We start from the raw sequence: 45,136 nt of genomic DNA, 5'->3' as shown, positions 1-45,136 counted from the left end.
ATAGATCGATTTTGAGAGCTTACACAAAATTCTTGACAGACTCAGAGGATTTGCTTTTTGTTTTCTTCAATTAATCTTCGAAACACTCGCCAATGATACTGCTGATTCCAAAGAAACTCAGCAACAATGAAAACACTTCACTGCTAGCTGTTCTGAAGGCATCTTGAACAGCTATTTTAATTGCTTCGCGTACTCCCATCCCTAATTGCCTTGCAGCCTTATAGGAACCGGTGATAACTGTAACGACTTTATATACGCCGCCAGCAGCTTTAATTGCGTCTTTGATTTTGGTTATCTTAGCTGCAGGGAACGCAATCCCCAACAATGCAGTACCAATTGCACCAACGCATCCAAAAAATCCTTCTTGTTGTATGTCATAATTTTTCTTCAACCATTGGGCCGTTGCCTCATCACCTTGAGCTAGTACATCATCTGGGATCGACTCAATGATTGTCAAACCTCGAATAAGTTGATCCATCTGACTTTTTTCGTTTTCAGTTAATTTATATTCTGACTGGATAGTTGCGTTGTTATTGCCTAAAAAATTCGCAGAGGCCGGAGCGGTGATGGAGGTGAAAAGCATCGTACCAGCAACAAGAGCCGAGACGTAAATCTTTGCCTTGAATAATTTCAAATTCAAGCCCTCCCCAAAGAAAAAGTTTTATTTATTACACAAATATAATATCATTGTAATATGAGAGTGTAAACCCTAAATATTCCAATTAAGGGAGGATTTCATGAAAAAGGATATTCATAACACAATATTCATTATCATCGTTCTTATGGTAATAACATTTGACAAACACTTCATCAAAGATGAAGCTGTAACAGATATCATTTCTATGAGCGGATTTTTCCTTGTAGTAATTTTATTCATAGTTAGATACATTCGGTTCGGTAGAAAATAGAACGTTCTCTTCCATAGCAGCCAACGAGTTGCGACGACGATAAATCAAAATCCCCGCTGGCTGGCGGGGATTTTCCATATTCAGGCGGCATGTACATACTTTAAATATTTGTATATGTAAAATTAAGTTCTAACCATTCATTTATCGGCCATATAATTGATGTGTAATTACCATATTAAACCATTGGAGGTTTGGAAATGAAAAGAAAGTTCTCAGTAGGTATTCTTGTGTTGGTTCTGTTTTTGTCGTCAGCTATGCCAGTGTTTGCGGCAAAATGGTATGAGGATTGGTCATTTACTATGAAACGCAGGGTTGTTACTGGAGTGGAAAGAAAGTTGCAGTCTGGTGCTTTGACTATTACCGGAAAAATATTTACTGACGGCAATTCTTATCCTCGTATCACCGTTGCAGTGTATAAATCGGTAACTGGACCCGATGATTATATCGGGAGTTTTGATGTAAGACCTACGGGTGAAGAGTTTTCTGAGTACATCGGAGAAATTTCAGCTGGAAATTATTATCTTGAGATAAGTAGAAACGACTACGGCGATGGGAGCATAATTACGGGCGAAGGTAAATTTGTTGTTCAAAGATAATTGCCATGTTTTTTCTAAAAGCAGCAAAACCCAAGGGGTTCTGAAACCTCCTTGGGTTTTCTATTGTAGCCATATCTACCGTATAAGTGGGAACATTGCTCCGTATGCCCGCCCCTGCATCCCCATTCCGCTCGGGCCTCGTCAGGCGGGGTCGTTAGGGTTGAAACGAATCTCGCGGTTGATACGGGACAGGTATTCCGACGCGGTTTCAATATTGCAGGTGGCAGGATTGAACCGGCTAACGATGTAATGGCTGTAGAACTCGCCGATCACGGAAACGTCCGCTTTTCGAGTCACGATCCAAGACCCTGAAGAGTGTTCGAGTTCAGGCACGTATTTCATTGGTATAGTTCCGATACCCATACCTCCCCGCGTTTACCGTCCGCCGACGATTGATTTATTCCAAGCTTTCGCAACGTCTTCCGCATCTTTCTTTCTTTGACACGGAAGGAAAGTCGTCCATGCCTTTGTTTCCTTATTCCAGATCCCCCATGATGTAGGATTGTTATACGGCCCATATGTGTACGGGCTTACCGCGTATTTATTCATCCCGCATACCTCCCGCGTTTATATCCGGGGGCCGAAGCCCCCGCGCTATTTTCGTTCCTTCGTTTCAATGATCGCCGCTGCGATCTTGAATCCGTAGCTTACGCCCTTGGCAAATTCCTGCCCAGCTTCGTCGGTCCGTTCCAATGCTTCGGCACCCCAAAATTTTTTGAGGTATATTAAGTTATTTGTAAGTTCTCGCAGCTCATCCATGCAACTGTGTTCCTCCTTTAAGAGACCGAGGTCCCCGACTTATTTCCGATTCCGCAACACCTGAATAAGACCAATCACTGAGAGGACTAATACCGGAACCCAAACGATCCAAAAGATTTTATCCATGCCTAATCCCTCCATGTATTTTAATCTTGTTTTATGTTAAGATTGGGAGGAGAGGGCCGGGTCGCGTCCGACCCTCTCGGAGGAACCTATTTACGTTTGCCTGGGCGGCGGCGTTTTTTGGTTCCTTTTTTGTTTGTCTTACGGTCATTGTTTAATGCGATTATTGCAGTTACCAGTTGAATTATCGCCGTAAGAAGAAGTACCCAATCCTTCATGTTGTCTTGTTCACCTCCTTTCTATCTCTATTAGACAGACTTTAAAAGTCCTTGTAAATACTTTTTTGTGGTTTACAAAGTTTTTTTAAGTCTGTATAATTCGATTTAAAAGGAGCGTGATGATTTTGGCTAGAATGGGGCGGCCCCCTAAAGCAGAAGGAGAAAAGAAGGAGCGCGAGTCCATTTACTTCGACAAGGACATCATTGAATGGTTACGAGAGAAAGCAGCGAAAGAAGATCGAACGGTCAGTGTAGAATTGAATCGAATTTTGAGAAGATTAAAAGAGCAGGAGGGATGACCTCGCTGCTCTTTTTTTGTACAAATCCTCATGGGGTGTTGCCAATGCTTTCGGACAAATGAAGGCGCGTAAGCGTTCGTCAGGCAGGTTCATTTTAATAGGCGCTTGGAATATAAGAGAGTCTACCCACATTATTTTTAGCCCCAAACCAAGCCCCATTTAGCCCCAAATGGGTGCATTGTAGTGCATTAACTTGCAATATTGATCTAATGAAAAAAAGCCCGGAACCCTTGATAAACAAGGGTTTTTGGGCTTTTTTTCGTAGTAGTTTGCGCGTTAATTCTATTAGCGGCTGTAGAACTCGACGATTTGTTTTTCGTCGATTTCTTGAGCGAGCTCGGAACGCTCAGGCCAACGAACGTACTTGCCTTCCAACGCGCCTTCGTTGAATTCGAGGTAAGCCGGCAGGTAGTTGCGGTTTGCCAAAGCTTCTTTAACGGAAGACAGGTTGCGGCTTTTCTCGCGAAGGCCGATAACGTCGCCGGTCTTTACCGTGTAGGAAGCGATGTCGACTTTCTTGCCGTTAACCGTAATGTGACCGTGGGAAACCAATTGACGCGCGCCGGCGCGGGAGTTGGCGAAGCCCAGACGGTATACGAGGTTGTCCAAACGGCTTTCAAGCAGGAACATGAAGTTTTCGCCCGCGATCCCTTGCAGCTTGGTAGCTTTGTCGAACAGGTTGCGGAATTGCTTCTCGTTCAAGCCGTACATGTGGCGAAGCTTTTGTTTTTCTTGCAATTGAACGCCGTAGCCGGACAGTTTCTTGCGTTGTCCCGGACCATGCTGCCCCGGAGGGAAAGGACGTTTCAATTCTTTACCAGTACCGCTCAAGGAAATGCCGAGGCGGCGGCTTAATTTAAATTTAGGACCAGTGTAGCGTGCCATAAGTTGGGAAGCTCCTTTTATCAATAATTTGGTTAAGTTATAAACGGGTGAAGCGTGTGCCCGATTTTGCCTGAAGCGTTTCTTAACGATTCGCACCCGACAAGAAGAACCAGCCGCGGTCCTGCCGGCAGCAAAATCTTACAGAGGGTGACGCAAGCTTCCACCATAAGCACGGGCTGCCAAAGCAGCATTCCGATGCTTATTCTCGACTTCTTATTTTATAAGATCGATATGTTTGTGTCAAGCATAGGAATGCGGGAACGGGCATGCGAAAAATGCTTTTTGCGGCAACTTGCCGCTCCAATAGGTTCGTGATCGGAAGCAATTTCTGGTACAATATGATATGCGAAGGAGGCTTGACCATTGGCCAATTGGAATGTCCACCAGTTGTCGGAAGCGCTCCATTCTCTCGGATGGGTAGGTCATGTCGCGGGGGCGCTGCTCGTTTTGCTGCAGACGCTATTTCCCGTGGTGCCTTTTGTCTTGGTAGCCGGGGCCAACGTCTTGATCTTCGGGTTATGGCGAGGGTTTCTGGTCAACTATGTGTTTGCTTGCCTTGGAGCGTTTATCGCGTATTATACGGCAAGGAATTACGGAAGGGCATGGGTGCAGGGCAAGCTCGCGAAGTACGATTTTATCGAGCAATGGAGCGGGAGACTGGAGCGGCACGGGCTTTGGTATATCGCAGCCAGCCGGATGATTCCGGTAATTCCTTCCTTCGGCATTAACCTGGGCGCTGCGGTCATGAAGGTCAAACCAAGGGATTTTGTGATCGGCACGCTGATCGGCAAAGCGCCCATGATCTTCCTTGAATCGGTAATTAGTCATGATCTGCTCCATATCGGCCGGTATAAAGGAAGACTTTTTGCCGCATTAGCCTTGTTTTTCGTCCTGCTGTATATCGGGAGTTATTACAAAAACAAATGGACCAAAAGCGGCAGCAAATTTTAATATTGTATTGGAAAAAGGAGAAGATTCAATGCGTGATCCCCGTTTAGAGCAATTGGCTCGTAATCTTGTAGGTTATTCATTAAATGTACAGCCCGGCGAAAGGGTGTTGATCGAGATGATCGGCTCCGAGCGGGAAATCGTCAAATGTCTCGTGCAGGAGGTCCATGCCCGGGGCGGCCATCCTTATGTGGAGCTGACGGACTATGCGGTTACGGCGGCAGTTCTGCGTTCTGCGACGCCTGAGTTCTTGGAGCATTGGGCCGATATGCACCTGCGACGCATGAAGGATATGGACTGCTACGTTGCGGTTCGCGCCGGTGAAAACGTAAGCGAGCTGTCCGACGTGCCTGAGGATAAGATGAAGCTGTACAAAAAAATTTACAGCCAAAAGGTGCACATGGAGCAGCGGATCAAGCATACGCGCTGGGTCGTGCTGCGCTATCCGAATGCGTCTATGGCGCAGCTTGCCGGCATGAGCACGGAAAAATTCGAAGATTTCTATTTTGACGTCTGCAACCTGGATTACGCCAAAATGTCGGATGCGATGACTCCGCTTCAGGAGCTGATGAACCGGACCGACCGCGTGCGCATCGTGGGGCCGGGCGAAACGGACATTTCTTTCTCGATCAAGGGCATCGGCTCGGTCAAATGCTGCGGCCGGCGCAACATTCCGGACGGCGAGCTGTATACCGCCCCGGTACGCGATTCCGTGAACGGCGTCATCGCCTATAACACGGTTTCCGAAAATTCCGGAGTTACGTTCGAGAATGTCGTCTTCCGGTTCGAGAACGGTAAAATCGTCGAGGCTACCGCCAACGATACCGCCCGGCTGAACAAAATTCTCGACACCGACGAAGGCGCCCGCTATATCGGGGAATTCAGCCTCGGGTTCAATCCGCATATTTTGTACCCGATGAAGGATACGCTGTTTGACGAGAAAATTGACGGCAGCCTTCACTTCACGCCCGGCCAAGCGTACGAGCAGGCGGACAACGGCAACCGATCCGCCGTTCATTGGGACCTGGTTCTTATTCAACGGCCGGAATTTGGCGGGGGCGAAATTTATTTTGACGATCGGCTGATTCGCAAGGACGGACGTTTCGTCATTCCGGAGCTGGAAGGGCTTAACCCGGAAAATTTAAAGTAATCGCAACGAAAATAGTGTTGCATGTTATTCCCTTCCACGGTATCATATTTGAAGAAAGCGATTTATCTTGTCCGTCACTAGACGCATGGAGGGATTTTGTATGCCAAACGCCAATAACGCCGCAATTGTGGAAATTTCTCAAACCGCCAATAAATTCAGATCTTCCATTGTTCTTCAGTATGATAACAAGTACATCGATGTCAAAAGCATTCTCGGCTTGTTTACGACGCTGCTCACATCCAGCAACTATGATCTTCATGTACACGGTCCGGATGCCGACGAAGCGAAGAAAGCGATGGCCGAAGTGTTCGAAAAGCACGGTCTTAAGATCAACAGCATCCAAGACTAATCCCTAAGATCTCCAGGTAAAGGCATTTTCGCGCAGGCGAAGATGCCTTTATTTCAGAGTAAAGAAAGTTTAACTTCACTAAATCGCGAAAGCGCATGTAAACTTTCTGCCCGCAAGAAAAGCTTCCGTTAAAACACGAATGTATCCTCCTCAAAAAAGCTTCGATAAGAAGCTTTTCTTATTTTTTTGAGAATAATTCTCAAGGTAGGGCGTCTATCTTGGTCTATCGACTTGTGTATTGCGCCGTTTTCGACTAATATAAAACTATCGGCGTTTAAGCGCCTGCTTCGGATAAGAACCGGGGCCGCATGTTCGTCCGGTACCGCCGGTGAACGCAAATGGTTGGATTACAGGGGGGGAGCACCATGTCGTCGGATGTGCTGCTCAGCTTGTCGCAGAAGGCCCTGCATCTGCTGCAAGAAGATGCGGACAAGATCGAGAAGCTGATCGAAGTGCAGATGGAAAACTTAACCACGCGCAAATGTCCTCTGTATGAAGAGGTGTTAGATACGCAAATTTACGGGTTGTCGCGGGAGATTGACTTTGCGATCCGGGCGGAGCTGATTACCGAGACGGCGGGCAAACAAATCTTGATGAAGCTGGAACGGAATGTAGCCCAGCTCTATGAGGCTATGAGTCAAAACAAAGAGTAACCTTCACAGGGAAGGTTACTCTTTGTTTTTTTAGAGCAAAGAAAGTTTTACTCACGAAATCGTGAAAGCGCATGTCAACTTTCTGCTCGCAAGAAGAGCTTCCGCTGAAACACGAATGTATCTCCTCGAAAAGGCTTCGATAAGAAGCTTTTCTTATGTATCCGTATGGCTTCTACACCAAGAAGAACGCAATGCCCAGAATGATATAGACAACCAGCAGCAGCACGCCCTCGAACCACGTCGTGGCTCCGTCCTTGGAGATCGATTTGGCGATAAAGGCGGCTACGCCAATGGCTACGAGCTCGTAAGTGGTAAACACTAGATCCATCGTTTTGCCGAAAAGGAGCGAGAGCAGCACCAGCACAGGCGCGACGAACAGAGCAATCTGCAGGCTGCTGCCGACCGCGATTTCGACGGCGGCGCCCATCTTGTTTTTCCGGGCCATGATCACGGCGGCGCTATGTTCCGCGGCATTGCCGACAATCGCAATCAGGAAGGCGCCGACGAACAGCTCGGACAGTCCGTATTGGTGGCTGAACGGCTCCAGCGTATGGACGAGCCACTCGCTTTGAACGGCGACCATGACGGTAGCGACAATCAGGAATACAATCGACAAGCCTTTGGACCAAGCGGCTTCCCCGTGCTCGACGACCTCGTCCGAGAGCTCGTTCTTATGCGTGATCATGGAGAACACGAGCCAGAGCAGGTAAGCGATAATCAGGATCACGGACACGATCACGCTTAGATTGGATGTTTCCTGCGTGGTGAAGCTTCGGGCGAACGCGGCAGGAATGAACAGCGCGATCACGGCCAGCAGCATCAGCGATCCGTTGTGACCGGCCAACTTGACGTTGAAGGTTTGTTCCTTGAATTTCAATCCGCCGAGCAGCACGCTAAGTCCGAGCACCAGCAGCATGTTCCCGATAATGGAGCCGGTGATGCTGGCTTTGACGATATCGAACATCCCGTCTTTAACAAGAAAGATGGCGATGATGAGCTCGGCGGCATTGCCGAACGTCGCGTTCAAAAAACCGCCCAGCCGCTCGCCGGCATAATGGGCTACGCTTTCCGTAGCTTTTCCCAGGAAACCGGCGACAAAGACGATCGCCACCGCCGAAATCAAAAATTGTAACGTAGGGCTGAATGTGGGAGCCCCGACATAGTGCGCCACTGCACTTAGGGCGAAGCTTGCAAGCAGACCGATCGTAAAACCGTGGCGTTTCAAAAGGATCACCTCATGTGGTAAAGTATACCTAACTCGAATAAAACCTATTCTAATATAATCAATTTTCGGACAAAGTAAAATACTTTAGGGAGGAGTTTTTTATGGATCTATATTTGAAAGGTAAAAAAGCGGTCGTCACCGCCTCCAGCAAAGGATTGGGCCGGGCGGTCGCGGAGCAGCTGGCGGCGGAAGGAGCGGACCTGCTTCTTTGCAGCCGGGATGAGCAGGCCGTATGCGACGTAGCGGCCCAACTGACGCAAAAATACGGCGTATCGGCGGCAGGCATGGCTGTCGACCTGAGCAGCCCCGAACAAATCGGCTGGCTCGTCCAACAGGCTGCCGACCGCTTCGGCCGGGTTGACGCTCTCGTGTGCAATGCAGGCGGGCCGCCGAGCGGCAGCTTCTTATCGCTGGACGAGGAAGCATGGCTCCACGCCATTCAATTGAATCTGATGAGCGTTGTCAGGCTCGTCAAAGGCTTCCATCCGCTGATGAAGGAGCAGGGAGGAAGAATCGTGACGATCGCCTCGTCGTCGGTGAAAGTGCCGATTCCGGGCTTGGTGCTGTCCAATACGCTGCGAACGGGTATCGTAGGTTTGATGAAGACGCTGTCGGTCGAATGGGGCCCTGACGGTATTTTGCTAAACACCGTATGTCCCGGACGCATCAGCACGGATCGTCTGGTCGAGCTGGATTCGGCCAAAGCGGCCCGCGATCAGGTGCCGGTAGAAGAGGTTCGGGAAAGCATGGTCAAGGATATTCCGCTCGGCCGGTACGGCGAACCGGAGGAGCTGGCCGCAACGGCGGCATTCCTGCTTTCGCCGCGCAATAGCTATATGACCGGATCGGTCTTCTACGTCGACGGCGGGTCGGTCAAGGCCATTTAAAGCAATTTTCAGGCGGGGCGTTATCGGCTTGTTCCGGCCGGCGGCTCCTGCGAATTCGGATGATGTCGAATGCTGTCAAATGGTTGCGCGGGACATTTGCTTTCCCGCTTGGAAGTTATTACAATAGAGCTATAATCCTTGAAGGAGTGATCCTCTTGAGCGAAGAAATTCAAACAGGTCTTATCCGCATTTCAGATGACGTCGTAGCGACTATTGCAGGATTGGCTGCGCTGGAGACTCCGGGGATTGCCGGGATGTCGGGGGGCATTTCCGAAGGATTGGCGAAGCGTCTGAGCGGAAAAAACGTGCAGAAGGGCGTTTCGGTGGAAGTGGGCCAAGTGGAGGCGGCCATCGATCTTCGAGTGATTGTGAATTACGGAAGTAAAATCCATGAGGTTTGCCGCGATCTTCAAGAAAATGTGCGCGATGCGGTAGAGAACATGACCGGTCTGACGGTCGTTGAAGTCAATATTAAGGTAGAGGGCGTCGCATTTCGCGAGGAAGAGCAGGCCGTCGTGGAGGACCCGAATAACCGGGTCAAGTAGCATCAAAGCCAAAAAGAGAGCCTTGAATTTAGGCTCTCTTTTTCGTTTCCCGTTCTTTTTCCGGCTTATTGTATTCTCTCGATATGCTGAGCAGAATGCCGAGGGCGGCCAGCGACGTAAGCATCGAAGTGCCTCCGTAGCTGATCAGCGGCAGCGTGACGCCGGTCATCGGAATCGTATTGGTGACTCCGCCCATATTGATGAACGCCTGAATCCCGATCATTCCGACAATCCCGACGCCAAGCAGCATGCCGAAGGTGTCCTGGCAGCGGAGCGCTACGATCAGCCCGCGCCATAAAAAAGCGAGATAGGCCAGCAGAAAGAGGAAGGTGCCAATAAAGCCGAGTTCTTCTCCGATAATTGCAAAAATAAAGTCGTTGTGCGCCTCGGGCAAATAGTGCAGCTTTTGCACGCTTTGTCCGAAGCCGGCTCCTGTCAAGCCGCCATGTCCGAACGCATACAGCGATTGCATCAGCTGAAAGCCGCTTCCCTGCGGATCCTTGGTGGGGTCCCAATAAGCGGTAAACCGCGCGAAGTGATGACTGGCCCCGTCCGTGGCGATATAAAAAATCATGCCCACCATGGTCAAGAATACGACTCCCCCGGCGCCCAAATAAAATACATGCTTGAGCTGCGCCCCGCCGACAATGATGATCAGCATGGCACAAAGAACCAGCACCATCGTGGAACCGAGATCGGGCTGCATCATAATCAGCGCGGAGATGAAACCGATAACGACGAGCGGCGGCATTAGTCCTCGTTTGAAGTCCTGAAACCGGTCGCCTTTTTTGCTAATAATCGAAGCCAAATAAACGATAATCGCAAGCTTGGCAAATTCGGTCGGCTGCAGAGAGAAGCCGCCGAATCGAAGCCAGCTCGTCGCGCCGTTCATTCCTTTACCGACAATCGGGACGAGCAGAAGAAGCATCGAAACAACGAAAAGAGCCGGTACGACCCACTTCTGAAATTTCCGGAAATCCACATTCATACAAAAAAACATGGCGATCGTGCCGAGACCGGCAAATATCGCCTGGCGAACCGCCAAGTACCAGGGATCGTTAGCTCTATACGCCATGCTTGCGCTAAAAACAAACGCCAACCCGAAGCACACGAGCGAAAACGTCAAGAATAGCAGCAAAAAATCGGGCGTTCCTCGACGCGGGGTTGTCATAATATTCCTCCGCTTACTGAGTCAGCTTGACTTTCAGTTCAGCGAGCTTGCCGTTAGCCGTTTTCATAATGTAATCCGGAATCGCCGCTTGATAGTTTACGCCGTGCGGGAACGTCGCTTGACCGATGTAAACATCCTCGATATAAAGAATGGCATAAGGCGACTCCAACTTTCCGGATTCTACACGGGTATTGATGCGCAGGAAATAATCGTTTGTAGATTCGCGATCCGGCAACTGCAGATCGTATGTTGCGCGGTAATATTCCCATTGCCAACGCACGAAGCCGAGCTGCTCCATCACTTCGTCCAAATGCGCAAGGTCGCTTTTTATGCCCTTAATTCCGCTATTTTCAATAATCACAACAAAACCCTCCTAGATATATGTACCTCGACTCTACGGTTAACCCTTTATTCATGATAGTATGTTTCCCTTTCTTGTGCAAGCCTAATGCACGGAGGGAAATTGCCCGCCTGAATAAAGTTGTGAAATTCTTGTGACACATGGATGAAACCGTTTAAAGGATTTGATAAAATGATACTACATTTCAGAGATCGCTACGATTTGAATGCGCCGGACAGCGGCAAGAGGAGACGGAGGGGTACCCTATGAAATCGATAGAAGAAACGCTGCAAGCGTCAGTGCCCGATATGATCGCCTGGCGCCGCTATTTGCACCGCCATCCCGAGCTTTCGTTCGAAGAATCAAAGACCGCGGCTTTCGTGGCGGATTTGCTGAAGCAGTGGGGGCTGGAAGTCCGGACGGGCGTAGGCGGCTATGGAATCGTGGCCAAGCTTCGCGGAGCATCGGAAGGGCCGACGGTCGCGCTGAGAGCCGATATGGATGCGCTCCCGATCCAGGATGAAAAAAGCTGTGAGTATGCCTCTTCGGTGCCGGGGGTGATGCACGCCTGCGGTCATGACGCCCATACGTCGACTCTGCTCGCCGTCGCCAAAACCCTTAGCAGCCACCGGGAAGCGCTGAGCGGCAGTGTCGTATTTATTTTTCAGCCGGCCGAAGAGATGACCCCTGGCGGGGCGCTCGGGATGATTGAGGAAGGCGCGCTCGACGGGGTGGATGTCATTTACGGCATTCACTTGTGGACGCCGTTTGAGGCGGGCGCGGCCTATTGCAAGCCCGGACCGATGATGGCGGCGGCGGATGAGTTTGTAATCGAGATTAAAGGAAAGGGCGGCCACGGCGGTCTGCCTCATGAGACCGTGGACAGCGTGTACGTCGCTTCGCAACTGGTCGTTAATTTGCAATCGATCGTCAGCCGCAGCGCCGACCCGACGAAGCCATGTGTCGTCAGCGTGGGGTCGATACACAGCGGTACGAGCTTCAACGTGATTGCCGAATCGGCCGTGCTTAAAGGGACGGTCCGTACTTACGACCCCGGCCTGCGCATGCAGGTGAAAGAGCGGCTGGAGACGATCGTCGAGCAGACATGTCTGATGAACGGGGCAGCCTATACGCTCGATTACAAGCTTGGATATCCACCTGTGGTGAACGATGCGAAGGAAGCGGAACGATTTTACCGCGCCGCTGCATGGGCCCTCGGCCCGGAGGGCGGGCGGACGGCGCCGCTCATTATGGCCGGGGAAGACTACGCCTATTATCTGGAAAAAATTCCGGGCTGCTTTATGTTCGTGGGCGCGGGCAATCAAGCGAAGGGCGTCGTGCACCCGCATCATCACCCGAGATTCGATATTGACGAAACGTCGATGGAGCACGCGGCCCGGTTATTTATCGGAATGATCCAAGATTATATGAAGGAACACGGGACGAAAGCTTGACAAGGTCTCCCGGGAAGTAACAACGGATGGGACGAATGGGAAGCCGGGGGAAAGGGGATTCTAAGCGTGCAGCGGCCTGGGGACTTTCTTGTCTTGAATGGAAAGCTTGGCGGAGAGTACCGGCAACAGGCTGCCAATTCCTTTTCTCAGGAGGTTGTTTGCCATGAGTACCAGAACGCTTCGGGAGATTATGACGACCGATTGTGCGACGGTTACGTTGAAGGATAACGTATTCGAGGCGGCCGTTAAGATGAAGCAGGAGGATACCGGCTTTATTCCCGTCGTCGAAGGGAAGAAGCTGATCGGGGTATTGACGGACCGGGACCTCGTTATCCGCGGCTATGCCGAGAAGCGGGAAGGCTCCGCGGCGATTCAGCAGGTAATGAGCGACAGAGTCGTATCCGTACCGCCCGAGACGACGGTAGACGAAGCGGCCAAAATTATGGCTAAAGAACAAATCCGCCGTCTGCCGGTGGTGGAGAACGGCGAGTTGGTCGGTATCGTATCCATAGGAGACCTGGCCGTACGGGACAAGTTCGAGGATGAAGCGGGCGAGGCGCTGAGTCAAATTTCCGAAAAGGATAAGCTAACGGTTCATTAAGGAACAATCGTTCTTTCGTCCGACAGGTCGGAGGAACGATTTTTTTATATTGTTTTGTTCACGTGTGCATTGTATAATGAGAAGGTCATTTTTAGGCAATAACATGTCACGAGAGGCGGGGAAACGATGAGCAAGGTGCGATTCGGACTTATCGGAATCGGCAATATGGGGAAGGGCCATACGAATTATTTTGCCAAAAATGAAGTGGCCGGAGGCGAGCTGACTGCCATTGTGGATACGAACCCGGAGCGTCTGGAATGGGTTCGGGAGCAGTACGGAGACCGGTTCCAGCTGTTTGACAATCCGAATTCGTTTTTTGCTTCGAAGGCGTTCGATGCCGTACTGATCTGCACGCCGCACTACGATCACCCGGGCTTGGCGATTGCGGCATTCAAACACGGCTATCATGTGCTGGTCGAGAAGCCGGCGGGCGTCTACACGAAGCAGGTCCGCGAGATGAACGAAGCTGCTGCCCGGTCCGGGAAAGCATTCGGCATCATGTACAATCAGCGCACGAACCCGTTATATCAAAAGCTGCGCGATCTCGTCTCCTCCGGAGAGCTTGGCGAAATTCGCCGCACCAATTGGATTATTACGAACTGGTACCGCTCCCAAAGCTATTACGATTCCGGCGGCTGGCGGGCGACCTGGGCGGGAGAAGGCGGAGGCGTCTTGCTTAACCAAGACCCGCATCAGCTTGATTTGTGGCAGTGGACGATCGATATGATGCCCAAGCGGGTACGCGCGTTCTGCCATTTCGGAAAATACCGCAATATCGAAGTGGAGGACGATGTGACCGCTTACGTGGAATACGAGAACGGAGCGACCGGTTTGTTCGTGACGACGACCGGCGAAGCCCCGGGTACGAACCGGTTCGAGGTGAGCGGCGACCGCGGTAAGATCGTCATCGAAGACGGCAAGCTGACGTTCTGGCGGCTGCGGGTGCCGGAGCCGGAGTTCAACCGCGAATTCAAGGGCGGCTTCGGCGCGCCGGAATGCTGGAAATGCGAGATTCCGGTAAGCGCCTCGGAAGGGGCACAGCATAAGGGGATCACGCAAAATTTCGTCGACCATATTTTGCACGGTAAGCCGCTGCTCGCGCCGGGAGAAGAAGGGATCAAAGGGCTGACCCTCTCGAATGCGATGCATCTGTCCTCCTGGACCGACAATTGGGTCGATCTGCCGATTGACGAAGAGCTTTATTACGAGAAGCTGCAGGAACGGATTCAAAACTCCACGTATAAAAAAGAAACCCGCAAGCTGGACCATATGGATGTCAGCGGAACTCATTAATTTAACAAAGTAGGTATCGGCCAGCAACGAAGAAGGTCCGGGCACATTCGCCCGGACCGTTTTTTCAGTCAAACTACATTATTTTGGATCGGCCCACAGCCCTTTTTTCTTGCTGCGCGCCTCCCGCTCCAGCTTGACAAAGCTGTCCTGGAACATCACGTTAGGCGGTACGGTCATCGTATTGGCATAGCCTTCGCGGATCAACGTTTCGTTGAACATCACGGAATCGCCTTGAATGAAGACATACCGGAGCAGCCGGCCGTACTTGTCTTTATCTCCCGCGTCTGCAAAGAGGTATACCGTTTTGCCGGTCAGCTTCGACTTCGTGAATTGGCTGGCTTCCTTTCCGTAACGCTCAACGGGACTGTTCGGCTTCACCGTTTCGGGTGTGTTGACGCCGATTAAACGCACTTTTTCCCCCGACTTCGTCTCGAACGTATCGCCATCGACGACACGCTTGACTTCGACGACCGACATTTTACGATCCTTCAACGCCGGATACTGCTTCAAGATTTCCTTGGCGAAGGCGTCGGCATCCGTCCCAGAGTTTGAGCAGGCCGTAAGCAGAAGCACCATCGCCCAAATAAACAGTCCCGCTATCGATTTTCTCCTTATGCTCCCCATGATTTCATGCTCCTCTCTCATTTTTCCAGTAACCCAAAGTCACGTCGTCTATTGTAGAGCTTCCCGCTGCTTGTTGCAAATGGAGCAGCGGTCGCGAGTTTCGGCAGATGTTTAAATCTCCCTTGCAACCCTCATACTAAAACTGACAGCTACAAGTGGAGGGATCGGGATATGACATTTCATAAAGACCGCCCATTGATCGTGCAGACCGACTTTTGCGTGCTGCTCGAGGTGCGGCACCCGGCTTTCGAAGAAGCACGGGCCGGACTCGCCAAATTTGCGGATCTTGTCAAATCGCCGGAAAACATCCATACGTACCGCATGTCGTCGCTTTCCCTCTGGAATGCCGCGGCAGCCGGACTGACGTCCGAGGAGATTATCGGCTTCTTGGAACGTCATGCGAAATTCGGCGTTCCGACCGCCGTAAAACAAGATATCCGGCGCTTCGTCGAGCGGTATGGTCTTGTTCGCATGGAAAGGCTGGGCGACGATTTGCTTCTCGTCTCGGAAGACGTGGAAGCGATCAAGGAGATGGTTTCTTTCCGTTCTTTGCGGTCGTACGGGCTGTGTCAGGTCGATTCGCAAACGCTTCGTTTTTCCGCCCGGTATCGGGGGCTGCTTAAGCAGGAGCTCGTTAAGCTCGGCTTTCCGGTTGAAGATCTGGCAGGCTATAGCCGGGGCGAATCGCTTCCTATCCGGCTCCGGACAGAGGCAGACGGAGGACAAGCGTTCGAGCTGCGGGAATATCAGCGGTCGGCGGTCGATTCCTTTTATCGGGAAGGGAGCCTGCACGGCGGCAGCGGTGTACTGGTACTGCCCTGCGGTGCAGGGAAAACGGTGATCGGCATCGCCGCGATGGGAAAGCTGAATTGCGCCACGCTTATTTTGACCTCGAACAGCACTTCGGTTCGGCAATGGAAAAGGGAAATACTGGATAAAACGGACGTTTCGGAGGACTTGGTCGGCGAGTACACAGGAATGCAGAAAGAAGTGCGCCCGATTACGGTCGCCACGTATCAAATCCTAACGTACCGCAAATCGAAGGACGACCCGTTCGTTCATATGGATCTGTTCAACAAACGCGACTGGGGCTTGATCGTTTACGACGAGGTGCATCTGCTTCCGGCTCCGGTGTTCCGGGTTACGGCGGACATTCAGGCGACGCGCCGGCTTGGCTTGACGGCGACGCTGATCCGGGAGGACGGACGGGAGGAGGATGTATTCTCGCTTGTCGGACCCAAGCGGTATGAGATGCCATGGAAGGAGCTGGAGACGCAAGGCTGGATCGCCTCGGTCGAGTGCGTCGAGATCCGGGTTCCGATGGCGGACAAAGAGAAGGAAGCTTACCTCGCTGCGGCGCCAAGACAGAAAATGCGGGAGGCCAGTGTCAACCCGGACAAGCTGAAGGTTGTCCGCGAGCTGCTGAACAAGCATGACGGCGAGCAAATTTTAATTATTGGCCAATATTTGGAGCAGCTTCGGCAGCTTGCGGAAGCTACGAAGCTTCCTATGATTAGCGGCGAAATGCCTTACGAGGAACGGGAGGCGTTGTACTCCGGCTTTCGCAGCGGGACGGTCCCGGCGCTGATCGTCTCCAAGGTAGCCAACTTCGCGGTCGACCTGCCCGATGCGGCAGTGGCGATCCAAATATCGGGAAGCTTCGGATCGAGACAGGAGGAAGCGCAGCGGCTCGGACGAATATTGCGGCCGAAGGCGGGCACGAACCGGGCGGTCTTTTATACGCTAGTCAGCGAAGATACGAAAGAGCAGGAGTTCGCGCTGAACCGGCAGCTGTTCTTGATCGAGCAGGGCTACCGCTACCGGATCGAATGGGCGGACGGGTCGAAGGAGGCGGTTTCGATATGAATTACGCGCAATTGCTGATGCGGATGCCCCGCGAGCTGAAGAGCCGGCTGGAAGCCGAAACGGTCTATGCGCCGTGGCTTGGCCAAGGAGCTGCGCTTGGTCAACTATGGACCGACCCCGTCGTGATGGAGACGGTATGCAACCGGCTGAGCCGTTCGGAGCGCACGGTGCTTGAGGCGGTTGTGCGGCGGATCGGCTGCGAGCCGTTCGACGATGCGGAATTGGAGCGGGCGGCAGTCGGCCCCTTATCCGGGGCTGAGGTCAAAATGGGCCTGGCCGGCTTGCTTCGCAAAGGCATCGTCTTTTCGTTTCTCAAAACATGGGGAGAGCATCTGTATATACTGCCGGAGGATGGGTTTGCCTGCTGGCAGTCCGTTCTATTTCCCGAAATGTCCTCCGGGCTTGGCGAGGTGCCGGGAGACGCCGGATTGAGCCTGAGGCCGGCTTTGCCCGGCGAGCCGAACCTGGCGCGCGATCTGTTTCATACCCTCGTGTTTGCCGCGGAACAGGGGCTGAAGCTGACCAAAAACGGAACGTTGCACAAAAAGCAGCTTCACAAATTGTCCGAACGGATCCGGCTCCGGGAAGAGGCTCTTGAGCCGCTTTCGCTGAAATATGCGTATGCCGATACCTATCCTCCGAAGATTGCGTTGGTGCTGGATATGCTTTTGCGCTTGCAGCTTGTCGTTTCGGAGGACGAAGAGCTTAAGCTGAACGTCGAAGCGTTGGACGTTTTTATGGACCTGCCGCTGGCTGAGCAAATGCGCCGTTTGTACGGGATCTGGAAAATGCTGGCGCTTCCTGCCGCGGCGTGGCTGCAGCATGCCGTGTGCCTGCTGGAGCGCATAAACGGCGGTGCATGGATAACGGCGGAGCAATTGCTGGAGCGGTTGGAGACGTTCGGTTTACTGCCGGGGACGGTCGTGAGCGAGGAAAGGGCCGAGCGCATCCGGTATTTGCTCAGACTGTGGCTGGAGCCGCTTGCTGCGCTGGGATTTCTGGAACAAAGCTCCGACCCGGCTTTCGGGCCGAACGCCTACCGATGGACGTTTTCACTCGCTTTGTGCGGCACATCGGTTACGGAGGACGAAGCCGAAGACGGCGGCTTTATGGTTCAGCCCGACTTTGAACTGCTGGTGCCTCCGGACGTCGCGAGCAAAGTGCGCTGGGAGATTAGCTGTCTGGCGGATCTGGCAGCGAGGGATCAGGTAAGTGTCTATAAACTGTCCAAGGAAAGCGTCAAGCGTGCTCTGGAGAATGGCCGTACGGCAGCGGGGATTTGCGATTTTTTAGAGCGTCACGCGCTGTATGGCGTTCCGGAGCATGTCCGGTTGAGCATCGGGCAGTGGGCGAAGCCGTACGGCAAAACCGTCTTCACCCAAGCGCTGCTGCTTCGCTGCGCCGATGACGAAACCGCCCGAACGGTGGCCAAGCTGCCTGCCGCTTCCCGGTATGTGAAGGAAATGCTGAATGGACGGGATTTTCTTATTGCGGCCGCAGACGCGAAGCCGCTTGCGGCTGTGTTGGAAAAAGCGGGCTTTATGGCCGGACTGCCCGCTATCCCGGCGGTGCAAGCGGAAACGGATGGAGAAACGAATTCGGGCCGGTACCCGAAGCTGTCTGCCGAACGGACCGCGTCCGTGAAGGGGCTGCCTGCTGTCGAGCCATTGGACAAAGGGCTTATATACTCAAGAAATTCCGTCGGGTTCCTCAGACTGGAGACGCGGCTGCCGGAAGCCTCCGACGTGTATCCTTCCTTGCACGATATTCCTCCGACGTGGCTTCGGGATTACCGGAACTATCATGTTTCGACCCGCAAAGAAATCGTCGAAAAGGCGATCGAAATGCGGTCGGTGCTGCAAATCCGCAAAAACGGCACCGATTTTCGTATCGTTCCCCGCAAAGTGCAGGAAACGCGGGGGACCTGGTGCATGACCGGACTCGGTCTCTCCGGCGGGGCGCAGGACGAAACGTCCGAGGTACGCTGGCTGGCGGAGGAGTGGCAGGAAATGCGGCTGATTCTTCCGGGGATCAACGATAAATATTAATGCAGCACGACCGCCTTCAAATATGGTATGATAGACATGTCTGACATGGTCTGACGAACCATATTCAAGTGAAGGGACGGTGCTGCTGCATGGCGGTAACGGAGACGCACACGCTCGATATGTCTGCCATACTGCTGGGGTCATATGAGCTGGCTGACCGCATCAAGTTCTCCGCGGAAACGGCGGATTATTTATATTGGAAACAGCGGAAGGATGCCGACGAGGAAGTCCGGCAGTTAGTCAAGGAGTTTGTTAAAGCCAAGGAATTGTTCGAGGAATGCGAACGCTTCGGACATTTTCATCCGAATTATCATGAGGCGCTTGACCGGGTCAAGGCGGTTCAGGAAAGGCTGGATGCCGTAGAATCCTTCCGGCGCTTCAAGGAAGCGGAGAAACGGCTGGACGACTTGCTGCATGAGGTGTCCGAAATCATCGCGCGTTCCGTTTCGGATACGATCAAGGTGCCTTCGAACGATCCGCTTGCAGCCGGGGGAGGCTGCTCCTCCGGAGGAAGCTGCAGCGGCAAGTGCGGTTAAGAAGCGATAAAACGGGCCCGGGGATATCCCGGGCCCGTGCTTTAGGCGCGATGAAGACGGAAGATCGGCCGGACGATGCCGACTTGATCGCCGCGGCGATTGTTCACCGCCGGCTGATGAAAGCTGGCTAGCTGTGCTGCCTCTTCGGCGCTAAGCAAACCGAGCTGGAGCATCGCTTCGGCGGCAGCGGGATAGATTGCGCGTTGGGCGCCGTCTTCGATTTTGACGGCAATCCCGATGCCCTTCTCCGGTACGGTGGCCGCGTATAAGCCCTCGGCCCCCATTTTGCCGATGATGCGGCCTTGCGTCAGCTCGGCGAGGCGGGTATCGAATCTTTCGCTGCCTGCTACATAGAACGGCGCTTGCCGAATCGCCCCGATGATCGTACGGCAGGCCTCCGCCCGCTCCGGCGAAAGGCCGTCCGGCCGCCCGAGCCGCGCGTAAGCGAATGCGAGCGAGGCCAGCGGGACGGCGAATACGGGCACTCCGCAGCCGTCGGTTCCCAGCGTGATGCTTTCCGGCGGGACCCCGCACATATCGGCGACCGTCCGGAGCATTTTTTGCTGGACAGGATGCCCGGGTGCGATATACTGTTGTATAGGAACATTCATGAGCTTGGCAAGCGCCAGCATGCCGGCATGCTTGCCGGAGCAGTTGTTATGAAGCTGTCCGGGCTCGCGTCGCTCCCGCTTGATCGCATCGGCCGCGGGTTTGTACATTGGCTCCTGCGGGCCGCAGCCTAGAGCGCTTTCATCCAGTCCCAGCTTTCGCAAAATCTCCAGAGCGGCTGCCGCATGCTCCGGTTCCCCTCCGTGCGACGCGCAAAGCAGCGCCGTCTCCGATGGCGTCAGCCCGAACCGCTCGCCTCCGCCGGCTTCCAGCAGCGAGATGGCTTGCAGCAGTTTGGCCGTCGAGCGGGTGAACGTGTAAAATTCCGGATTCCCGGCATACGCGAGCAGCTTGCGCCCGTTATCCACAACGGCGATATGGCCGCGGTGTACGCTTTCGGTCATCGGCCCGCGGGAGATTTCGACTAACAATTCATTTTCCGGTGCCACCATCGTTCATCGGTCCTTTCCTGATCCTATAGCCAACAGAAAGAAGGTCATTGTCCATGTTTACCGAGCGAAGCGGCATTATTGTCTGGGTAAGCGATTTGAAAGCGGCCGGCAAACATTTGGAGAAATATGGGAGTGTCCACTTTATTTCCAAAAGACTGCACTATGCCGCGATGTACGTTTATTCCAGCCGTTTGGACGAAACAGTGAAGCAGCTTCAAAAGCTGCCTTTTGTAAAAAAGGTTGAACGCTCGTATCGAAACGAGATCAAAACTGAGTATAACAGCAACGTTCCGGATAAGACAAGATTCTACTCCCTTTAATCTCGGGGCGGGTATCCGATCATAGCTTACGAAAAGAAAGGAGTTTCTGTGCGCAGAAGCTCCTTTCTTTTTTTGGTGGGCGCGCCTTAGGCGAGCCATAAGTTTAGGACTCCGGTTTCTAAAGTTTTTTTAATTTGATTCTCGAGTTGGAATAAGGCAAAATATAGGTAGCTTCATGTGTACATAGGGTAACGGAACTATTTTTGTAGGAAAGGGGTTGGGAAGTTGAACGGAGGGAAAGTCGACGGCCGGGAACGAAAAAACGTATCGCACGACGGGCTGCTTAGAGGCAAGCCGATTGCAGATATCGTCGTCACTCATCACGCCCGCAGCCGATGGGTTGATCGAGTGGAAACGGAGAAGACAGGCTTTCACGACATTACGGCTTTTTTGTGGAGCAAGCTGAAGTCGAACTCGATCCAACCCTACTACAAAAACGAGCAGGATGTTTACCTGATCGATGAGGATTTGGTCATGGTCGCCGAATTTGTCAAAATGGACACGCCGGAATCGGCGGGGGAACCGGAGGCGTACAAAATGATCGTCGTCACGTTCCTCGGGAGGATGTCGGAGACGATGGAACTGCGGGATTTGCGCTCCTATTATTCCTGGCTTCGCCATTCGCGTCGCATGACGCTGATCAAGAACAGCCGTAAACGTAGATAAGGTGCAAGGACAATCCGAGCATGCCGGGAATCGGCATGCTTTTTGGCGCTTTTCGGGTGGGGACGGAGCCGCGGTCGTACGTCGTTGAATAGCTTCGATCCCGGTTTTCTTAACGGTCGGGAAAGCAGCAGTTTTCGGCGAAGCCGAACGCTTTCCCGCCCACAAGAAAACCTACCGCTAAATCGCGGTCGTACATCGTTGAATAGCTTCGATCCCGGTTTTCTTATATAATGAGGCTACAACGCTTGCGGAGGAGTCGTTATGGCGCTTAACTTTCACCAGCTTCATATTTTTCATACCGTTGCGGAGAAGGGGAGCTTCTCCTATGCCGCGCAGGCGCTGCATATGACACAGCCGGCGGTGACGATGCAGGTGCAGTCGCTCGAGGACTATTTCGGGACGAAGCTGTTCGTTCGGTCGACCAAGCGGGTCGAACTGACCGAAGCCGGCCGGACGCTGCTGCCGTTTGCGTCGCGCAGCATTGAACTGATGAAGGAGACGGACATCCGGATGTCCAAATTCACGCATATGCTGGAAGGGCGGCTGCACTTGGGCGCGAGCTTAACGGTGGGGGAATACGTGTTGCCCCGGCTGCTCGGACCGTTCGGGCAAGAATATCCGAACATCTCCGTCAGCATGAAGGTCATCAATACGAAGCAGATCCTGGAGGAAGTACTCAGTCACCAGCTGACCTTCGGCTTGGTCGAGGCCGAGGTGGATCATCCGGACGTGCATACGGAAGCCGTATTGAATGACGAATTGAAGCTGATCGTGCCGAGGCGCCATCCGCTTGCCGAGCGCGAGCAGATCGGTATAGAGGAGCTAGCGAAATATCCGTTTATTTTGCGGGAGCAGGGGTCGGGAACGCGCAAGGTGATGGAGGAGGAGCTGGCCCGGGCCGGCTGCGATGTGTCCAACCTGAAAATCGTGATGGAGCTTGGCAGCACGGGGGCGGTGAAATCGGCCGTAGAGGCCGGACTCGGCATCTCGATCGTATCGCAATCCTCCGTCAAGCATGAAGCCGCACTTGGCGTATTGCGGGTAAAGAACGTCGAAGGGGTTTCCTTCGCCCGCAGCTTCCATGCGATCTATTTAAGCTCGACGCTGCTTCCCATTTCGGCCGTGACCTTCATGACCTTTTTGCGGGAGCGCGATTTAAGCCAGTGGCTATAACGGCAGATTTGGTTGAGAAAAAAAGGGAGGTCTGTAGGTTCTATGGCATTTGCAGATTTGCATACGCATACGCTGGCCTCGGACGGTACGAGGCCGCCTGCCGACAATGTCCGGTTGGCTGCCGAGGCGGGGCTCGCAGCGGTAGCGATCACCGACCATGATACGGTAGGCGGACTCCGGGAGGCGATGGAAGCGGGCTTGAAGTACGGCATCGCCGTCGTGCCGGGCGTGGAGATCAGCACCGTCCATGCCGGACAGGATATCCATGTGCTGGGCTATTGGATCGACGATAGGGACCCTCAGTTTCTGTCGAGGCTTGCCGAGCTGAGAGAAGTGCGCAACCGGCGCAACGAGATGATCGTGAACAAGCTTCAGGAGCTGGGACTTACCATAACGATGGACGACGTGCTCGAATCGCTGCGGACTTCGAAAAAAGCGGGCGATACCGTAGGCCGTCCGCATATCGCGGATGCCTTGGTGCGCAAAGGCTATGTAAGCTCGATGGCCGAAGCGTTCGACCGTTATTTGGCCAAAGGGGCGGCAGCTTATATGAATCCGCCCCGCATCATGCCGCAGCAGGCGGTAGCGTGGATTATAGAGGCCGGCGGAGCTCCGGTGCTGGCGCACCCGGGACTTTACGGGCAGGACGAGCTGATCCCGCTGCTTGCCGAAGTCGGGCTGGTCGGTTTGGAAGCATTCCATTCCGATCATACGCCGGAGCAGGAAGCGCATTATGAAGCGTTGGCCGCCGCCCACGGCTTGTTGGTAACGGCGGGATCGGATTACCATGGCGAACGGGGCGGCGTCGTGTTCCATGCGCCGATCGGGGCGCGCCGCGTCGCTGCGGTCGTCGTAGACCGACTATTCGAACGGAGGGGAATGCGGTCATGACCGTACGCAAAGCGATTATTCCGGCTGCGGGTCTGGGTACCCGCTTTTTGCCGGCGACCAAAGCGCAGCCGAAGGAGATGCTGCCGATCGTCGACAAGCCGGCGATTCAATATATCGTAGAGGAAGCCATCTCGTCCGGTATCGAAGATATCATGATCATTACCGGTCGCAACAAGCGGGCGATTGAAGATCATTTTGACAAATCGATGGAGCTTGAAACCATTCTCGAAGAAAAAGGAAATCAGGAGCTGCTCGGCATCGTCCAGTCCGTATCAAATCTGGCTGACGTTCATTACATTCGTCAAAAGCAGCCGCTCGGGCTCGGCCACGCGGTGCTCTGCGCCCGCAAATTTATCGGCAACGAGCCGTTTGCGGTTCTGTTGGGAGACGATATCATTCAATCGGAGCCGCCTTGCTTGAAGCAAATGATCGACCTGCACGAGGCGACAAACACGTCGGTGATCGCTTGCCAGGAAGTGCCCTGGGACGACGTCGACAAATACGGCATCATCTCGCCTTTGGCAGGACAGCAGCCGCATCGTTATATCGAAGACTTAATCGAGAAGCCGGAACGCGGACAAGCCCCGTCCAACTGGGCCATTATCGGGCGCTATATTCTGACTCCGGATATATTCGATATCCTTGAGCGCAGCGAGCCCGGCCGCGGCGGCGAGATTCAATTGACCGACGCGCTGCAGGTGCTGAACCGGCTGCGGCAGATGGTGATGTTTCCCGTGCCGGGCCGGCGCTTTGATGTCGGCGACAAGCTGGGTTACCTCGAAGCGACGATCGAGATGGCATTGGAGCGGGAGGAGCTGCGCGGTCCGTTCGAAAGTTATTTGCGCAAGCGGTTAGGCTTATAGGAACCTTATCTTTAACCTTTTAAACGACAGACCGTCCTTTTAGCGGAAACGTATCCGCCGAGGGCGGTCTTTATTTTGGGATGCAAAAAAAGTGAGCCAAATTGGAAAAAAACGGGTATACTTGAGCTGTAGCTTTATTCTTGATACGGAATCCTGTGGACGTAACGGAGCAACATGGAAGGGAACCGGGATTCATGTACCGGTTGGGAAAGAGGTTGAAAGGGATGAACGGTAATCAAGCATTGCAGTACAGGCTGTGTCCGTACGAATCCGGCGGCAAAATCATCGGAAGAGGAGCGCCGGACGGAGAGTTTGAAGCACTGCCGCAATTTAGGCCGCAAAGCGGCGGGCTGGAGCCTGCGTGTGACGAACGGACGCTGCAGCGAATTCTCGGGCTGCTGAGCAAAGCATGCGGAATCGATTTCCGGCATTACAAACGAAGCAGCCTCATCCGGCGCATCGAACGCCGCATGGACAGGTTGAGCCTGGCGGATATGGAGGAGTATGCGCGGCTGCTGCCGGACGAACCGGACGAGCTGCTCGCGTTGGGCAAAGATTTGCTGATCGGGGTGACGCAATTTTTTCGAGACCCGCAGGCATTCGAGACCATTCAGAAAAAGGTCATTCCCGCCATCGCGGAAAGCAGGGGGCACGAACGGCATATCCGCGTCTGGGTTGCGGGGTGCTCGACCGGCGAAGAAGCCTACTCCCTCGCTATACTGTTTCATCAATTCAACGAGACTTTGACAGAGCCTTATTCGGTCAAAATTTTCTCCACCGATCTGGACAAGGACGCGGTTGCTGCGGCCAGTCAGGGCATCTATCCCGAAGCGGCGGTGAAAAGCCTGCCGAAACCATGGCTGAGACGGTATTTTACCCGAAACGGGGACTTTTACCACATCGATAAAGACATTCGCAGAATGGTCGTGTTTGCGCCTCACAACATGATTGAGGATCCGCCGTTCAGCCGCTTGGACCTGATCGCCTGCCGGAATCTGCTGATCTACCTGCAATCCGAGACGCAGCAGAAAGTGCTGTCGATGCTTCATTACGCGCTCAATCCGGACGGGTTTCTGTTTTTGGGACCGAGCGAAACGATTGGCCGGCTTACGCATTTATTTGTCCCGTATGACCGCAAGTGGAATATTTTCAGGCGGAACCCGCCGGGACCGGGGCCGGGGTACGCAAGCGAGATCGACAGGGGAGACTGGGCCGCCCCCAGGACACGTCCGACCGCCGCGGCAAGGCAGGGGCATCTGCAGTGGAAGGATTTGCAAACCTTCAAAAAAACGGACGATTTATATACGGCAATCGTGGACGAGCACATGCCGCCCTGCATGGTGATCGACGAAAACAACGAAGTGCTTCATCTGGGGGGCAGCGTGAATCGGTATGTAACGCTGCCGAAGGGAAGGCCAAGCTGGAACATTTACAAAATCGCAGAGGCTGATTTGGCCGTCGCGATTGTAACGGCCATGCAAAAAGTCCGCCAAGAAAAGCGAGCTGTTTATTACAAAAACATGAAGGTAAGCGGCTCCGGGCAGTCGTTATCCGTTAACCTGATCGCGAAGCCGTTTTCGTTGAAAAATAAAAAATTCGACAAGCTCGTACTTGTATTGTTCGAGGAGGCGGGGCATTCTGACGAGCCGGTCCGGGCCGCCGACGAATACGAAATCGAACCGGATGTCCATTGCCGGATGATCGGGCTGGAGCAAGAGCTGCGCCAGGCAGAGGAGTCGCTTCAGGCGACGATCGAAGAGCTGGAGACGTCAAACGAAGAGCTCCAAGCAACCAACGAAGAGCTGGTGGCGGCCAATGAAGAGCTTAGGTGCGCGAACGAAGAGCTTCAATCGGTGAACGAAAAGCTGGTTACGGTGAATGCGGAATATCAGGTTAAGATTCGGGAACTGACCGCAGTGAATGACGATATGGACAATTTTCTGACCAGCACCCGAATCGGGACCGTTTTCTTGGACACCAACATGTGCATCCGCCGGTTTACGCCTGCCATCACGAACGAATTCAACTTGCTTGAGGTCGATTACGGACGTCCCCTCGGGCTTATCTCTCATAACTTCGACGACGACATTGTGCGCGATGCCCAAAAAGTGCTGAAGACGCTGATTCCCGTCGAGCGGGAGATTCGGAGCCGAAGCGGGCTTTGGTACAGCATGCGCGTCCTGCCCTATCGAACGAACGATCATGTCATCAAAGGCATTGTCCTGACATTTGCGGACATCACGGAGCTCAAATCGGCCAACGAGCAGCTGCTTAAGCTCTCTTACGCCATAGAGCAAAGCCCCTCCGTTACCGTCATCGCCGATGCGGAAGGGAAGATCCGGTTCGTGAATGCGAAATTTACGGAAATGACCGGGTTCCAAATGGCCGATGTGGCGGGAAGCCCCCTTCGCGAGCTGAATCGTTGGGATACTTCTTCGACCCCGTTCGAGGAAATGTGGAGCATCGTCTCTTCCGGACGCGTATGGAAGGGCGAGCTGGAAAGCCGGCGTAAAAACGGGCCGAATTACTCGGAATCCGTTAAAATTTTGCCAATTAAAGATCAGGAAGGCCAAATTATTCATTATCTTAAAATCGCCGAAGACATTACGGAGCGGAAGCAGACGGAGGAGCTGCTGCGGAAGTCGGAGATGCTGTCGGCCGTCGGTCAGCTTGCCGCCGGCATTGCCCATGAAATTCGCAATCCGCTGACCGCGCTCAAAGGCTTTACCAAGCTGATGGGCTCCCGGGGGCATCACGGAAGCTATTTGTCCATCATGTCGGCCGAGCTGGAGCGGATCGAAGAAATCGTCAGCGAGCTGCTCGTGCTGGCGAAACCGCAGGCAGCCGACTTTTTGCCAAAATCCGTGGTTTCGATTCTGCATGACGTCATTATGCTGCTCGAAACGCAGGCCATCATCAGCAAGGTGACCATTGAAACGGACATCGAGGACGAGCTCCCGCCGACAAGCTGCGTCGAAAACCAGTTGAAGCAAGTATTCATCAACGTGCTGAAGAACGGGGTGGAAGCGATGCCCGGAGGCGGAACCTTCCTCGTCAAGGCTGAAAAGTCGGAGCGGGGCAGCATACGAATCAGTTTTATCGACCAGGGATGCGGCATTCCAGAGACCAAGCTGGCGAAGCTGGGACAGCCGTTTTATACGACGAAAAACAAAGGAACGGGTCTCGGGCTCATGGTCAGCTACAAAATTATTGAAAACCATCGCGGGTCCATGACCATAACCAGCAAGGAAGGGATTGGAACGACGGTCGTTATTGAACTTCCCGCGGTGCCGTAAATGAAAAAGCACCTGGTCCGCAAGCTGCGGATTCAGGTGCTTTTGCTCGCTGTGCGGGCCTATTTTATGGCTACCGGCATCTGCTTGATATTCGCCGAATCGGGCGTGACGAACAGCGTTTTCTGGTGGTCGTAGATCACGAATCCCGGCTTGGCTCCGCTAGGCTTGCGCACGTGCCGGATGAGTGTATAATCGACCGGCACCTGGCTCGATTCCTTGGCTTGGCTGAACCAGGCGGCCAGCTGGGCAGCTTCGTGCAGTGTGGCTTCGCCGTACTCGGCGCTGCGAATGACGACGTGAGAGCCCGGAATATCCTTCGTATGCAGCCACGTATCGCCGGGGTGGGCGAGCCGGTTCGTTAAGTACTCGTTCTGCGTGTTGTTTTTGCCGACATAGATCGGGACGCCTTCGCTGGACGTGTAGCAGGCCAGAGCCGGTTTCTGGTTCGGCTTTTTTTTGCGTCCTTTTTTGCCGCGGTCCCGTACGTAGCCTTGCTCCGTCAGCTCCTCGCGGATTTCCTCGATATCGGCCAGCCCCGCGCTGGCAAGCTGCTGCAGCACATTGTCCAGATAACGGATTTCCTCGCGAGCCTCGGTCATCTGCTGCTGAACGGCAATCAGGCTGTTTTTGCTTTTGGTATACTTTTTGAAATACCGCTGGGCGTTCTCGGACGGCGTCAGCAGCGGGTCTAGCTCGATCGTGACGGGACGCTGCTCTTCATCATAATAGTTCACAACTTCGATTTGCTTATCGCCTTTGCGGATTTGGTGCATCGAGGCGGTAAGCAGCTCGCCCAGGATGCGGAAGCGGTCCGCACCGCGGGCTTCCTCCATCGTCTCTTCCAGCTTTTCAAGCTTTTTGATGTTCTTGCTGCGTTCGTTGCTGAGCAGCCGGAACAAATCGGCTGCGCGCTGCTTCACGGTATCCCGCTCCGCCTTGTCCCCGTAATACGCCTCAAGGCAGGCGCTGATCGAAGCGAAGCGCTGCGTCTCGCCCTGCACGTGGCTCAGCTCCGTAATCGAGAAGAACGTTTTGCCCGTTGCCGCTTCTTCGACAATAACCGCTTCCGCCGCTCCGGCTTCCAGCCTTTCGGCGAGCTGCCGGAACGGCACCCACAGCTTCGCGGGCATGTCGGACGGCAGAGGCAAGCTTCCGCCAGCGGCGCGGTGCACCAACTCGCGGGCGACAAGCGGGCTGAAGCCGCTAAATCGCCCGACGAGCGCCTGCTCCCAGAAGCGCGGGGAGGCCGGTTCGTCGGCCGCCTCGGCCGCTTCGCCAAGGAGAGCGGTGAAGCGCTCCTCGCTCAGCCCGAACGGAAGCAGCTTGTGCTGCTCCGGCGGCGCCGTGTAGGCGCTGCCCGGCATGACGATGCGGTAGCTGCTGATCGCCGGCGTGACATGATGAATGCCGTCGGTAATGATCCCGGTCGCCGGGTCCTTCAATATAATATTGCTGTGGCGGCCCATAATCTCCACGACGATGGTTTTGAGACTGAGGTCCCCAAGCTCGTCCCGCTGCCGGATGTTCAGATGCAGTATCCGCTCGAGGCCGGGCTGCTCGATCGTTTCGATGATGCCTCCCTCGCAGTGCTTGCGCAGCAGCATGCAGAACATGGGCGCTTCCAGCGGATTCTGGAAGCTCTGCTCGGTGAGGTGCACCCGGGGATAAGTAGGATTGGCGGACAGCAGCAGCTTCAGATTGCGGCCGGCCGCGCGGATTTGCAGGACGATATCGTTTTCCGATGGCATCTGCACTTTATTGATGCGGGCCCCGACGCAGCATTGCAGCTCGCGGGCCAGACTGTGAACGACGAGACCGTCGAAAGACATGCGGGACAACTCCATTCTTCATGCGCAAAAAGCGATTTTTAAGTGCTACCCTCTATCATGCCATATTTTAAAGCAAATTTTAAGTCGAAAGACCCGGATGCCGCTATCGAGACCGTTTTCGCTTCCGGAGCCAATACAGCGCGGCCGCGATGACCGCGTTGCACAGCACAAGACCCGTCAGCGCGGGCGCGACGACCGCGAAGCCGGAATCGCCGCCGAAATAAATGCTCCAGACGATCTTTAGAACGGCGATCAGATTCAGAACGAGCAGGCCGTACAGCCAAGACCGTTTCCAGAACGCATAGGCGAGAGCGGCCAGCGATCCAGGCACCAGCAGAGTCATCAATGTTTTCGCCAAGTTCCAGTCGCCAAGCAAGTAATCCTGCTCCATCTGCAAAAATTGACGCACTTGCGGGTCCACCTCGGCCGGCTTCAGAAACCAGAACATGCTGCTCAGCAGCAGGAGAAGCACGGCAGCGATTCCTTTAAGGCTGCGTCTATAGGCGAAGAAACAGAACGGCAGAAGAAATAATGGGCGGATGTACCAGCTCAACACATTTTGATGCCTTTCATAGGCCCAGAAAAACCATTCCTCCAGCATTGGTATTTACCTCCCCGGACGATTCGTGGCGGCGATCCCGTTTTCCACGATCCAAATCAGGCTGTCGATCGTCTTCATGGCCTGCTTCTCGCTGCCGAACAAGGCTTGATCGGCGTAATGCTCAGCGACGTACACGCTTAAGAACGCGATCAAATCGGCAAGCACCGGCGCATCGACGTCGGGGGCGATCCGGCCAGACTCTTTTTGGCGCTCAATAAGCCGAATGAAAAATTCGTTGCTTTTGGCTGCGGCATCGCCGGTTATTTCCCGTTTCAGCTCGGGTTCGCGAAGCTTGGCGAAATCTCCCGCGATCGAAGCAAGTTTCGGATGTGCCCGGTAGAAGCGAATGCCGGAGACGAACAGTTCTCGCACCATTTGCAGCAGATCATTCCGTTCGAGATCGTGGAAGGCTGCGGCCGAAAATTCCGTCTTTTGCCGGCCAATGACTTCCAGGACATGTTTGTAGAGGTCTTTTTTGTCTTCGAAATACTGATAGAAGCTCCCTTTGGCAATTCCGGTTTTTGCGACGATACGCGAAATGCTGGCTTTGGCGTACCCGAATTCGTAAAACTCCTCCACGGCCGCTTCGAAGATCAGGTTTCGCTTGTCGGCAGGCAAATTAAAGAACGTCGGATGAGGCATCAAACACAGCTCCTTTTGGAATGTGACTCTACGGTCATATGACTATATAGTCATATTGTACATTGTTTTCGTTTTTTTTTCAATAATCTCTGCGTCGAACGCTTCCAGGTGCTAATTTCCAGCTTGTCTGAATACATTGAACGTAGACAACCTTTTGGGAGGGAAAAAGCAGATGAGTCAGAAGAAGTGGTATCAAATGTCGACGGAAGAAATCCTGCAGTCGTCCGGGACAGAGCCTTCAAAAGGGCTGACTATGGAGGAATCGGAAAAGCGTCTGGCCGCATACGGCAAAAACGAGCTGGCGGAAGGACAAGGCGTGTCTCCCGTGACGCTGTTTTTGAACCAGTTCAAAGACTTCATGGTGCTCGTGCTCGCCGGAGCGACGCTCATATCGGGCCTGCTGGGCGAATATTTGGACGCGGTCGCGATCATTGCGATTATTATCATGAACGGCATTCTCGGCTTCGTGCAGGAATTCCGGGCGGAACGGTCGCTGCGGGCGCTGAAGGAGCTGTCGGCGCCGAACGCCAAGGTGCTGCGCGACGGCCGTCTGGAGCTTATTCAGGCCCGGTGGCTTGTCCCCGGGGATATCGTCCTGCTGGAAAGCGGCGACCGGGTGCCGGCGGATGTTCGGTTCATCGAAACGAACGGTCTTTATGCGGAGGAGTCCGCGCTGACGGGGGAATCCGTGCCGGTAGCCAAGCATACGGAGCCGTTGGAGGGGGAAGACATCCCTCTCGGGGACCAGCGCAACGTAGGCTTTATGGGGACGATGCTGACGCGGGGAACGGCCAAAGGGGTCGTGGTCCGCACCGGCATGGCGACGGAGATGGGCAAGATCGCCGATCTGATCCAGAACACCGAAGCGACCGAGACGCCTTTGCAGCACCGGCTGGAGCAGCTCGGAAAAATATTGATCATCGTCGCGCTGGCGTTGACGGTAATGGTCGTCGTTGCGGGCATTCTGCACGGACAAGAGCCGTACGGCATGTTCCTCGCCGGGGTGAGCCTGGCGGTCGCCGCGATTCCGGAGGGGCTGCCCGCGATCGTAACTATCGCTCTGGCGCTCGGGGTACAGCGGATGATTCAGCGCAAGGCGATCGTCCGCAAGCTGCCTTCCGTCGAGACGCTCGGCTGCGCCTCGGTCATCTGCTCGGACAAAACCGGCACGCTGACGCAAAATAAAATGGCCGTGACGCACTTGTGGACGGGCGGCGAGCTGCTTGAGGTGACAGGGAACGGCTACGACCCGCGCGGCGAAATTTTGAAGCAGGGGCAGCACGTCGATGTGCGGAAAAACCAGATGCTGCGCCGTCTGCTGCAGGTTTCCGTACTTTGCAACAACGCGGAGCTGCGGGAGGAGCGGGCGGAGTCCAAGAAAAAGCAGCCGGACGATGAGACGGAGGGCGTGTGGAGCATCAAGGGCGATCCGACGGAAGGAGCATTGGTCGTGCTCGGGGCCAAAGCCGGCGTCACGCAGCAATCGCTCGGAGGGCTGTACCGGCGCGTTTTGGAATTCCCGTTCGATTCGGAGCGCAAGCGGATGTCGGTGATCGTCGAGCATCAGGGCGGCCGGATGGTCTGCACGAAGGGAGCGCCCGACGTTCTGGTACAGCAGTGCGCCTATGTGCTGTGGGACGACAAAATCATTCCGTTCACTCCGACGCTCAAGCAGAAGGTGATGGCCGCTAACGAAGGGATGGCCAAAAACGCGCTCCGCGTGCTCGGCCTGGCTTACCGCGATTTGAAACCGACGGAACGGAGCGAAGAAGAGACGGTGGTGGAGAGCCAGCTTATTTTCGTCGGCCTGACCGGGATGATCGACCCGCCGCGCAAGGAAGCGCGGGAAGCGATTCTCAAATGCCGCAAGGCAGGCATCAAAACGGTCATGATCACCGGCGACCACCAGACGACGGCGGAGGCCATCGCCAGGCAGATCGGCGTTCTGCCGCAGGACGGTCTTGCTCTGAACGGCCAGCAGCTTAGCGCGATGAGCGACGACGATCTGGATAAACAGGTCGGCGAGGTGTACGTCTACGCGCGCGTATCGCCGGAGCATAAGCTGCGCATCGTCAAATCGCTGCAGCGCCAAGGCCACGTCGTGGCGATGACCGGCGACGGCGTGAACGACGCGCCGGCGATCAAGGCGGCGGATATCGGCATCGCCATGGGGATCAGCGGCACGGACGTATCGAAGGAAGCGTCCGCGCTCGTGCTCAGCGACGATAATTTTGCCACGATCGTCTCGGCCATCGAGGAAGGGCGCGGGATTTACGAAAATATCCGCAAATTCATCCGCTACTTGCTCGCTTCGAATGTCGGCGAAATTTTGACGATGTTTCTCGCCATGCTGGCCGGGCTGCCGCTGCCGCTTGTGCCGATTCAGATTTTATGGGTCAATCTCGTGACGGACGGCCTGCCGGCCATGGCGCTCGGCGTGGATCAGGCCGAGAAGGATTTGATGCAGCAGAAGCCCCGCCTGGCCAAAGAAAATATTTTTGCGCGCCGCCTCGGGTGGAAAATTATCAGCCGCGGTATTCTGATCGGACTATGCACCCTGGCGGCGTTCTACATTACGCTCAAGCAGGGCGGGGACAGTGCGGGCGCCCTCGTCAAGGCGCAAACGGTCGCTTTCGTCACGCTGGTGATGGCGCAGCTCATCCATGTGTTCGACTGCCGCAGCTCGCGCTCGATTTTCCACCGGAACCCGCTGCAGAACAAGTGGCTGGTGATGGCGGTCGTCTCTTCGCTGCTGCTGATGCTGCCGGTGCTTTATGTCGAGCAGCTTCAGCCGATTTTCAAGACGGTGCCGCTCGGTGTTACAGATTGGCTGCTTGTGCTCGTATTTGCGGGAATTCCGACATTCCTGATGGGCGTCGGGAGCCTGATGAGCAAGCCGCGGAAACGCAAGCCCGCCTCTTATGGGGGCGGCGGGGCGAAGACGATGAAGCCGGTCGTACGGTAAAGGGTATGGGAGCCGGATCCCTGCGAAAGCAGAGGATTCGGCTATTTGCATTTTCGCCCGAATTCGGATAAAATTTTGCGGAACCGCTATGCATAGCTGCGAATTTGCGATATAGTAGGGTGTAAAACGCTGAAATGGGAGCCAAAACGATGAATTTCACGAAAATGCAAGGGTTAGGCAACGATTTTATCGTCTTGCACGGCGACCAGGAGCTGCCTGCGGACGCATCCGGGCAAGCGATCCGGTTGTGCGACCGCCATTTCGGCATCGGCGCGGACGGTCTTGTCTACCTGCTTCCTTCGGCAAAAGCCGATTATATGATGCGAATCATCAATTCCGACGGCTCGGAGGCGGAGCAATGCGGCAACGCCATCCGCTGTGCGGCGAAATATATTTACGATCACGGGCTTGTTCCCCGGGACAAAACCGAACTGACGATCGAAACGATCGGAGCCGGGGCGCAAGCGGTTCAGCTGACGGTCAAGGCAGGGCGCGTCGCTGCGGTACGCGTGGATATGGGCGCGCCTGTGCTGAACGGGCTCGAAGTTCCGACGACGATCGACGAGCCGCAGGTCATCGGGTATCCGGTCAGCATCGACGGCCGCGAATTCCGGTTCACCGCCGTGTCGATGGGCAACCCTCACTGCGTCATTTTTGTCGAGGATGCCGTCGGAGCGGATTTGTACGCGTGGGGCCCGAAGCTCGAAACACACGCGCTGTTTCCGCGTAAAATTAATGTAGAGTTTGCGACGGTCCAACGGCGCGATTACGCCGATATGCGGGTGTGGGAACGCGGCGCGGGCCCGACGCTCGCCTGTGGAACGGGCGCCTGCGCCACGCTCGTGGCCGGGGTGCTGACCGGACAAATGGACCGGGAAGCGGTCATTTCCTTAAAAGGCGGCGAGCTTCGGATCGAATGGAACGAATCGGATAATCACGTCTATATGACGGGGCCGGCGGAAATCGTGTTTAAAGGAACGCTGTAAGGTCCATCATGGAGAGAAGGGAGATGCCGTTGGTGAAACCGGATTTGCGAGAAGCGCTCAGACGTCAGGTGCTGGTAGGGGACGGGGCCATGGGTACGTACCTGTATCAGATGGGTTTTCCTGTCGGCATTTCTTATGAAGAATTAAATTTGCTGAAGCCCGATGTCATTATGGACGTGCATCGGCGCTATTACGAAGCGGGAGCGCGCATAATCGAGACCAATACGTTCTCCGCGAACCGCGAAAAGCTGTCCAAATACGGGCTGGAGCAGGAGATGGAGGCGATCAACCGCGCCGGCGTCGAGCTGGCCAGAAAAGCGGTTGGGGACGACGCCTACATCGTCGGCGCTATCGGCTCAATCCGGGCGGGGAAACGCAAAAATGTCCGCACCGCCAAAGTCAAGGAAGATTTTCGCGAACAAATCGAGGTTCTTGTCGATACGCCGGTAGATGGGCTGCTGCTGGAGTCGTTTTACGATCTGGAGGAAATGCTGATCGCGCTGAAGCTGATTCGCAAGGTCAGCGAACTTCCGGTCATTTGCCAATTTGCCACCGAAGGCACGGGCTCGACGCATGACGGCATATTGCTGACGGAAGCGTTCCGGAAACTGACGGCGGCCGGGGCGGACGTGGTCGGCTTCAACTGCCGGAGCGGCCCGAACGGGCTGATGCGCTCGATCCAGCGGGTCGCCGGCATGGAGGGCGCGCCCCCGTTCTCGGTATTCCCGAACGCAGGGATCGCCGACTATGTGGACGGACGGTACACCTATGCGGCGACTCCGGAGTATTTCGGGGAAACCGCCCGGAAATTCGTCGATTTGGGAGCACGCATCGTCGGAGGCTGCTGCGGCACGACGCCTGAGCATATCGCCGCCATGGCTCAGTCGCTTCAGAACTATGCGCCCGATCCCGACGCTCTGCGCCTGCTGCAGGAAGTCGGCGGCGAAAGCGAGACCGGCCGCATTGTGACGCGTCTGCAGCCCGTATCGTCGCCTCCCGCGCAGGAGCCGAATCTCGCTGAGCTCGCGAAGGAGCGCTACACCGTCATCGTGGAGCTTGATCCGCCGCGCGATCTGGACATCGAGAAGTTCATGCAGGGCGCGCAGGCGCTTAAAAATGCCGGCGTCGATGCGCTGACGATGGCGGACAATTCGCTCGCCGTCACACGGATGAGCAATTTGGCGCTCGGCAGTCTGGTAAAAGAGAGAATCGGCATGAAGCCGCTCATTCACATCGCTTGCCGGGACCGGAACATGATCGGCACCCAATCGCATATGATGGGGCTGCATGCGCTCGGCATCGACCATGTGCTGGCCGTGACGGGCGATCCGGCCAAGTTCGGCGATTTGCCGGGCTCGAGCTCCGTATACGATCTGACGTCGTTCGAGATCATCCGGATGATCAAGCAACTGAACGAGGGAATCGCTTTTTCCGGCAAGTCGCTTAAGAAAAAAGCGAATTTCGTCGTCGGCGCCGCCTTCAATCCCAACGTCAAGCACTTGGATAAAGCGGTGCAGCGGCTTGAGCGCAAAATCGAGTCCGGCGCGGATTACATCATGACCCAGCCCGTCTATAATGCGGAGCTGATCGAAAAGGTGTACGAGGCGACAAAGCATCTGGACGTTCCGATCTTCATCGGTATCATGCCGCTCGCCAGCGGGGGCAACGCCGAATACCTGCACAACGAGGTCCCGGGCATACAACTGTCGGACGAAGTCCGGCAGCGGATGAACGGGCTCAAGGGCGAGGAAGGACGGGCCATGGGCGTACAGATTGCCAAGGAGCTGCTCGATACGGCGATGCGCTATTTTAAAGGAATTTATTTGATGACGCCGTTCCTTGCCTACGAGATGACCGTACAGCTGACGGAGTACGTTTGGGAGAAAGCGCAGCGGCTTGATTCCCACTTGTACCCACTATCAAAATGAATTAGAATAGGATAATGGATGTGAAGGCCATGGTCATCAGTATGACCGGCTTCGGACAAGCCGCACGTACGACGGACGGCTTCCGGATCCAGATTGACCTTAAATCGGTCAATCACCGTTACTGCGAGATCGTGGTACGGATGCCCCGGGAATTTGCCCGTTACGAGAGCGCGGTTAAAGCCGCCGTTCAGCAGCATGTAAGGCGCGGGCGTGTCGATGCGTTCGTTACGATTGAACGCGACCGCGACGTACCGCAAGCCGTCGAGATCGATTGGAGCTTGGCGATGGGCTATGTTCAGGCGGCCGAACAGCTGCGGGAGCGGTTGTCCCTCAAGGACGAGCTGAGCCTGCGCGACCTGCTTGCCATTCCCGGTCTGGTTGCGATTGGGCAAAATCAGGAGATGGCCGAGGAGCGGATGGAAGCGGAGCTGGTTGCCTGCGCAGCGGAAGCGGCAAGGGAGCTTTCGGACATGCGCGAGAAGGAAGGCGCCTTTCTTCAGAGCGATCTGATGCAGCGGATCGGGACGATGGAGCATTACTGCAGCACAGCCTCGGGGATCGCGCCTCAAGTGGTCCAAGATTATGCCGGCAAGCTGCGCGCCCGGATCGAAGAGCTTTTGCAGCAAGCGCCTCCGGACGAGCAGCGGCTGGCCATGGAGATCGCCGTCTTCGCCGACCGCGCCAGCATCGCCGAGGAGCTGACCCGTCTGCAAAGTCACTGCAAGCAGTTCCGGGAACTGCTGAAATCTTCCGAACCGGTGGGCCGAAAGCTCGATTTTCTCGTTCAGGAGATGAACCGGGAAGCGAATACGATCGGTTCCAAAGCGAATCACGCTCAGCTGGCCTCCGTGGTGGTCGACATGAAAGCGGAGCTCGAAAAAATGCGGGAGCAGATTCAAAATATCGAGTAATTTTAGTAATTAACTCTTTCTTTTGAATGATTTTTGTTTGTTGACGGTTGGCGGAGAACAGAGGATCTGCCGGAGCATATGCTTCCGATGCAGTTTTCCTTTGCGGAAAACTTGTAGTTTACGTGCCGCCTTTGAAATCGGGTTCTTACCGCAAGGGAAGTTGATGAAGAACCCGATTTCAAGAGCGGCGGAGGCAGATGCTGCTGATTCGCAGCCACTGACGAACAACCTCTCATTTTAAAAGAAAGTTCCAGGGGGAACCTATAACATGGCGATCAAACTAATCAATATCGGTTTCGGGAATATCGTATCTGCGAATCGAATCATTTCCATTGTCAGCCCGGAATCGGCACCGATCAAACGGATCATCCAAGAAGCGCGCGACCGCCATATGCTGATCGATGCGACTTACGGTCGCCGCACCCGCGCCGTCATTATCACGGACAGCGATCATGTCATTTTGTCCGCGGTACAGCCGGAAACGGTGGCGCATCGACTTTCCAATAAGGACGATGATCATGACGAGTAGTGTAGGATATACCCCTGCGGATAAAGGAATCTTAATCGTGCTTTCCGGTCCTTCCGGCGTCGGCAAGGGTACCGTCTGTAAAGCGCTGCGGAGCTGCGCGCCGGATATCGTATACTCGGTCTCCGCAACAACGCGGGCTCCGCGGCAGGGCGAAATGGATGGGGTTAATTATTTTTTTAAGACCAGAGAACAATTCCAGCAGATGATCGCACAGGACCAGATGCTGGAATGGGCGGAATACGTAGGCAATTATTACGGAACGCCGCGCAAGTTTGTAGAAGATACGTTGAACGCAGGCAAGGACATTATTTTGGAGATCGAAGTGCAGGGTGCGCTGAAGGTGAAGCAGAAGTTCCCGGAAGGGGTATTCATTTTTCTGCTGCCTCCGTCGCTGCCGGAGCTTGAAAGCCGTATCGTCGGACGCGGTACGGAATCCGAGGAAACGATTCGCAGCCGCATGTCGGTGGCGGTCGACGAGATCGCGATGATGGAGCATTACGATTACGCTATCGTGAACGATCAAGTAGACCTCGCCTGTTCCCGCATCCGCAGCATTTTGACGGCGGAACACTGCCGCAAAGACCGGATGGTTTCCAAAATTCAACATTGGATGGCTGAGGTGAAAAAATAACATGTTGTATCCTTCAATCGATAGACTTTTGGACAAGGTGGACAGCAAGTATTCGCTCGTGGTAGCGGCCGCCAAACGGGCGCGCATGCTGCGCGACGGTTCCAAAACCGAAGTGAAACAGAAGAAATCCCACAAATACGTAGGACTGGCGCTGGAAGAAATCTACGAAGACCATATTTCCTACGAGAAACTGCAAAACAAAGAGTCCTTAAAATAAACAACAACCCTCGCGGTTGTTATTTTTTTCGCAAGGATACGATTCATTGCCCGTAAGGGAAAGGAGCGAAGCCCCATGTTGAACGGAAAAACGGTCTTGCTCGGGGTCAGCGGCGGCATTGCCGCTTACAAAGCGGCGGCGGTGTGCAGCAAGCTGGCGCAGGCGGGAGCCGACGTACGTGTGATCATGACGGAATCGGCGACCAAATTTGTGGCGCCGCTAACGTTTCAAACGTTATCCAGGCACGATGTCATCGTCGATACGTTCGACGAAAAGGACGCTTCCGTCGTATCGCATATCGATCTGGCGGATCGGGCGGACCTCGTCGTGATCGCCCCGGCCACCGCCAACGTGATCGGCAAAATCGCGCTGGGCCTCGCCGACGATATGCTCAGCACGACGCTATTGGCCACGACTGCGCCGATTCTCGTAGCTCCCGCCATGAATGTACATATGTACGCGCACCCGGCGGTGCAGGCCAACATGCTCAAGCTTGCGGCGCGCGGCGTCCGGTTCATCGAGCCCGGCACGGGTCAGCTGGCTTGCGGCTACGTCGGCAAAGGCCGACTGGCAGAGCCGGAAGAGATCGTGGCTGCGGTCGAACGGTTTTTCCAGGAGAAGCGGCTGCTTGAAGGCAAGCATGTCTTGGTAACGGCCGGCGCGACGGTGGAGCGGATTGATCCTGTCCGGTACTTGACCAACGATTCCTCGGGCAAAATGGGGTATGCAATTGCCGAGGAAGCGCAGCGGATGGGGGCGAACGTGATGCTCGTTACGGGCAAAGCTTCGATTGCCGCACCTGCCGGCGTGACCGTTGTCAAAGTCGAATCCGCCCTGGAGATGATGGAAGCGGTCCTTTCCCGATTGCCCGAGCAGGATGTGATTATCAAGGCGGCGGCTGTAGCCGATTACCGGCCCGCGGAGCAGGCGGAGCACAAAATCAAGAAAAACGAAGACGAAATGACGATGCGGCTGGTGAAAAATCCGGATATCGCGCAAGCGGTCGGCGAACGGAAGAAGCCGTCGCAGCTTCTCGTCGGTTTTGCGGCCGAAACGCAGCATTTGGAGACGTTTGCGCAGGAAAAGCTGAAGAAGAAGCGCTGCGATCTGCTGGTAGCCAATGACGTGACGATGGAAGGCGCAGGCTTCGGCACGGATACGAACGTTGTACGGATTTATGATTCCGGGGGGCTGGTTGAAGCGCTGCCTCTGATGTCGAAAGGACAAGTCGCGGCCAGATTGCTCGCGCTAGTTGCGGATCGTCTCGGAAAGGGGAGATGACCGACGAATGTACGCCAAAGTCATTGTGGATGTCCCGGCCCGGCCTACGAACCGGGCATTTGATTATATTGTGCCGGAAACGATGCGGGACTACATCGCCGTGGGGAGCCGCGTAGGCGTTCCCTTCGGCCCGCGGACCGTACAAGGGTTTGTCGTGGAGCTTCACGACGGAACGGATCTGGACCCGGAGAAGCTGAAGCCGATCCGCCAGACGCTGGACGTCACCCCTCCGCTAACCCCCGAGCTGGTGAAGCTGGGCCGCTGGATCAGCCGCACGTACCTTTGCCACGAAATTATTGCGCTGCAAGCGATGATCCCCGGGGCGCTTAAGGCCAAATACGAAAGGCATGTTAAGACGGCCGAAGACCCGGGGACCGAAAAGCAGTTGGAGCTGCTGCCTCTGCTCCTCCCGGAGCAGGAGGAAATCCTCGCCTATGTCCGCAAGCACGAATCGGTCGAGCTGGAATCGCTGCTGCAAACCTTCCCGGAAAAAGGAGCACTGATCAAGCAGCTGTTAGAAGACGGCCGGCTGACGGAAGTTCAAATGGTCAAAGACCGGATGTCCGCGAAAAAAGCGCTTTATGTGTTCCCGCCGAACGATCCCGATCAGTTGGAAGCATGGCAAGCCGAGCTGCCGGCCCGTGCGGCCAAGCAAAAGCAAGTGCTCGCTTTTCTGCGGGAGCATCCCGAGCCGATCAAGCTGACGGAGCTGCTGACGAAGCTGCAAATCACCGCTGCAGCGGTCAAAGGGCTTGCCGAACGAGGCTGGCTTCGGTTGGAGGAAACCGAAGTGCAGCGCGACCCCTATGCGTCGCGCACCTTCAAGCCGACCTCGCCGCTCCCGCTAACGCCCGAGCAGCAAGCGGTCTACGAAAGAATCAGAAAGGCGGCGGAAGAACGGACGTCACGCGTCTTTTTGCTCCACGGGGTGACCGGCAGCGGCAAGACGGAGGTCTATCTCCAGTCGATCCAGGCGTGCTTGGATCAAGGCCGCGAAGCGATCGTACTCGTCCCGGAAATTTCGCTGACGCCTCAGATGGTGGAGCGGTTCAAAGGAAGGTTCGGCAACCGGGTCGCCGTGCTGCACAGCCGTCTATCCAACGGGGAGCGCTATGACGAATGGCGCAAAATCGTACGGCGGGAAGTCAGCGTCGTGATCGGCGCGCGCTCGGCGATTTTCGCGCCCTTTACGAATATCGGACTCATTATTATTGATGAAGAACACGAATCGACCTATAAGCAGGAAGAAAGCCCGAAATATCACGCCCGCGATGTGGCGATCGCCCGGGCGGGCGAGCACGGGGCCTCGGTCGTGCTGGGCTCTGCCACACCATCGCTGGAAAGCATGTACCGTACCTCCGTCGAAGCTGCCGCTTCGGCAACCCCTGATCGTCCGGCATTCGAATTGCTCTCCATGCCATCGCGCGTCGAGGGAAGGCCGCTGCCGCGGGTGAACATCATCGATATGCGCGAGGAACTGAAAAACGGCAACCGGTCGATGTTCAGCCGCGCCTTGTATAAAGCGATCGAAGATCGGTTACACAAGAAGGAACAGGTCGTCCTGCTGCTGAACCGGCGCGGTTATGCCACATTCGTCATGTGCCGCACCTGCGGCTATGTGGCGGATTGTCCGCATTGCGATATCTCGCTGACATACCACCAAAGCTCCAAGGCAATCCGCTGTCATTACTGCGGCTATGCGGAGCGCGAATTGGCCGTCTGTCCGGACTGCGGCAGCGAGCATATCCGTCATTTCGGCACGGGTACGCAGCGGGTCGAGGAGGAGCTCGGCAAGCTGTTTCCCGGCATTCGCGTCATTCGCATGGACGTGGACACGACGACGGAAAAGGGCTCGCATGAAAAATGGCTCACGATGTTCCGCAACCGTCAGGCCGACGTTCTGCTCGGAACGCAGATGGTCGCGAAGGGGCTTGATTTCCCTTATGTGACGCTGGTTGGCGCGCTGGCTGCCGATTCCGTTCTAAACCTGCCCGATTTTCGCGCGGCCGAACGGTCGTTCCAGCTGCTGACTCAGGTGGCGGGACGCGCCGGACGGCACGAGCTGCCCGGCGAGGTGTTCGTGCAAACGTACACGCCTGAGCACTACAGCATTTTGAGCGCGAGCAAGCATGATTATATGGGCTTTATGCGCAAGGAGATGCTGATGCGCAAGCTGCACAATTATCCGCCGTTTCACCGGCTCGTCTTGATTACGCTGTCGCACGAGCAGGTACAGCTGCTGCTTCGCGCGGGCGAAATGCTCGCTTCCCGTCTGAAGGAGCTGGCGCAGACGATGCAGGCGGACGGAACCGAGCTGGAAGTGCTGGGGCCCGTCGCTTCGCCGATTTCAAGGATCAAAGATAGATATCGGTTTCAATGCATGATAAAATATCGGGGAGAGACGGACATCTCCGCCTTGGTCGGGGGAGCGGCTACCGTGCTCGACGATACCGTGAAGCAGCACAAGCTGACGGTGGCGATCGATGTCGATCCCCAAGTGTTAATGTAAGGGAGCTGTCAACCGGTCCATGCGGCCGGAATATACATAACCTATCAGCCGGCTGCAAAAAGGCCGGTTCATTCTCTTTAATTGAAAAGGATGGTGCTTATACATGGCAATCAAAATCATCGTGAAGGACCCGGACCCGGTGCTGCGCGAAAAATGCAAGCCCGTTCCTAAAATTACACCGAACATTCATAAACTGCTGAACGACATGGCCGATACGATGTACGATGCGGAGGGCGTAGGACTGGCCGCACCGCAGATCGGCATTCTCAAACGGGTGATCGTTATGGACGTCGGCGACGAACACGGCTTGATCGAGCTGATCAATCCGGAGATCATCGAGCGGGAAGGGGAACAGTTCGGACCGGAGGGCTGCTTAAGCATTCCCGGATTTACGGGGGATGTGAAGCGGGCTGCCCGTGTGAAGGTGAAAGGGCTCAACCGCAACGGCGAGGAGATCGTCATTGAAGGGACCGAGCTGCTGGCCCGCTGCATTCAGCATGAGGTGGATCATTTAAACGGGGTGCTGTATACGGATTTGGCGGAAAAAATGTATCGCAGCGAGCAGCAGGATCGTGATGACGCATGAGAGTAATTTTTATGGGCACGCCGGATTTCGCCGTGCCGTCTCTGCAGACGCTGCTGAACGATAAGAATCTGGAGGTCGTCGCGGTCGTCACGCAGCCGGATCGTCCGGTCGGGCGCAAGCGCGTCCTGACGCCGACCCCCGTCAAGGTCGAGGCGGAGAAGCACGGCCTGCCCGTGCTTCAGCCGGAAAGGCTGCGCCGCCCGGAGTCCGTCGAGGCGATCCGCGCCCTGCAGCCGGATCTGATCGTGACGGCGGCCTTCGGACAAATTTTGCCGAAATCGGTACTGGAGCTGCCGAAGCTGGGCTGTATTAATATTCACGCGTCGCTGCTGCCTAAATACCGCGGCGGGGCCCCGATTCACTACGCCGTGATGAACGGCGACACCGTCACCGGCGTCACGATCATGTACATGGCGGAAGGACTGGATACCGGCGACATGATCAGCAAGATTGAAGTGCCGATCGAGGACAGCGATACGACCGGCACGATGTTCGACAAGCTGAGCTTGGCCGGAGCGAAGCTGTTGAAGGAGACGCTTCCCGATTTGCTTGCGGGCCGCGTGCAGGCCGTGCCGCAAAACGATGCGGAGGCGGAATATTCCCCGAACATCACTCGCGAGCAGGAACGGATCGATTGGACGAAGCCGGCAAAGCAGCTGTGGAATTTGGTGCGGGGGCTGCATCCCCGGCCGGGAGCTTATACGCTGTGGAACGGCGAAGTATTGAAAATATGGACGTGCGCCAAGCCCGCCGAGTCGGATCGCGTGCCGGACGGCGTGCGGCCGGGCACCGTGCTTGAAGCGGGAGAGCGGGGAATTGCCGTGGCTACCGGACAAGGCGTTCTGCGGATCACGGAGCTGCAGCCGGCGGGCAAGAAAGCCATGGACGCCGCCGCGTTCGCGCGAAGCGGACAGCTGGCGCCGGGCACCGTGCTTGGGACATCGGGCGATTGAGCTGTGCGTTATAGAAGAAAAGCGGAGGAATTATGAGCGAAACGAATCAACCGTCCTCCGGACGGACCAAGCGGGCGGGAGCGGCTTCGGGTGGAGCCCGGGGGAGCCTGCAAGGGAAATCTCCCCGGGCAAGCAAAGGCCCGGCCCAAGGCTCGTCCAGAGAAGCGGCCCTTGACGTGCTGGTGCGGATCGAGCAGGACCGTTCGTACAGCAATTTGCTGCTGAACCAGACGCTGCAAAAGTACAAGCTGGACAAGCCGGACGCAGGGCTGGCGACGGAAATCGTATACGGAACGGTTCAGCGGCTCGGCACGATCGACTTTTTCCTGGAGCGGTTCGTCAGCAAAGGGCTGGCGAAGCTGCAGCCATGGGTCCGCAACCTGCTGCGGCTGAGCTTTTACCAGCTGCACTATTTGGACCGGATTCCGGACCATGCGATCGTCAACGAAGCGGTCAATATTGCGAAGCGGCGGGGCCATCAAGGCATCTCCGGCATGGTCAACGGCGTGCTGCGCAGCGTGCTCCGCAGCAAAAGCGAGCTCGTCCTGCCCGCCGGGCTGCCGGCCGAGCGGCGCATCGCGCTTGCGCACTCGCACCCGGAGTGGCTGGTGCGGCGCTGGATCCGCGAGTTCGGCGAGCAGGCGGCCGAGCGGCTCTGCGAGGCGAACAACACGACGCCGCGCGTCAGCCTGCGCGCGAACGGCCTGAAGCTCGGCCCGGGCGAGCTGGCCGAGCGGCTGCGGCAAGGAGGGCTCGAAGCGGAGCCCTCCGCGGTTGCGCCCGCCGGCGTGATCGTGCGCGGCGGCGGCAATATGGCCCT

At 55.3% G+C, this 45,136-nt stretch carries 45 protein-coding genes; 32 read left to right on the top strand and 13 right to left on the bottom strand.

What is annotated here, in order from left to right; genetic code table 11:
* Positions 1–70: 70 nt before the first annotated feature.
* Positions 71–634: a hypothetical protein gene (locus PEH01S_RS24210; RefSeq protein WP_127488535.1), complete on the bottom strand. Its 564-nt coding sequence runs from the start codon at positions 632–634 to the stop codon at positions 71–73.
* A gap of 471 nt (positions 635–1,105) precedes the next feature.
* On the opposite strand from PEH01S_RS24210, the gene PEH01S_RS24205 reads away from it, so the two are divergent.
* Entirely contained in the window at positions 1,106–1,504 is a 399-nt protein-coding gene (locus PEH01S_RS24205; RefSeq protein WP_127488533.1) for a hypothetical protein, read from the top strand.
* 141 nt (positions 1,505–1,645) lie between these two features.
* Here PEH01S_RS24205 and PEH01S_RS34755 read toward each other — a convergent pair whose 3' ends face one another.
* From PEH01S_RS34755 to PEH01S_RS35880, 3 genes are all read right to left on the bottom strand, one after another.
* A complete protein-coding gene (locus PEH01S_RS34755; RefSeq protein WP_164828028.1) occupies positions 1,646–1,801 on the bottom strand; it encodes a hypothetical protein in 156 nt (51 codons plus the stop codon).
* A gap of 297 nt (positions 1,802–2,098) precedes the next feature.
* Entirely contained in the window at positions 2,099–2,263 is a 165-nt protein-coding gene (locus PEH01S_RS34750; protein WP_164828026.1) for a hypothetical protein, read from the bottom strand.
* Positions 2,264–2,475: 212 nt separating this feature from the next.
* Positions 2,476–2,604 carry a hypothetical protein gene (locus PEH01S_RS35880; protein ID WP_281281528.1) on the bottom strand — a complete coding sequence of 43 codons (129 nt, stop codon included), beginning with the start codon at positions 2,602–2,604 and terminating at the stop codon, positions 2,476–2,478.
* Between the two features lie 125 nt (positions 2,605–2,729).
* On the opposite strand from PEH01S_RS35880, the gene PEH01S_RS34745 reads away from it, so the two are divergent.
* Positions 2,730–2,903, top strand: coding sequence for a hypothetical protein (locus PEH01S_RS34745; RefSeq protein WP_164828024.1), 174 nt, complete (start codon positions 2,730–2,732; stop codon positions 2,901–2,903).
* Between the two features lie 285 nt (positions 2,904–3,188).
* On the opposite strand, the gene rpsD is transcribed toward PEH01S_RS34745, so the two are convergent.
* Positions 3,189–3,788 carry a 30S ribosomal protein S4 gene (gene rpsD, locus PEH01S_RS24200; RefSeq protein ID WP_025851399.1) on the bottom strand — a complete coding sequence of 200 codons (600 nt, stop codon included), beginning with the start codon at positions 3,786–3,788 and terminating at the stop codon, positions 3,189–3,191.
* A 363-nt stretch (positions 3,789–4,151) separates the two neighbouring features.
* Here rpsD and PEH01S_RS24195 point away from each other — a divergent pair, with 363 nt between their 5' ends.
* The 4 genes from PEH01S_RS24195 to PEH01S_RS24180 all read left to right on the top strand — a co-directional run bounded on the left by PEH01S_RS24195 (position 4,152) and on the right by PEH01S_RS24180 (position 6,888).
* Entirely contained in the window at positions 4,152–4,739 is a 588-nt protein-coding gene (locus tag PEH01S_RS24195) for a TVP38/TMEM64 family protein (RefSeq protein ID WP_127488530.1), read from the top strand.
* Between the two features lie 28 nt (positions 4,740–4,767).
* On the top strand, positions 4,768–5,886 hold the full coding sequence (locus PEH01S_RS24190) for an aminopeptidase (RefSeq protein WP_025851401.1): 1,119 nt from the start codon (positions 4,768–4,770) through the stop codon (positions 5,884–5,886).
* Positions 5,887–5,986: 100 nt separating this feature from the next.
* Positions 5,987–6,235, top strand: coding sequence for an HPr family phosphocarrier protein (locus PEH01S_RS24185; protein ID WP_010498192.1), 249 nt, complete (start codon positions 5,987–5,989; stop codon positions 6,233–6,235).
* A 365-nt stretch (positions 6,236–6,600) separates the two neighbouring features.
* Positions 6,601–6,888: a YlaN family protein gene (locus PEH01S_RS24180; RefSeq protein ID WP_025851403.1), complete on the top strand. Its 288-nt coding sequence runs from the start codon at positions 6,601–6,603 to the stop codon at positions 6,886–6,888.
* A gap of 172 nt (positions 6,889–7,060) precedes the next feature.
* On the opposite strand, the gene cax is transcribed toward PEH01S_RS24180, so the two are convergent.
* Positions 7,061–8,113: a calcium/proton exchanger gene (cax, locus tag PEH01S_RS24175; protein WP_127488528.1), complete on the bottom strand. Its 1,053-nt coding sequence runs from the start codon at positions 8,111–8,113 to the stop codon at positions 7,061–7,063.
* Positions 8,114–8,214: 101 nt separating this feature from the next.
* Here cax and PEH01S_RS24170 point away from each other — a divergent pair, with 101 nt between their 5' ends.
* Together PEH01S_RS24170 and PEH01S_RS24165 are read left to right on the top strand one after the other, a co-directional pair.
* Positions 8,215–9,000 carry an SDR family oxidoreductase gene (locus tag PEH01S_RS24170; RefSeq protein WP_127488526.1) on the top strand — a complete coding sequence of 262 codons (786 nt, stop codon included), beginning with the start codon at positions 8,215–8,217 and terminating at the stop codon, positions 8,998–9,000.
* A 155-nt stretch (positions 9,001–9,155) separates the two neighbouring features.
* Positions 9,156–9,545 (top strand): Asp23/Gls24 family envelope stress response protein, encoded by a 390-nt coding sequence (locus PEH01S_RS24165; protein ID WP_025851407.1) that lies wholly within the window; start codon positions 9,156–9,158, stop codon positions 9,543–9,545.
* Positions 9,546–9,573: 28 nt separating this feature from the next.
* Here the strand turns inward: PEH01S_RS24165 and ftsW are convergent, their stop codons facing one another.
* Together ftsW and PEH01S_RS24155 are read right to left on the bottom strand one after the other, a co-directional pair.
* The gene (gene ftsW, locus PEH01S_RS24160; protein WP_127488524.1) at positions 9,574–10,716 is read right to left on the bottom strand and encodes a putative lipid II flippase FtsW; all 1,143 of its coding nucleotides are present in this window, start codon (positions 10,714–10,716) and stop codon (positions 9,574–9,576) included.
* A gap of 13 nt (positions 10,717–10,729) precedes the next feature.
* Positions 10,730–11,077, bottom strand: coding sequence for a YugN family protein (locus tag PEH01S_RS24155; protein WP_025851409.1), 348 nt, complete (start codon positions 11,075–11,077; stop codon positions 10,730–10,732).
* Between the two features lie 245 nt (positions 11,078–11,322).
* Here PEH01S_RS24155 and PEH01S_RS24150 point away from each other — a divergent pair, with 245 nt between their 5' ends.
* The 3 genes from PEH01S_RS24150 (at position 11,323) to PEH01S_RS24140 (ending at position 14,404) form a co-directional block, all read left to right on the top strand.
* Positions 11,323–12,510: a M20 metallopeptidase family protein gene (locus PEH01S_RS24150; protein WP_025851410.1), complete on the top strand. Its 1,188-nt coding sequence runs from the start codon at positions 11,323–11,325 to the stop codon at positions 12,508–12,510.
* A gap of 163 nt (positions 12,511–12,673) precedes the next feature.
* A complete protein-coding gene (locus PEH01S_RS24145; RefSeq protein ID WP_025851412.1) occupies positions 12,674–13,111 on the top strand; it encodes a CBS domain-containing protein in 438 nt (145 codons plus the stop codon).
* Between the two features lie 126 nt (positions 13,112–13,237).
* Positions 13,238–14,404 carry a Gfo/Idh/MocA family protein gene (locus PEH01S_RS24140; protein ID WP_025851414.1) on the top strand — a complete coding sequence of 389 codons (1,167 nt, stop codon included), beginning with the start codon at positions 13,238–13,240 and terminating at the stop codon, positions 14,402–14,404.
* Between the two features lie 78 nt (positions 14,405–14,482).
* On the opposite strand, the gene PEH01S_RS24135 is transcribed toward PEH01S_RS24140, so the two are convergent.
* On the bottom strand, positions 14,483–15,028 hold the full coding sequence (locus tag PEH01S_RS24135) for a thermonuclease family protein (protein ID WP_246063053.1): 546 nt from the start codon (positions 15,026–15,028) through the stop codon (positions 14,483–14,485).
* Positions 15,029–15,199: 171 nt separating this feature from the next.
* Here PEH01S_RS24135 and PEH01S_RS24130 point away from each other — a divergent pair, with 171 nt between their 5' ends.
* The 3 genes from PEH01S_RS24130 to PEH01S_RS24120 all read left to right on the top strand — a co-directional run bounded on the left by PEH01S_RS24130 (position 15,200) and on the right by PEH01S_RS24120 (position 19,478).
* On the top strand, positions 15,200–16,894 hold the full coding sequence (locus PEH01S_RS24130; RefSeq protein WP_127488520.1) for a DNA repair helicase XPB: 1,695 nt from the start codon (positions 15,200–15,202) through the stop codon (positions 16,892–16,894).
* Positions 16,891–18,942 (top strand): helicase-associated domain-containing protein, encoded by a 2,052-nt coding sequence (locus PEH01S_RS24125; RefSeq protein ID WP_127488518.1) that lies wholly within the window; start codon positions 16,891–16,893, stop codon positions 18,940–18,942. The genes PEH01S_RS24130 and PEH01S_RS24125 overlap by 4 nt, the downstream gene beginning before the upstream one ends.
* Before the next feature lie 89 nt (positions 18,943–19,031).
* Positions 19,032–19,478 (top strand): YlbF family regulator, encoded by a 447-nt coding sequence (locus PEH01S_RS24120; protein ID WP_025851420.1) that lies wholly within the window; start codon positions 19,032–19,034, stop codon positions 19,476–19,478.
* 41 nt (positions 19,479–19,519) lie between these two features.
* On the opposite strand, the gene PEH01S_RS24115 is transcribed toward PEH01S_RS24120, so the two are convergent.
* Positions 19,520–20,539 (bottom strand): asparaginase, encoded by a 1,020-nt coding sequence (locus PEH01S_RS24115; protein WP_127488516.1) that lies wholly within the window; start codon positions 20,537–20,539, stop codon positions 19,520–19,522.
* A 53-nt stretch (positions 20,540–20,592) separates the two neighbouring features.
* Here PEH01S_RS24115 and PEH01S_RS24110 point away from each other — a divergent pair, with 53 nt between their 5' ends.
* From PEH01S_RS24110 to PEH01S_RS24085, 6 genes are all read left to right on the top strand, one after another.
* Entirely contained in the window at positions 20,593–20,859 is a 267-nt protein-coding gene (locus PEH01S_RS24110) for a YlbG family protein (protein ID WP_025851422.1), read from the top strand.
* Between the two features lie 225 nt (positions 20,860–21,084).
* Positions 21,085–21,525 (top strand): hypothetical protein, encoded by a 441-nt coding sequence (locus PEH01S_RS24105; protein ID WP_025851424.1) that lies wholly within the window; start codon positions 21,085–21,087, stop codon positions 21,523–21,525.
* Positions 21,526–21,786: 261 nt separating this feature from the next.
* Positions 21,787–22,698: a selenium metabolism-associated LysR family transcriptional regulator gene (locus PEH01S_RS24100; RefSeq protein WP_127488514.1), complete on the top strand. Its 912-nt coding sequence runs from the start codon at positions 21,787–21,789 to the stop codon at positions 22,696–22,698.
* A gap of 42 nt (positions 22,699–22,740) precedes the next feature.
* On the top strand, positions 22,741–23,589 hold the full coding sequence (locus PEH01S_RS24095) for a PHP domain-containing protein (protein ID WP_127488512.1): 849 nt from the start codon (positions 22,741–22,743) through the stop codon (positions 23,587–23,589).
* Positions 23,586–24,452, top strand: coding sequence for a UTP--glucose-1-phosphate uridylyltransferase GalU (gene galU, locus PEH01S_RS24090; RefSeq protein WP_025851429.1), 867 nt, complete (start codon positions 23,586–23,588; stop codon positions 24,450–24,452). The genes PEH01S_RS24095 and galU overlap by 4 nt, the downstream gene beginning before the upstream one ends.
* A 224-nt stretch (positions 24,453–24,676) precedes the next feature.
* The gene (locus PEH01S_RS24085) at positions 24,677–27,748 is read left to right on the top strand and encodes a CheR family methyltransferase (RefSeq protein WP_127488510.1); all 3,072 of its coding nucleotides are present in this window, start codon (positions 24,677–24,679) and stop codon (positions 27,746–27,748) included.
* Positions 27,749–27,807: 59 nt separating this feature from the next.
* Here PEH01S_RS24085 and PEH01S_RS24080 read toward each other — a convergent pair whose 3' ends face one another.
* The 3 genes from PEH01S_RS24080 to PEH01S_RS24070 all read right to left on the bottom strand — a co-directional run bounded on the left by PEH01S_RS24080 (position 27,808) and on the right by PEH01S_RS24070 (position 30,820).
* Positions 27,808–29,577, bottom strand: a complete 1,770-nt coding sequence (locus PEH01S_RS24080) for an Rqc2 family fibronectin-binding protein (RefSeq protein ID WP_127488509.1) — start codon at positions 29,575–29,577, stop codon at positions 27,808–27,810.
* Between the two features lie 103 nt (positions 29,578–29,680).
* Positions 29,681–30,178, bottom strand: a complete 498-nt coding sequence (locus PEH01S_RS24075; RefSeq protein WP_127488507.1) for a hypothetical protein — start codon at positions 30,176–30,178, stop codon at positions 29,681–29,683.
* Positions 30,179–30,184: 6 nt separating this feature from the next.
* A complete protein-coding gene (locus PEH01S_RS24070) occupies positions 30,185–30,820 on the bottom strand; it encodes a TetR/AcrR family transcriptional regulator (protein ID WP_127488505.1) in 636 nt (211 codons plus the stop codon).
* Positions 30,821–30,992: 172 nt separating this feature from the next.
* On the opposite strand from PEH01S_RS24070, the gene PEH01S_RS24065 reads away from it, so the two are divergent.
* The 12 genes from PEH01S_RS24065 to PEH01S_RS24010 all read left to right on the top strand — a co-directional run.
* Positions 30,993–33,785 carry a calcium-translocating P-type ATPase, SERCA-type gene (locus tag PEH01S_RS24065; protein WP_127488503.1) on the top strand — a complete coding sequence of 931 codons (2,793 nt, stop codon included), beginning with the start codon at positions 30,993–30,995 and terminating at the stop codon, positions 33,783–33,785.
* Between the two features lie 149 nt (positions 33,786–33,934).
* The gene (gene dapF / locus PEH01S_RS24060) at positions 33,935–34,771 is read left to right on the top strand and encodes a diaminopimelate epimerase (protein ID WP_025851433.1); all 837 of its coding nucleotides are present in this window, start codon (positions 33,935–33,937) and stop codon (positions 34,769–34,771) included.
* A gap of 32 nt (positions 34,772–34,803) precedes the next feature.
* On the top strand, positions 34,804–36,699 hold the full coding sequence (locus PEH01S_RS24055) for a bifunctional homocysteine S-methyltransferase/methylenetetrahydrofolate reductase (protein ID WP_025851435.1): 1,896 nt from the start codon (positions 34,804–34,806) through the stop codon (positions 36,697–36,699).
* A 29-nt stretch (positions 36,700–36,728) separates the two neighbouring features.
* Positions 36,729–37,610, top strand: coding sequence for a YicC/YloC family endoribonuclease (locus tag PEH01S_RS24050; protein ID WP_025851436.1), 882 nt, complete (start codon positions 36,729–36,731; stop codon positions 37,608–37,610).
* A 268-nt stretch (positions 37,611–37,878) separates the two neighbouring features.
* Complete coding sequence (gene remA, locus PEH01S_RS24045; protein WP_009672664.1) at positions 37,879–38,139, top strand: extracellular matrix/biofilm regulator RemA; 261 nt, start codon at positions 37,879–37,881, stop codon at positions 38,137–38,139.
* Positions 38,129–38,770, top strand: a complete 642-nt coding sequence (gene gmk / locus PEH01S_RS24040) for a guanylate kinase (protein WP_127488501.1) — start codon at positions 38,129–38,131, stop codon at positions 38,768–38,770. The genes remA and gmk overlap by 11 nt, the downstream gene beginning before the upstream one ends.
* Before the next feature lies 1 nt (position 38,771).
* Entirely contained in the window at positions 38,772–38,987 is a 216-nt protein-coding gene (gene rpoZ, locus PEH01S_RS24035; protein ID WP_025851441.1) for a DNA-directed RNA polymerase subunit omega, read from the top strand.
* Between the two features lie 75 nt (positions 38,988–39,062).
* Positions 39,063–40,268 carry a bifunctional phosphopantothenoylcysteine decarboxylase/phosphopantothenate--cysteine ligase CoaBC gene (gene coaBC, locus PEH01S_RS24030; protein WP_127488499.1) on the top strand — a complete coding sequence of 402 codons (1,206 nt, stop codon included), beginning with the start codon at positions 39,063–39,065 and terminating at the stop codon, positions 40,266–40,268.
* 7 nt (positions 40,269–40,275) lie between these two features.
* Positions 40,276–42,777, top strand: a complete 2,502-nt coding sequence (gene priA / locus PEH01S_RS24025) for a primosomal protein N' (protein ID WP_025851445.1) — start codon at positions 40,276–40,278, stop codon at positions 42,775–42,777.
* A 103-nt stretch (positions 42,778–42,880) separates the two neighbouring features.
* Positions 42,881–43,363, top strand: a complete 483-nt coding sequence (gene def / locus PEH01S_RS24020; protein ID WP_025851447.1) for a peptide deformylase — start codon at positions 42,881–42,883, stop codon at positions 43,361–43,363.
* Positions 43,360–44,316 carry a methionyl-tRNA formyltransferase gene (gene fmt, locus PEH01S_RS24015; protein WP_164828022.1) on the top strand — a complete coding sequence of 319 codons (957 nt, stop codon included), beginning with the start codon at positions 43,360–43,362 and terminating at the stop codon, positions 44,314–44,316. The genes def and fmt overlap by 4 nt, the downstream gene beginning before the upstream one ends.
* 32 nt (positions 44,317–44,348) lie before the next feature.
* On the top strand, positions 44,349–45,136 hold a 788-nt coding region (locus PEH01S_RS24010), incomplete at its 3' end, for a transcription antitermination factor NusB (protein ID WP_281281527.1).

The organism is Paenibacillus ehimensis NBRC 15659 (genome assembly GCF_004000785.1).
Lineage (GTDB): Bacteria > Bacillota > Bacilli > Paenibacillales > NBRC-103111 > Paenibacillus_G > Paenibacillus_G ehimensis.
Note: the sequence above shows the minus strand (reverse complement) of the source record. Positions and strands in the feature narration are given on the sequence as shown.

Bases quoted from the DNA above. Each gene is read 5' to 3' on its own strand.
- PEH01S_RS24050 (WP_025851436.1), top strand. From the start codon at position 36,729: ATGGTCATCAGTATGACCGGCTTCGGACAAGCCGCACGTACGACGGAC.
- PEH01S_RS24190 (WP_025851401.1), top strand. From the start codon at position 4,768: ATGCGTGATCCCCGTTTAGAGCAATTGGCTCGTAATCTTGTAGGTTAT.
- PEH01S_RS24180 (WP_025851403.1), top strand. From the start codon at position 6,601: ATGTCGTCGGATGTGCTGCTCAGCTTGTCGCAGAAGGCCCTGCATCTG.
- PEH01S_RS24075 (WP_127488507.1), bottom strand. From the start codon at position 30,178: ATGCTGGAGGAATGGTTTTTCTGGGCCTATGAAAGGCATCAAAATGTG.
- PEH01S_RS24115 (WP_127488516.1), bottom strand. From the start codon at position 20,539: ATGGTGGCACCGGAAAATGAATTGTTAGTCGAAATCTCCCGCGGGCCG.
- def (WP_025851447.1), top strand. From the start codon at position 42,881: ATGGCAATCAAAATCATCGTGAAGGACCCGGACCCGGTGCTGCGCGAA.
- PEH01S_RS24170 (WP_127488526.1), top strand. From the start codon at position 8,215: ATGGATCTATATTTGAAAGGTAAAAAAGCGGTCGTCACCGCCTCCAGC.
- PEH01S_RS24185 (WP_010498192.1), top strand. From the start codon at position 5,987: ATGCCAAACGCCAATAACGCCGCAATTGTGGAAATTTCTCAAACCGCC.
- PEH01S_RS24095 (WP_127488512.1), top strand. From the start codon at position 22,741: ATGGCATTTGCAGATTTGCATACGCATACGCTGGCCTCGGACGGTACG.
- PEH01S_RS24140 (WP_025851414.1), top strand. From the start codon at position 13,238: ATGAGCAAGGTGCGATTCGGACTTATCGGAATCGGCAATATGGGGAAG.
- PEH01S_RS24135 (WP_246063053.1), bottom strand. From the start codon at position 15,028: ATGGGGAGCATAAGGAGAAAATCGATAGCGGGACTGTTTATTTGGGCG.
- PEH01S_RS24150 (WP_025851410.1), top strand. From the start codon at position 11,323: ATGAAATCGATAGAAGAAACGCTGCAAGCGTCAGTGCCCGATATGATC.
- PEH01S_RS24065 (WP_127488503.1), top strand. From the start codon at position 30,993: ATGAGTCAGAAGAAGTGGTATCAAATGTCGACGGAAGAAATCCTGCAG.
- coaBC (WP_127488499.1), top strand. From the start codon at position 39,063: ATGTTGAACGGAAAAACGGTCTTGCTCGGGGTCAGCGGCGGCATTGCC.
- PEH01S_RS24110 (WP_025851422.1), top strand. From the start codon at position 20,593: ATGTTTACCGAGCGAAGCGGCATTATTGTCTGGGTAAGCGATTTGAAA.
- PEH01S_RS24080 (WP_127488509.1), bottom strand. From the start codon at position 29,577: ATGTCTTTCGACGGTCTCGTCGTTCACAGTCTGGCCCGCGAGCTGCAA.
- ftsW (WP_127488524.1), bottom strand. From the start codon at position 10,716: ATGACAACCCCGCGTCGAGGAACGCCCGATTTTTTGCTGCTATTCTTG.
- rpsD (WP_025851399.1), bottom strand. From the start codon at position 3,788: ATGGCACGCTACACTGGTCCTAAATTTAAATTAAGCCGCCGCCTCGGC.
- dapF (WP_025851433.1), top strand. From the start codon at position 33,935: ATGAATTTCACGAAAATGCAAGGGTTAGGCAACGATTTTATCGTCTTG.
- PEH01S_RS24205 (WP_127488533.1), top strand. From the start codon at position 1,106: ATGAAAAGAAAGTTCTCAGTAGGTATTCTTGTGTTGGTTCTGTTTTTG.
- PEH01S_RS34750 (WP_164828026.1), bottom strand. From the start codon at position 2,263: ATGGATGAGCTGCGAGAACTTACAAATAACTTAATATACCTCAAAAAA.
- PEH01S_RS24085 (WP_127488510.1), top strand. From the start codon at position 24,677: ATGAACGGTAATCAAGCATTGCAGTACAGGCTGTGTCCGTACGAATCC.
- PEH01S_RS24100 (WP_127488514.1), top strand. From the start codon at position 21,787: ATGGCGCTTAACTTTCACCAGCTTCATATTTTTCATACCGTTGCGGAG.
- PEH01S_RS24120 (WP_025851420.1), top strand. From the start codon at position 19,032: ATGGCGGTAACGGAGACGCACACGCTCGATATGTCTGCCATACTGCTG.
- gmk (WP_127488501.1), top strand. From the start codon at position 38,129: ATGACGAGTAGTGTAGGATATACCCCTGCGGATAAAGGAATCTTAATC.
- PEH01S_RS24125 (WP_127488518.1), top strand. From the start codon at position 16,891: ATGAATTACGCGCAATTGCTGATGCGGATGCCCCGCGAGCTGAAGAGC.
- PEH01S_RS24130 (WP_127488520.1), top strand. From the start codon at position 15,200: ATGACATTTCATAAAGACCGCCCATTGATCGTGCAGACCGACTTTTGC.
- PEH01S_RS24070 (WP_127488505.1), bottom strand. From the start codon at position 30,820: ATGCCTCATCCGACGTTCTTTAATTTGCCTGCCGACAAGCGAAACCTG.
- remA (WP_009672664.1), top strand. From the start codon at position 37,879: ATGGCGATCAAACTAATCAATATCGGTTTCGGGAATATCGTATCTGCG.
- priA (WP_025851445.1), top strand. From the start codon at position 40,276: ATGTACGCCAAAGTCATTGTGGATGTCCCGGCCCGGCCTACGAACCGG.
- PEH01S_RS24145 (WP_025851412.1), top strand. From the start codon at position 12,674: ATGAGTACCAGAACGCTTCGGGAGATTATGACGACCGATTGTGCGACG.
- PEH01S_RS35880 (WP_281281528.1), bottom strand. From the start codon at position 2,604: ATGAAGGATTGGGTACTTCTTCTTACGGCGATAATTCAACTGGTAACT.
- galU (WP_025851429.1), top strand. From the start codon at position 23,586: ATGACCGTACGCAAAGCGATTATTCCGGCTGCGGGTCTGGGTACCCGC.
- fmt (WP_164828022.1), top strand. From the start codon at position 43,360: ATGAGAGTAATTTTTATGGGCACGCCGGATTTCGCCGTGCCGTCTCTG.
- rpoZ (WP_025851441.1), top strand. From the start codon at position 38,772: ATGTTGTATCCTTCAATCGATAGACTTTTGGACAAGGTGGACAGCAAG.